The 51,695-nt window shown below is 44.1% G+C and carries 50 protein-coding genes, 1 tRNA gene and 1 pseudogene (1 of these 52 cut by a window edge); 14 read left to right on the forward strand and 38 right to left on the reverse strand.

What is annotated here, in order from left to right; all coding sequences use genetic code 11:
* Together minD and minC are read right to left on the reverse strand one after the other, a co-directional pair.
* Positions 1-755: the 5' portion of a septum site-determining protein MinD gene (gene minD / locus A3IK_RS0107345; RefSeq protein ID WP_020559329.1), read on the reverse strand. It extends 55 nt beyond the left edge of the window; only the first 755 of its 810 coding nucleotides appear in the window; its start codon is at positions 753-755; the stop codon falls past the left edge of the window.
* Positions 756-890: 135 nt separating this feature from the next.
* The gene (gene minC, locus A3IK_RS0107350; protein WP_020559330.1) at positions 891-1,601 is read right to left on the reverse strand and encodes a septum site-determining protein MinC; all 711 of its coding nucleotides are present in this window, start codon (positions 1,599-1,601) and stop codon (positions 891-893) included.
* Positions 1,602-1,780: 179 nt separating this feature from the next.
* Here minC and A3IK_RS18840 point away from each other — a divergent pair, with 179 nt between their 5' ends.
* The 3 genes from A3IK_RS18840 (at position 1,781) to mfd (ending at position 6,710) form a co-directional block, all read left to right on the forward strand.
* On the forward strand, positions 1,781-2,152 hold the full coding sequence (locus tag A3IK_RS18840; protein ID WP_083915690.1) for a tetratricopeptide repeat protein: 372 nt from the start codon (positions 1,781-1,783) through the stop codon (positions 2,150-2,152).
* A gap of 10 nt (positions 2,153-2,162) precedes the next feature.
* On the forward strand, positions 2,163-3,131 hold the full coding sequence (locus tag A3IK_RS18845; RefSeq protein ID WP_020559332.1) for a tetratricopeptide repeat protein: 969 nt from the start codon (positions 2,163-2,165) through the stop codon (positions 3,129-3,131).
* Between the two features lie 147 nt (positions 3,132-3,278).
* Positions 3,279-6,710 carry a transcription-repair coupling factor gene (gene mfd / locus A3IK_RS0107360; protein WP_020559333.1) on the forward strand — a complete coding sequence of 1,144 codons (3,432 nt, stop codon included), beginning with the start codon at positions 3,279-3,281 and terminating at the stop codon, positions 6,708-6,710.
* Positions 6,711-6,839: 129 nt separating this feature from the next.
* On the opposite strand, the gene hchA is transcribed toward mfd, so the two are convergent.
* Complete coding sequence (gene hchA / locus A3IK_RS0107365) at positions 6,840-7,724, reverse strand: glyoxalase III HchA (RefSeq protein WP_020559334.1); 885 nt, start codon at positions 7,722-7,724, stop codon at positions 6,840-6,842.
* Positions 7,725-7,981: 257 nt separating this feature from the next.
* On the opposite strand from hchA, the gene A3IK_RS0107370 reads away from it, so the two are divergent.
* Positions 7,982-8,467, forward strand: coding sequence for a heme-degrading domain-containing protein (locus A3IK_RS0107370; protein ID WP_020559335.1), 486 nt, complete (start codon positions 7,982-7,984; stop codon positions 8,465-8,467).
* A gap of 113 nt (positions 8,468-8,580) precedes the next feature.
* On the opposite strand, the gene A3IK_RS0107375 is transcribed toward A3IK_RS0107370, so the two are convergent.
* The gene (locus tag A3IK_RS0107375) at positions 8,581-10,254 is read right to left on the reverse strand and encodes a glutamine--tRNA ligase/YqeY domain fusion protein (protein ID WP_020559336.1); all 1,674 of its coding nucleotides are present in this window, start codon (positions 10,252-10,254) and stop codon (positions 8,581-8,583) included.
* Between the two features lie 202 nt (positions 10,255-10,456).
* On the opposite strand from A3IK_RS0107375, the gene A3IK_RS0107380 reads away from it, so the two are divergent.
* Entirely contained in the window at positions 10,457-11,242 is a 786-nt protein-coding gene (locus tag A3IK_RS0107380; protein ID WP_020559337.1) for a hypothetical protein, read from the forward strand.
* A gap of 49 nt (positions 11,243-11,291) precedes the next feature.
* On the opposite strand, the pseudogene A3IK_RS0107385 reads toward A3IK_RS0107380, so the two are convergent.
* Both A3IK_RS0107385 and A3IK_RS0107390 read right to left on the reverse strand, forming a co-directional pair.
* A pseudogene (locus tag A3IK_RS0107385) lies at positions 11,292-11,630 on the reverse strand (Rpn family recombination-promoting nuclease/putative transposase); the annotation flags it as partial.
* A gap of 104 nt (positions 11,631-11,734) precedes the next feature.
* Positions 11,735-12,457: a hypothetical protein gene (locus tag A3IK_RS0107390; protein WP_020559339.1), complete on the reverse strand. Its 723-nt coding sequence runs from the start codon at positions 12,455-12,457 to the stop codon at positions 11,735-11,737.
* Between the two features lie 221 nt (positions 12,458-12,678).
* Here A3IK_RS0107390 and A3IK_RS0107395 point away from each other — a divergent pair, with 221 nt between their 5' ends.
* Positions 12,679-13,098, forward strand: coding sequence for a hypothetical protein (locus A3IK_RS0107395; RefSeq protein ID WP_020559340.1), 420 nt, complete (start codon positions 12,679-12,681; stop codon positions 13,096-13,098).
* A gap of 76 nt (positions 13,099-13,174) precedes the next feature.
* Here the strand turns inward: A3IK_RS0107395 and A3IK_RS0107400 are convergent, their stop codons facing one another.
* Positions 13,175-14,140, reverse strand: coding sequence for an Rpn family recombination-promoting nuclease/putative transposase (locus tag A3IK_RS0107400; RefSeq protein ID WP_020559341.1), 966 nt, complete (start codon positions 14,138-14,140; stop codon positions 13,175-13,177).
* A 161-nt stretch (positions 14,141-14,301) separates the two neighbouring features.
* Here A3IK_RS0107400 and A3IK_RS0107405 point away from each other — a divergent pair, with 161 nt between their 5' ends.
* The gene (locus A3IK_RS0107405) at positions 14,302-15,114 is read left to right on the forward strand and encodes a hypothetical protein (protein ID WP_020559342.1); all 813 of its coding nucleotides are present in this window, start codon (positions 14,302-14,304) and stop codon (positions 15,112-15,114) included.
* Between the two features lie 50 nt (positions 15,115-15,164).
* On the opposite strand, the gene A3IK_RS0107410 is transcribed toward A3IK_RS0107405, so the two are convergent.
* The 6 genes from A3IK_RS0107410 to A3IK_RS0107435 all read right to left on the reverse strand — a co-directional run bounded on the left by A3IK_RS0107410 (position 15,165) and on the right by A3IK_RS0107435 (position 19,534).
* Positions 15,165-16,142, reverse strand: a complete 978-nt coding sequence (locus A3IK_RS0107410; RefSeq protein ID WP_020559343.1) for an Rpn family recombination-promoting nuclease/putative transposase — start codon at positions 16,140-16,142, stop codon at positions 15,165-15,167.
* A 61-nt stretch (positions 16,143-16,203) separates the two neighbouring features.
* Complete coding sequence (locus A3IK_RS0107415; protein ID WP_020559344.1) at positions 16,204-16,689, reverse strand: CYTH domain-containing protein; 486 nt, start codon at positions 16,687-16,689, stop codon at positions 16,204-16,206.
* A gap of 12 nt (positions 16,690-16,701) precedes the next feature.
* Entirely contained in the window at positions 16,702-17,670 is a 969-nt protein-coding gene (locus tag A3IK_RS0107420; RefSeq protein WP_020559345.1) for a beta-ketoacyl-ACP synthase III, read from the reverse strand.
* Positions 17,667-18,695 carry a phosphate acyltransferase PlsX gene (gene plsX / locus A3IK_RS0107425; RefSeq protein ID WP_020559346.1) on the reverse strand — a complete coding sequence of 343 codons (1,029 nt, stop codon included), beginning with the start codon at positions 18,693-18,695 and terminating at the stop codon, positions 17,667-17,669. Before plsX ends, A3IK_RS0107420 begins: the two co-directional genes overlap by 4 nt.
* Before the next feature lie 101 nt (positions 18,696-18,796).
* Positions 18,797-18,994: a 50S ribosomal protein L32 gene (gene rpmF, locus A3IK_RS0107430; RefSeq protein WP_020559347.1), complete on the reverse strand. Its 198-nt coding sequence runs from the start codon at positions 18,992-18,994 to the stop codon at positions 18,797-18,799.
* A gap of 6 nt (positions 18,995-19,000) precedes the next feature.
* Positions 19,001-19,534 carry a YceD family protein gene (locus A3IK_RS0107435; protein WP_020559348.1) on the reverse strand — a complete coding sequence of 178 codons (534 nt, stop codon included), beginning with the start codon at positions 19,532-19,534 and terminating at the stop codon, positions 19,001-19,003.
* 99 nt (positions 19,535-19,633) lie between these two features.
* On the opposite strand from A3IK_RS0107435, the gene A3IK_RS0107440 reads away from it, so the two are divergent.
* The gene (locus tag A3IK_RS0107440) at positions 19,634-20,236 is read left to right on the forward strand and encodes a Maf family protein (protein ID WP_020559349.1); all 603 of its coding nucleotides are present in this window, start codon (positions 19,634-19,636) and stop codon (positions 20,234-20,236) included.
* 1 nt (position 20,237) lies between these two features.
* Here A3IK_RS0107440 and A3IK_RS0107445 read toward each other — a convergent pair whose 3' ends face one another.
* Positions 20,238-20,588 carry a hypothetical protein gene (locus tag A3IK_RS0107445; protein WP_020559350.1) on the reverse strand — a complete coding sequence of 117 codons (351 nt, stop codon included), beginning with the start codon at positions 20,586-20,588 and terminating at the stop codon, positions 20,238-20,240.
* A 200-nt stretch (positions 20,589-20,788) separates the two neighbouring features.
* Here A3IK_RS0107445 and A3IK_RS0107450 point away from each other — a divergent pair, with 200 nt between their 5' ends.
* On the forward strand, positions 20,789-21,640 hold the full coding sequence (locus tag A3IK_RS0107450; RefSeq protein ID WP_020559351.1) for a 23S rRNA (adenine(2030)-N(6))-methyltransferase RlmJ: 852 nt from the start codon (positions 20,789-20,791) through the stop codon (positions 21,638-21,640).
* An 8-nt stretch (positions 21,641-21,648) separates the two neighbouring features.
* Here the strand turns inward: A3IK_RS0107450 and aroE are convergent, their stop codons facing one another.
* From aroE to ndhC, 22 genes are all read right to left on the reverse strand, one after another.
* Positions 21,649-22,482 carry a shikimate dehydrogenase gene (gene aroE / locus A3IK_RS0107455; protein WP_020559352.1) on the reverse strand — a complete coding sequence of 278 codons (834 nt, stop codon included), beginning with the start codon at positions 22,480-22,482 and terminating at the stop codon, positions 21,649-21,651.
* A gap of 20 nt (positions 22,483-22,502) precedes the next feature.
* Positions 22,503-23,420 (reverse strand): tRNA pseudouridine(55) synthase TruB, encoded by a 918-nt coding sequence (gene truB, locus A3IK_RS0107460; protein WP_020559353.1) that lies wholly within the window; start codon positions 23,418-23,420, stop codon positions 22,503-22,505.
* 7 nt (positions 23,421-23,427) lie between these two features.
* Positions 23,428-23,838 carry a 30S ribosome-binding factor RbfA gene (rbfA, locus tag A3IK_RS0107465; RefSeq protein WP_020559354.1) on the reverse strand — a complete coding sequence of 137 codons (411 nt, stop codon included), beginning with the start codon at positions 23,836-23,838 and terminating at the stop codon, positions 23,428-23,430.
* Positions 23,838-26,726 carry a translation initiation factor IF-2 gene (infB, locus tag A3IK_RS0107470; protein ID WP_020559355.1) on the reverse strand — a complete coding sequence of 963 codons (2,889 nt, stop codon included), beginning with the start codon at positions 26,724-26,726 and terminating at the stop codon, positions 23,838-23,840. Before infB ends, rbfA begins: the two co-directional genes overlap by 1 nt.
* Before the next feature lie 20 nt (positions 26,727-26,746).
* A complete protein-coding gene (gene nusA, locus A3IK_RS0107475; protein WP_020559356.1) occupies positions 26,747-28,234 on the reverse strand; it encodes a transcription termination factor NusA in 1,488 nt (495 codons plus the stop codon).
* Entirely contained in the window at positions 28,227-28,712 is a 486-nt protein-coding gene (gene rimP, locus A3IK_RS0107480) for a ribosome maturation factor RimP (protein ID WP_020559357.1), read from the reverse strand. The genes nusA and rimP overlap by 8 nt, the downstream gene beginning before the upstream one ends.
* Positions 28,713-28,778: 66 nt before the next feature.
* Positions 28,779-28,855, reverse strand: a tRNA-Met gene (locus tag A3IK_RS0107485).
* A 107-nt stretch (positions 28,856-28,962) separates the two neighbouring features.
* Positions 28,963-29,253 carry a DUF2818 family protein gene (locus A3IK_RS0107490; RefSeq protein ID WP_020559358.1) on the reverse strand — a complete coding sequence of 97 codons (291 nt, stop codon included), beginning with the start codon at positions 29,251-29,253 and terminating at the stop codon, positions 28,963-28,965.
* The gene (nuoN, locus tag A3IK_RS0107495; RefSeq protein WP_020559359.1) at positions 29,250-30,695 is read right to left on the reverse strand and encodes an NADH-quinone oxidoreductase subunit NuoN; all 1,446 of its coding nucleotides are present in this window, start codon (positions 30,693-30,695) and stop codon (positions 29,250-29,252) included. The genes A3IK_RS0107490 and nuoN overlap by 4 nt, the downstream gene beginning before the upstream one ends.
* Positions 30,695-32,218 carry a complex I subunit 4 family protein gene (locus tag A3IK_RS0107500; RefSeq protein ID WP_020559360.1) on the reverse strand — a complete coding sequence of 508 codons (1,524 nt, stop codon included), beginning with the start codon at positions 32,216-32,218 and terminating at the stop codon, positions 30,695-30,697. The genes nuoN and A3IK_RS0107500 overlap by 1 nt, the downstream gene beginning before the upstream one ends.
* 30 nt (positions 32,219-32,248) lie before the next feature.
* Positions 32,249-34,252, reverse strand: a complete 2,004-nt coding sequence (nuoL, locus tag A3IK_RS0107505) for an NADH-quinone oxidoreductase subunit L (protein WP_020559361.1) — start codon at positions 34,250-34,252, stop codon at positions 32,249-32,251.
* A gap of 5 nt (positions 34,253-34,257) precedes the next feature.
* A complete protein-coding gene (gene nuoK / locus A3IK_RS0107510; protein WP_020559362.1) occupies positions 34,258-34,563 on the reverse strand; it encodes an NADH-quinone oxidoreductase subunit NuoK in 306 nt (101 codons plus the stop codon).
* Complete coding sequence (locus tag A3IK_RS0107515) at positions 34,560-35,162, reverse strand: NADH-quinone oxidoreductase subunit J (protein WP_020559363.1); 603 nt, start codon at positions 35,160-35,162, stop codon at positions 34,560-34,562. The genes nuoK and A3IK_RS0107515 overlap by 4 nt, the downstream gene beginning before the upstream one ends.
* 8 nt (positions 35,163-35,170) lie before the next feature.
* On the reverse strand, positions 35,171-35,662 hold the full coding sequence (gene nuoI, locus A3IK_RS0107520) for an NADH-quinone oxidoreductase subunit NuoI (protein ID WP_020559364.1): 492 nt from the start codon (positions 35,660-35,662) through the stop codon (positions 35,171-35,173).
* Positions 35,663-35,671: 9 nt separating this feature from the next.
* On the reverse strand, positions 35,672-36,733 hold the full coding sequence (gene nuoH, locus A3IK_RS0107525; protein ID WP_020559365.1) for an NADH-quinone oxidoreductase subunit NuoH: 1,062 nt from the start codon (positions 36,731-36,733) through the stop codon (positions 35,672-35,674).
* Positions 36,733-39,078: an NADH-quinone oxidoreductase subunit NuoG gene (gene nuoG / locus A3IK_RS0107530; protein WP_020559366.1), complete on the reverse strand. Its 2,346-nt coding sequence runs from the start codon at positions 39,076-39,078 to the stop codon at positions 36,733-36,735. Before nuoG ends, nuoH begins: the two co-directional genes overlap by 1 nt.
* Positions 39,075-40,358, reverse strand: a complete 1,284-nt coding sequence (gene nuoF / locus A3IK_RS0107535; protein WP_020559367.1) for an NADH-quinone oxidoreductase subunit NuoF — start codon at positions 40,356-40,358, stop codon at positions 39,075-39,077. The genes nuoG and nuoF overlap by 4 nt, the downstream gene beginning before the upstream one ends.
* A gap of 3 nt (positions 40,359-40,361) precedes the next feature.
* On the reverse strand, positions 40,362-40,874 hold the full coding sequence (locus tag A3IK_RS0107540) for an NADH-quinone oxidoreductase subunit NuoE family protein (protein ID WP_020559368.1): 513 nt from the start codon (positions 40,872-40,874) through the stop codon (positions 40,362-40,364).
* Complete coding sequence (locus A3IK_RS0107545) at positions 40,874-42,127, reverse strand: NADH-quinone oxidoreductase subunit D (protein ID WP_020559369.1); 1,254 nt, start codon at positions 42,125-42,127, stop codon at positions 40,874-40,876. The genes A3IK_RS0107540 and A3IK_RS0107545 overlap by 1 nt, the downstream gene beginning before the upstream one ends.
* A complete protein-coding gene (locus A3IK_RS0107550) occupies positions 42,127-42,831 on the reverse strand; it encodes an NADH-quinone oxidoreductase subunit C (protein WP_020559370.1) in 705 nt (234 codons plus the stop codon). Before A3IK_RS0107550 ends, A3IK_RS0107545 begins: the two co-directional genes overlap by 1 nt.
* A 7-nt stretch (positions 42,832-42,838) precedes the next feature.
* The gene (locus tag A3IK_RS0107555) at positions 42,839-43,315 is read right to left on the reverse strand and encodes a NuoB/complex I 20 kDa subunit family protein (RefSeq protein WP_020559371.1); all 477 of its coding nucleotides are present in this window, start codon (positions 43,313-43,315) and stop codon (positions 42,839-42,841) included.
* Positions 43,306-43,662, reverse strand: coding sequence for an NADH-quinone oxidoreductase subunit A (gene ndhC / locus A3IK_RS0107560; protein WP_020559372.1), 357 nt, complete (start codon positions 43,660-43,662; stop codon positions 43,306-43,308). Before ndhC ends, A3IK_RS0107555 begins: the two co-directional genes overlap by 10 nt.
* A 264-nt stretch (positions 43,663-43,926) precedes the next feature.
* On the opposite strand from ndhC, the gene A3IK_RS0107565 reads away from it, so the two are divergent.
* From A3IK_RS0107565 to A3IK_RS0107580, 4 genes are read left to right on the forward strand one after another with little or no spacing between them, the layout of a single operon-like run.
* Positions 43,927-44,913 carry a Bug family tripartite tricarboxylate transporter substrate binding protein gene (locus tag A3IK_RS0107565; RefSeq protein WP_020559373.1) on the forward strand — a complete coding sequence of 329 codons (987 nt, stop codon included), beginning with the start codon at positions 43,927-43,929 and terminating at the stop codon, positions 44,911-44,913.
* A gap of 20 nt (positions 44,914-44,933) precedes the next feature.
* On the forward strand, positions 44,934-45,374 hold the full coding sequence (locus A3IK_RS0107570; protein WP_020559374.1) for a tripartite tricarboxylate transporter TctB family protein: 441 nt from the start codon (positions 44,934-44,936) through the stop codon (positions 45,372-45,374).
* Positions 45,375-45,386: 12 nt separating this feature from the next.
* Positions 45,387-46,898, forward strand: a complete 1,512-nt coding sequence (locus A3IK_RS0107575) for a tripartite tricarboxylate transporter permease (protein WP_020559375.1) — start codon at positions 45,387-45,389, stop codon at positions 46,896-46,898.
* A 19-nt stretch (positions 46,899-46,917) separates the two neighbouring features.
* Positions 46,918-47,946, forward strand: a complete 1,029-nt coding sequence (locus A3IK_RS0107580) for an AbrB family transcriptional regulator (RefSeq protein ID WP_020559376.1) — start codon at positions 46,918-46,920, stop codon at positions 47,944-47,946.
* Here the strand turns inward: A3IK_RS0107580 and A3IK_RS21095 are convergent, their stop codons facing one another.
* The gene (locus A3IK_RS21095) at positions 47,947-49,344 is read right to left on the reverse strand and encodes a cupredoxin domain-containing protein (protein WP_020559377.1); all 1,398 of its coding nucleotides are present in this window, start codon (positions 49,342-49,344) and stop codon (positions 47,947-47,949) included.
* Between the two features lie 186 nt (positions 49,345-49,530).
* Between A3IK_RS21095 and A3IK_RS0107590 the strand changes: the two genes are divergently transcribed.
* A complete protein-coding gene (locus A3IK_RS0107590) occupies positions 49,531-50,658 on the forward strand; it encodes an NAD(P)/FAD-dependent oxidoreductase (RefSeq protein ID WP_020559378.1) in 1,128 nt (375 codons plus the stop codon).
* 57 nt (positions 50,659-50,715) lie between these two features.
* Here A3IK_RS0107590 and A3IK_RS0107595 read toward each other — a convergent pair.
* The coding region (locus A3IK_RS0107595) for a PD-(D/E)XK nuclease domain-containing protein (protein WP_020559379.1) at positions 50,716-51,695 on the reverse strand (980 nt) is incomplete at its 5' end.

Here is a 51,695-nt window from a genome sequence, read left to right on the forward strand (position 1 = left end):
TGGGGAACCGTTTCGCCCAAATAACGCCGCACAAAGTCATCATAAGCCTGTCCTGCATGGCTGTGATTATCTAAAATAATCGGCGCACCATTATTGGAGGCTTGTAAGACACTTTTAGATTCAGGAATAACACCAATCAAAGGAACGGCAAGGATTTCTAAAATATCCTCCATTGCCAACATTTCCCCCTCTTGAACACGTTCGGGTGCATAACGTGTAATCAGTAAAAACTCGCGTACCGTCTCGCCCTGTTCCGCTTTATTGGTTTTACTAGCTAAGAGTCCTAAAATTCGATCCGAATCACGCACCGAAGAGACTTCTGGATTGGTCACAACAATAGCATCATCAGCAAAATACATTGCCATTGCTGCCCCTTTTTCAATCCCTGCGGGCGAGTCACAGATGATATAGTCAAACCCATCCTCATGAAGCTCGTTTATGACCCGCGCGACCCCCTCTTGGCTAAGTGATTCCTTATCACGGGTTTGGGAGGCCGGCAAAATATAAAGACTCTCACAGCGCTTATCTTTGATTAAGGCTTGCTTTAGAGTAGCCTCACCATTAATAACATTAATAAAATCATAGACTACCCGACGCTCGCAACCCATGATCAAATCTAGATTACGTAGCCCCACGTCAAAATCGATGACGGCTGTTTTATGGCCTCGTAAAGCTAACCCAGTTGCAAGGGCTGCACTGGTGGTTGTTTTACCAACTCCCCCTTTACCAGAGGTCACCACAATAATCCTAGCCAATCTCATACTCCTTTCTTTTATTTGAAGACCTTCATGGGGATATTTTGAATGTTAAACCGTCTCAGTTTAGCAAATAACCCTTAAAATACTAATGTTTGATTAGGGTATCTTAAGCAGCTTAATCTGCTATTTTAATTAAAACATTGGATCAATAACGAGTTTTTCACCATTTAAATAGATCATAGCGGGACGACTTTTGAGAGGAGTATCTACCTCATCTAACAATCGATAACGTCCTGCAATCGCTACTAATTCTGCTTCTAATTTTTGACAAAAAATACGGGCTTGCGTATCTCCTAAAATACCGGCTAATACTCTTCCGCGCAATGAGCCATAAACGTGCACAGACCCCGCCGCTAACAGCTCGGAGCCAGCACTAGTATGTTGCAGCACCACAATATCGCCCTCTAATGCACAGATTTGTTGCCCTGAACGCACCGGCTTATCGACCAAAACCATATGCGGTTGCGCCGGATTTGTCGCCGGTTTTGGCGGGGTCATATCGACCGGAATAGACGTCTGTGAGCTGCGTGCAACCGCTCCCGGACGTAAAGTAGCCCACCCTGACTGCATGGCTTGCTCAATTAAGTGCTCTGGGAAGTTACGCAAGCCTACTGGAATGAAATCGGCTTCGCGTATAACATCTGCCAAAACTTTTAGATCAATATTTTGGCAATCTGCACTAATCCCCTGACAATCCACGATGATAGGCCCTCTGGATAATACAGGTGATATTTCACGTTTTTGCTTGAGGGCTACACCAATAGCCTCTACATCACTAGATTGTAGTGCCAATACATTGACTAGCGTCATTTCTCCTTTAAAAATAAAGGGTTGTTGCGTCATAAGTTGTCCTCCTTGTCACTAACTATGAGCCTTCGTATGGATCAGCTAGCTTTAAATTCAACCTTATCGAAAAATTTTTATCTTTTCATAAGGATTTGTTATATTTGTGACCAAGTTGAAATTAATGAATATCAACCTAAACCACTCCTGAATAACTAAGCTTGCTGGAATTTATAATCATGAGCAGGAGCAATCATCGCCCCTTTTTTCCCTATATTGCCTTAGTAGGGGTTCTTAATTGTTGTTCAATGGGCTATCTCGCGGCAGCAGAAACAGCCTCTTCAACTAAGTTACCCGAATTAGGCAGTGTCGCTAGCCCCTCAGAGCAATTTCGTATAGCCGAACGCTATATTAAGGGAGTAGGCGTAGAAAGCAACCCAGAACTAGGTATGCAATGGCTACGTTTAGCAGCGGCACAACAATACCCTAAAGCACTCTATGAACTTGCTTTTCACTATGAGCATGGCATTGATACAAAGCAAGACACTAATAAAGCTATTAATTTATACAAACAAGCAGCCTCCTTAGGCTATATGGATAGCTCAATTTAACTTAGGCTTTTTGTACATTAAAACCGGGGATGTTAAACAAGCCCGTGATTGGTTAGAAAAAGCCGCCCTGCAAAATGATCGGGATGCACAATATAACCTTTCTCTGATCTATGCAGATAATAGGCTAGATGGCGACACAGATAATCAAAAACTTATCGAATGGTTGACCAAAGCCGCAGAAAATAAGCATCGCGATGCCCAATTCAATCTAGGCACCCGTTATCTACAGGGAAATGGCATTGAAAAAAACCTAGAAAAAGCGGCCTATTGGTTTACTGCTGCAGCCAATCAAGGCGATGCGGCGGCTCAATTTAATTTAGGGCTGATGTATGAAGGCGGCGAAGGTGTGACCAAAGATATAGGCAAAGCGATCGAATGGTATCGCAAAGCAGCCGAACAAAACGAAGCGGGGGCACAATATAATCTTGGTATCAAATATGTCTTAGGGGAAGGCATTGAGCAAGATACTGATAAGGGTATTGAATGGGTCTCTAAAGCAGCAGAAAACAAGAACCCTGCCGCACAATACATGATGGCCTACCTCTTTAATCAAGGGAGTGACCTCCCGCATGATCCCACCCTCGCCTTATATTGGTATAAGGCTTCTGCCGAACAGGGCTATCCTGAAGCACAATATAATCTGGCGATGATGTTTGCTAAAGGTGAAGGCGTGGAGCAAGACTATAAAGAGTCGCTCTTTTGGGTACGCAAAGCCGCACAAGCCAATCATATTAATGCTCAATATAGTCTAGGTACTTTCTTAGCCAAAGGTCTAGGTACGACTAAAAATCTGCCTGAGGCAGCTTTCTGGCTATCACTAGCTGCCGCAAAAGGTGAGCAACACGCGATTGAAAACCGTGATGTGGTGATGGAAATGCTCAGTACAGCCGAACAAGATGATGTAAAAAAACGCATTGATGTTGAACTAGCTAAAAATCCGTCTAACAATACCTCCACCTCCTCCACTAACTCGCAATAAGCGACTGGGGTAGACCTTGCGTCTACCCTTAGGATGAAGTACGTCATCCTCTACACTCCCTCAAATTCCTCTTTTCACAGAATCAAAAGTTCACCCCATGCGTAGATCAGAGTAAAATATTGCGTTTTATTGTGTTGGGATACCTCGATGAGCGCTTGGCTAAAACCGATTTTCCCCCCTCCTCCGGCTGGCTCGACCTATTGGGGGCAATTACAAGGCAGTGCCCAAAGCCTACTCATAGCAAATGCCGCCGAACAACATAAAGGTGTCGTCTTACTCTTAACAGCAGATATTCATGCAGCACTGCGACTCGAAGCGGCTCTACGGTTTTTTACCCCTAGCACACCTCTGCATATTTTTCCCGACTGGGAAACCCTGCCCTATGATATTTTTTCACCGCTTGAGGATATTGTCTCTGAGCGTTTAAAACTGCTCTCCAGACTCTCTAGTATGACGCAGGGCATTTTAATCGTGCCGATGACGACCTTAATGCATCGCCTCCCGCCCACGCACTATATACATGCGCATACCCTGAATGTCACCGCTGGGGACTCCTTTAAAGTCGATACCTTTCGTCAACAGTTAGAGCAAGCGGGGTATCGGGCAGTTAATCAAGTTATTGAGCATGGTGAATATGCGACCCGTGGCTCGATCTTTGACCTATTCCCTATGGGGAGCGATGTTCCTTATCGTATTGATCTATTTGATGATGAAATTGAAAGTATTCGCAGTTTCGACCCTGAAACGCAGCGTACTCAAGACAAAGTTAAGCAGATTGAGCTATTACCCGCACGCGAATTCCCACTAGATAAATCCGGCATTGAACGATTCAAACAAAACTACCGCAATCAATTAGGTGGAGATCTCAGCCGTAGTCAAGTCTATGATGCGGTGAGCAAAGGTAATCCTCCGGCGGGTGTGGAGTATTACTTACCCTTATTTTTTGAACATACCGCTACCCTATTTGATTACCTGCCTGAGCGTACCTTAATTATTTTTGAAGAGCATGCTCAACCAGCAATTGCGAGCTTCTGGCAGACTATTGAACATCGCTATGAAGAGCGCCGCCATGATATTGAGCGCCCCCTATTGGAGCCTAAAAAGGTCTTTATTGATCCGGCTGCACTTCAGTATGAATTAGGGCGTTATCGGCGTATTCAAGTCGCACAAGGGACGGAACAAGTCGGCACCCACTACCCTACTTACTCACTCCCCCCCTTATTAGTCCAAAATAAACACGAACAGCCTTTAATTTTTCTCACTGAGTTTCTCAAGCACCTCAAAGGGCGCGTTTTATTTACCGCTGAATCAGCCGGACGGCGTGAGGCTTTGCTGCAATTACTGCGCGATAATCACTTAAGTGTCAAAGTGTTTGATAGCTGGCAAGCGTTTTTAGACTCTACAGAAGCTATGGCGATTACCGTCGCACCATTAGAGTCTGGTTTTTGGCTGAAAGAGCCAGCGCTGGCGGTTATTCCTGAGACACTATTACACGGTGCCCCTGTACAGCAACAACGCCGCCGTAAAAAAGCGACCCGTGATGCTGACTCGATTATTCGCAATCTCACCGATTTGAATCAGGGCGCTCCCATTGTGCATGAGGAGCATGGGGTCGGACGCTATTTAGGGATGCAGACCATTACCACCGGCGGCATGACCTCTGAATATTTAACCCTCGAATATGCAGGAGGTGATCGGCTATATGTGCCCGTCACTGCTTTGCATCTCATTAGTCGCTATACCGGTGTATCCCCTGATGCAGCACCCCTACATAAATTAGGCAATGAGCAATGGAGCAAAAGTCGTCAAAAGGCGGCGGAAAAAGCTCGTGATGTCGCTGCTGAACTCTTAGATATCCATGCCCGCCGCGCGGCACAACAAGGCCAAGCTTTTGAGTTTAATGAGCTGGAGTATCAACAATTCTCCGCCGGTTTCCCGTTTGAGGAAACACCGGATCAAGCCTTAGCCATTGAATCAGTGATTAGAGATATGCGCTCCTCACAACCGATGGATCGGGTGGTGTGTGGGGATGTAGGCTTTGGTAAAACCGAGGTTGCCATGCGAGCAACCTTTATTGCAGCGAATGCGGGTAAGCAAGTCGCTATTATTGCCCCCACTACCCTACTCGTGCAGCAACATCTTAATAATTTCCGTGATCGTTTTGCCGATTGGCCGTTTGCGATTGAATCTTTATCCCGCTTTAAAAGTGCAGCCCAAATCAAACAAGCACTCGATAAGGTAAAGGCTGGTCATATTGATATCGTGATTGGTACACATAAACTGCTGCAAGAGGATGTGATTTTTAAAAATCTGGGCTTAGTGATTATTGACGAGGAACACCGCTTTGGGGTGCGCCATAAAGAGCAACTTAAAAAGCTCCGCGCCAATGTGGATATGCTCACCATGACGGCCACTCCTATCCCCCGCACGCTGAATATGTCGCTCTCTGGCTTGCGTGACCTATCCATTATTGCCACTCCGCCGGTACAACGCCATGCCATTAAAACCTTTGTTACCGAGTGGAGTAATACCCTCATTCAAGAAGCCTGTGCACGGGAAATCGCTCGTGGTGGGCAGGTTTATGTGCTCCATAATGAAGTCGATACCATTGGCAAAATGGTCGACGACATCCAAACCCTACTCCCACAAGCCAAAATCCAATACGCTCACGGACAAATGCGTGAGCGCGAATTAGAAAGTATTATGCAGGACTTTTACCATCAACGTTTCCAGATTTTGGTAGCCACTACTATTATTGAAAACGGGATTGACGTCCCTTCTGCTAATACCATTATTATCCATCGCGCTGATAAATTAGGCTTAGCACAGCTACACCAACTGCGCGGACGGGTCGGGCGTTCACATCATCGGGCTTATGCGTATTTAATTACCCCACCAAAAAAACACCTCACCCCTGATGCACAAAAACGTTTAGAGGCGATTGAATCCTTAGAAGATTTAGGGGTTGGCTTTACTTTAGCGACTCATGATCTGGAAATTCGCGGGGCGGGTGAGTTATTAGGTGAGGATCAAAGCGGACAAATCCAAGAAATCGGCTTCCATTTGTATAATGATTTATTGCAGCGGGCGGTACGTGCATTAAAAACGGGGCAAATGATTGATTTAGCACAGCCTACTCAACCGCCTACTACCATTGATTTAGGCAGCCCTACCCTAATTCCCGAAAGCTATTTACCCGATGTGCATAGCCGCTTGATTTTATATAAGCGCATTGCTAGTGCAGAAGATCAAATGGCCTTAGATGAGTTACAAGTAGAAATGATAGATCGCTTTGGTTTATTACCCGAACCGACGAAAGCTTTATTTGCCGCGACTGAAATTAAATTACTCGCTCAACCCCTAGGTATTCGTAAACTAGATATGCATGCTACCGGAGGGCGCATTTTATTTGATGCCAAACCGAATATTGATCCGCTGAAAATTATTCAACTGATACAAAAACGCCCCTGGGAGTTTAAATTAGAAGGCTCAGATAAACTAAAGCTTTTAAAAGAAATAGCGAATGCTGAAGAAAGAATAGGATGGCTTAAAAAATTACTCAATGATTTTAGGAGCTAAATCAACCCCACCCCAGCCCTCCCCTTGGCAGGTGAGGGAACAACTCTTCCCTCTCCCCCAGCCAAGGGGGAGATTGAGAGGGGGTTCTACTCACCCAACCAAAGGGGAGACTGAAAGGGGGGTGTTGGACTAACTAACGCCTACTTCTTTTAATAAAGCGTCCGCTGCCAGAATACCTAATTGATTAGCGGCTAAGGGACTATCACCCGTAATCAGCTTACGATCTTGATAGCACTGTCCACTAATGCCCTCATTGAGAATTTCCACACCAAGTGATTTGAGTTTTTCACCTAATAACCACGGCATAGGCCCTGGAATATAGCCAATATCGACATTAGCCCCTAGGTCTAAACTATCAGGGAACACACAGATTTTATAGCCTTTAAACAAAAAGTCTGACTCTGCTTCATTATGCGCGGCTGCTACTAATCCAGCCGGACCATGACACAGCGAGATCACATATTTATCATTAGCCACTGCCCACTTTAATACTTGCTTGACCTCATCACTAAAGGGGATTGCATGCATCGCAGCATGTCCACCGGGAATAAACATACCGATATAGGGTGAGTCTTTACCTAATTGTTTTTCTAGTACATCTGATAATTTCAGCGGCTGCTTAAATTTAGGTAGGTATTTCTCATAAACCGCCTGTACGGTTTCATCCTCACTCGGAAAAGCCCACATTTCCAATTTAACCGGATTACCCGATAAAGTTGCCACCTCAATTTCAAAGCCTGCTTGGTCTAAATGGTGCATGGGTAATAAAGTTTCTACTGGATGATTACCCGTTGAGAAAAACTTACCATTGCCCATTAATAAATAGCGTTCATCGGAGGCAATCATGAGCACTTTCCATTTACCGCCCTGATAGGGTTTATTAAATTTTAACCCATCAAAATCTGTTTTTTTAGGAATATATAAACTTAAAGAGTAGGGAGAAGGGAAAAAAGCATTATGTTCAGCCACATCGGGGTTAGGTTGCTTATTTTTTACCTCATTATTAACAGTCATTTTATCCATCCTATAGAAAAAAACATTTATATTCGGCTTATAGAGTAGTATATTTAGGGGCAGCGAGTACAAAAACCCCCACTTTTTGAGCACATTTTAACCGTACCTCGCCTTTACTTTCTATCATTACTATTGATCATAAACATCATTTGCAGTGTCTAGTTATCCGTGATGTGACTCAAAAATAGATAACAATATTATTGGCTAGCCCCTGCTTAGAGTGAGCCTTTTAACCACATAACCACAGGCTGATGAATATGCACAGAATTGATTTAGAACGTGTCACCCTACAAGAACAACTCTTACGCTTTACCCATTTTGATGCTAATACCGCATGGGAATTAGGTTGCCGTTTACGCCACAAAGCTTTTGAACGTCAGCAGAGTTTAGTCATTGATATTACTGTGAATGGTTTTCAGTTATTTTGCTGTGCTATGGAGGGTACTACCCCGGAGAATACCGATTGGGCACGGCGCAAGCGTAATGTAGTGCAGCGTTTTCAGCGTAGTTCCTATGCTATGGGGCTGCATTTTTCTCTCAAACAAGTTGATTTAATGGAAAAATACGGTCTACCCAGCAGTGATTATGCCGCACACGGTGGCTGCTTTCCGATTCGCGTGAGTGATGTGATGGTCGGTACGGTCGTAGTCTCTGGATTACCACAACGGGATGATCATAATCTGGTGATTGAGGTATTGTGTGAAATGCTACATCAACCCATAGAGCAGCTACGTTTGCCCTAAATACTGGTAAAAGCAAAACTGATAAAAGCAAGCGGGTGTTTCTGGAGCAGTCTTGGCGGCAAGGATGTCGCCGTGCGGAAGAAACACCCGCTTGCTTTTAGGTCGATATATAACTAAGCCTCAGCACTTTTTTCCCATGTATCCTTCAGGCTAATCACACGATTAAACACTAAATGATCCGGTGTTGAATCTTGAGCATCTTGAATAAAATAACCTTGGCGCTCAAATTGATAACGGGTGTCTTTATCTGAGTGGGCAAGATTCACTTCCGCCTTACAGCCACGCAAAATAACCAAGCTATTGGGATTCATATAATCGAGGAAGTTTTTTCCGCCCGCGTCCGGTGCTACATCAGTAAACAAGCGATCATACAGACGCACTTCACAATCTACACTACTGCGAGCATCAACCCAATGAATTACCCCTTTAGCTTTGACACCATCGGCTGGGTCTTTGCCTAAGGTATCCTCAATTACATTTGCATGTACCTCGACTATATTGCCTTGCTCATCCTTAATGGCCTTCACTGCTTCAATAATATAGGCACTACGTAGGCGCACCCGTTTACCTAATACTAAACGTTTAAATTGCTTATTAGCCTCTTCACGGAAATCGTCTTGTTCAATCCAAATTTCACGGCTAAAGGGTAAAGTGCGCGTACCAAAGGCTTCATTTTGAGGGTGATTATGTCCCAGCACCGTCTCGGTTTTAGTATCAGGATAATTTAACAAAACCACTTTCAAAGGTTGCAAGACACACATCGCGCGGGGTGCATTGGTATTAAGGTCTTCTCGAATCGCATGTTCGAGCATACTAATATCCACGACCCCTTCGACTTTAGTCACCCCTGCCATTTCGCAGAAATCACGCAAGGCTTTAGGGGTAAAGCCACGCCGACGCATACCCGCAATGGTAGGCATACGCGGATCGTCCCAGCCATCAACATGTTTCTCATCGACTAATTGTTTTAGTTTGCGCTTACTGGTGACGGTGTAATTCACATTCAAACGCGAAAACTCGTATTGATGCGGTGTAGCAGGTACCGGAAGATTGGCAATAAACCACTCATATAATGGGCGATGATCTTCAAACTCTAAGGTACAAATCGAGTGTGTAATCCCCTCAATCGCATCGCTTTGACCATGTGCATAGTCATAGGAAGGATAGATACACCATTTATCACCCGTTTGATGATGGGAGGCTTTTTTAATGCGGTAAATCACGGGGTCACGCAGATTGATATTAGGGGAGGCCATATCAATTTTAACTCGTAAGGCACAAGCCCCTTCTTCAAACTCACCTGAGCGCATTTTTTCAAATAGCGCTAAATTTTCCTCGACGGTGCGATTACGGTAAGGGCTATCTTTGCCCACCTCGGTAAGTGTGCCGCGATATTGGCGCATTTCCTCAGCACTCAAATCACACACATAGGCTTTACCGTGATTAATTAAATACAGTGCCCAGGCATAGAGTTGATCAAAATAGTCCGAGGCATAGCGTACTTTGCCTTCCCATTGATAGCCTAACCATTGCACATCACGTTGAATAGACTCAACATATTCCTCATCCTCTTTGGCTGGATTGGTGTCGTCCATGCGTAAATTACAGACCCCACCATAACGTTGTGCCAAACCAAAATTCAGCCAGATCGATTTAGCATGCCCTAAATGCAAATAGCCATTTGGCTCCGGTGGAAAACGCGTATGCACTTGGGTCACTTTGCCATTGCTTAGGTCGTCTTCGACAATTCTTTCGATAAAATTGAGTGGTTTAGTGGTCTCGCTCATGATGGATAGTTAACCCTTTAAAATAATGGTAGTGATTAGACTATGGTTAGGGATAGCTGTCTAGCCTAGGCTGAATGAGAGCCAATGACTCGCTTAGTTTATTATCAAAATGGGGACTTTTTACTGAGTTACAAGCGCTGCGTTGAAAAGAGAGGTAGGTAACTGTTAGGTTAGTCCCTTATAGTATTTAAAGGAGTATTTTGTGATTAAGCAATGGATAATAGGTGGTGGGTTAATAGTTCTACTAGGATGCACTTACCCCATACAAGCCAATGATAGTAACGAGATTTCTATATTTAAGGCAGGTGCTATCATTTTTTCTACTTTTTATAATCCAGATGGGAAAGGTATTGAGGTTCGAGCAACACTGGCAGATCAAGAAGATCATACGGTAGGTGAGATAAGAGTAACAACATTACTTCCCAGTATAATAAAGCAAAACCTATTTTCTCCAACTACATTAAACCCTTTTAAATCTGCTTATGCAGTTTTTTATACTCCAACAGCCTTTAAACAGTTACAACGATGTCCTTTTATGGGGATAGAGTTTGATTTAGATAATAATCGTAAAACACAAGAGTGGTATATAGCCACCTCAACTGTGGGATGTGTAAAAAATCAATCTTATATTGATGGAGCAACAGGGCATAATTGGATATTACAAAAAACAGAAACGGGATTATTTCGAGTATTGATGGAGAGCGAGAGTCCACTCTATTCTAATAAAGCTAATTCTAAAAAAGGCTCTTATAAGCCCCTTGATACCTTTCATCATGTAATGAGATTTAACCCTGGTTCTAAATTAGGGTGTGGTGCAGTGCGTATTGACTGGACTTATAACCCCACTAAACAACAATATCAAATGGGTAAAACTTATTTACAACAATCTAATTGTCCCAGTCCTGGTACTAATATTCAACGCCTGATGACCCGTATTAAAGGCGAGATTGATCCGTGGATGAATAAAAACTTAAAAGCCTTTCGCTAATCACTACCCATTATCCCCAACCAAAGCACTTTTTAAGCAGAGTGCTTTGCTAAACCGATTTAAGCCTTTGTACCTCTGTTAACGTTAGCCCCGCAATACGCGCAATCTCAGTTTCGGGTAAAATACCTAGCTGCAATAAATTCAGTGCTATTGCTTGGGCTGTTTTTAATGCCCCGATTTGTTCGCCTTTCTCTAAGCCAATTTTCTCTCCCTTCTCTAAGCCAATTTTTTCACCCTTTTCCAAACCAATTTTCTCGCCTTCCACTAAGCCTATTTTTTTTCCATCTAAGCGTGAGGTTTCGTGGGTACTCATAAAATCTCGATAGTCTTTTAAACTGCTTTCATAGCCTAAACGTTCATTAGCGGGTAATTGAGCAATTTTCATCAGGGGATTGAGGTAGACATCGCTCATACACATGCTCTAGAGGTGGGTTGTTATCCCTTTATTATAGTGAATATCCCTATAGAGCGCGAGTAAGCCTCTGGATACTTTTATCGGGAGCAACGAAAGTTCTGATCAATCGCCACATAGGGGTCTTGTCCCTCGACTATCACCCACGTTTTACCTCGACTCGATGCGTCTGAACGATAAACCTCAATATAATCGGGACGATACTGATACCCTCCTCCCATAAAGCTCCAGTTACTATGACATCTCACGTCGATAGGTTTTTGAGTATAACGACTGGGCGCATTGCCTTTAGTAATGGTTTCAATCCGACGTTTAGCCGCTGCTTCTTTTTTCCATATCCTGACCTGATACGCATGATCGGCTATGAGTACTTGAGGAGCTTTATTACCCATTTGCTGGACTATCCAAAAAGGTTTGCTTTGAGAGGAGGTAGGCTTACTACAGGCATTCGTAGGGGTGAATAAGTACTCCTGTGTAGAGTTTTGATCATCTAGTTCAATATTAACACCTATCCATTGGCAGTTTTCTATATTAGGAATTTTTTTATTAATAGTATCTGGGGTTTTTTTAATGTTAGCCCGTATCGCTGCTTTTTGCTGAGGAGTGGGCTGAATAATAGGTAAACCGAGTGCTTTATACTCAGTTGATTCTAATCTTGGATTCGCTAAATCGAGTGTAGGCACATTTTTTAATTTATTAAAAAGACTAGGGCTTAAGCTATTTTGCTCAGCATAACTATTGTGGGCTAGGCATGACATTAATAAGAGAAAGGTACTGGTTTTTAGAGTGATCATACGTTTCATGATTATTTTATGACCTTAGTTCAGTTAACTATACTATGATAACTCGATAGTGTAATAGATTATCGTATAAACACCTAGAAAATTGATTGATTAATACTCTAGACTAATTTTATGCAATCTCAACAAATACTGCACAAAAAACAAGAAGGAAATTCAATTTTTATATAGATAATCCCAATACTCTAACGTAGCAATAGCAAATAATATAAGGTAATCAGGTCATGTTAATACTCAAAAAAACTCTAAAATGGCTCATGCGCTTAGTGCTGGTATTGACTCTAGGATTAGTCCTATTCCTCATTGCTTGTAAAATTGCAGTGGACTATAGCCCTATTATAAGCCATAAGATATTTAATCCTGCTAAAACCTGTTATCTCAATATCTATAAAATAACTACAGCGGATAAGCCGTTGCGTAGTTTTGATGGGTTTGCAAGTGGCCTTATTCAATTGACTAGGGGTAGTATAGTTTATCGAATTTATACTCAAGATCATAAATTAATAGCCACTACAGAGTGGAGATTGTTCGATCAATTAACAATGCTTGAGGCACCGCACTGGATTGGAAATGCTACCTTACTTTATGATGGCAGGCATGGTTATGAGCAATTTTTACTTCCCGACTGTGGAATTAAAAAATAAACGCCTCACTAGATGCGCTGCTTAATAATAACGATAGAGAGGCATACCATGGCCTCTTGTTTATACGAGTGCTTTGCTAAGCCGATTTAAGCTGTTGCACCTCTTCTAAAGTCAGCCCTGCAATACGCGCAATCTCGGTTTCGGGTAAAATACCTAGCTGCAATAAACTCAGTGCTATCGCTTGAGCTTTTTGCAAGGCTCCTGCCTCAATTCCTAACTGTTTTCCTTTCTCCAAACCGATTTTCTCTCCCTGCTCTAATCCCTTCTCTAAGCCGATTTTCTCACCCTTTTCCAAGCCAATTTTCTCCCCCTCCACTAACCCTATTTTTTTTCCATCCAAGCGCGAGGTTTCGTGGGTACTCATAAAATCTCGATAGTCTTTTAAACTACTTTCATAGCCTAGGCGCTCGCTCGCCGGTAATTGCGCGATTTTAGCAATACCAAATAAACGCTGAAACACCTCATCGGTGAGTTGGCTGGGGATTTGCTCTAATTCGTGTAAATGCTTAAACACATAAAACCATTTGTCTTGTAGCGTTCTTAGCTCATGGGCTTGTAATTGAAAGCGGGGGAGGACTAAATAGATAAAATTGAGTTTCTCGTAGAATAAAATATTATCCTGATCTTTAAGCTGAGCATGGTAATAGACCTTGGTTTGATCATCATCAATCAAAAAGTCCAAGATACCAATAGTGTAGACGGCCGCGAGTTTGTAATTCCAATCCCCACGGATCGCTTGTTCTTGAATCGGGAAAGTCGCGTAATAGATACTCCGATCTTTGAAAAAGATTTGTTTGATGCGTTGTAATTCGACAATAAAGCGCTCACCGGAGGGGCTAATACAGTTCAGATCAAATATCGCTTTGCGGTCAATGGCACTGCGGCCTTGATATTCATTTTTGGTGTAACTCAGGTCTTGTACTTGATGATGTGCGGGTAAGAACGTATTCAAAAAACTGATCAACAAATCCTTATGGGGTTCCTCCCCAAACAGCTTTTTAAAGCCAAAGTCCGTCAGGGGATTGAGGTAGACATCGTTCATGGGCTTGCTCTAGAGGTGGGTTGTTATTCTTTATATTATAATAAAGCTCCTAGAGAAGTGCGAGTATCCTCCTCTCCATTGCATCATGATTGGGGTGATGAGGATTTAACGAAACCTCATCTCTTCTTTTTTATTTTCAGTAGTAATAAAGGTAAAGGACTATGACTCAATCAATCCACCGTTTAGCAAAAAGCTTAATTATAAATTTATTGGTTATTTTTCCTGCTATAGGAAGTACCGCATCAGAAGATCCTATTGATGCTCCCGCTTTTAGTTTTTTTACACAATATAGCGGGGATAAAATCATAGATGCTAGCATTAGCATCTATGATAAAAAAAACAAACCAAAAGAATCTATTGGGATAAACTTAACTGTCCCCTTGCCTGCAAATATTAAGCAAGCCTTATTTTCTCCAAATACTCAAAATCCGTTCAAAAAAGCATATGCTGTATTTTATAACTCAAATAACTTTAAACAACTAAAAACCTGTCCTTTCATAGGTATTAATTTTAATATTGATAATAACTTGAAAACTGAGGAGTGGTATATTACGACACCAGCAACAGGATGTATCAAAGACCAACCTGATTTAAGTTACAGCAACTCTGTTACTCACAACTGGATTCTTCAACAGGATGAAAAAGGTAGTTTTAAAATACTAATGGAAAGTGATGATGCTTTAATGATTGATCTTGCTACTCCTCAAAGTACCTATAAGCCATTAGATACTATTCATAATGTGATGAGATTTATGCCTAAATCCACACTAGGATGTGGTGATGTCTATATCAAATGGCGTTATAATAATACAAAAAAACAATATCAATATATATTTTATAATCCACGTATTGCGGGTTGTGATCAAAAATTCTCATATGAAATAGTGACTGATCTAGGTGCTAAAAAGGCTATAACAGCAGTCAATAAAGTTATTTTACCTTGGGTTAAAAATAATCTCCCCGCCTTTCGCTAATCTCCACCCATTATCCCCCAACCAAAGCACTTTTTAAGCAGAGTGCTTTACTAAACCGATTTAAGCTGTTGCACTTCTTTTAAAGTTAGCCCTGCAATACGAGCAATCTCGGTTTCGGGTAAAATACCTAGCTGCAATAAATTCAGTGCTATTGCTTGGGCTTTTTGCAAGGCTCCTTCTTCAATCCCCAGTTGTTTACCCTCTTCAATCCCTAGCTGTTTACCTTTCTCTAAGCCGATTTTCTCTCCCTTTTCTAGCCCAATTTTTTCCCCTTTTTCCAAACCAATTTTCTCTCCCTCTACTAAGCCTATTTTTTTTCCATCTAAGCGTGAGGTTTCGTGGGTGCTCATAAAATCTCGATAGTCTTTTAAACTGCTTTCATAGCCTAGGCGTTCGCTCGCCGGTAATTGTGCGATTTTAGCAATACCGAATAAACGCTGAAACACTTCATCGGTGAGCTGGCTAGGGATTTGTTCTAATTCGTGTAAATGCTTAAATACATAAAACCATTTGTCTTGTAGCGTTTTTAGCTCATGGGCTTGTAATTTAAAGCGGGGGAGAACTAAATAGATAAAATTGAGTTTCTCGTAGAATAAAATATTATCCTGATCTTTAAGCTGAGCATGGTAATAGACTTTTGTTTGATCATCATCAATCAAAAAATCCAAGATACCAATGGTATAAACGGCGGCGAGTTTATAATTCCAATCCCCACGGATCGCTTGTTCTTGTATCGGGAAAGTCGCGTAATAGATACTCCGATCTTTGAAAAAGATTTGCTTGATGCGTTGTAGTTCGACAATAAAGCGCTCACCAGAGGGGCTAATACAGTTCAGATCAAATATCGCTTTGCGGTCAATGGCACTGCGGCCTTGATATTCGTTTTTGGTGTAACTCAGGTCTTGTACTTGATGATGTGCAGGTAAGAACGTGTTCAAAAAGCTGATCAATAAGTCTTTATGGGGTTCCTCCCCAAACAGCTTTTTAAAGCCAAAGTCCGTCATGGGATTGAGGTAGACATCGCTCATACACATGCTCTAGAGGTGGGTTGCTATCCCTTTATTATAAGATAAGGGATGCGAGTTTACACTAAGCCCTCTCAGCCTCTGACCACTGTCGATAGGGGTGTTGCGTGAGTAGCACATTATAATAACGCGGCTCATGGGATACATCCTTGCCTGCCCACTCTGGCACTGCAAAGACTTCATCAGCGCTGCTTAATTCAATTTCAGCCACGACTAAGCCTTGATTGTCGCCATGAAACTCATCGACCTCCCAAGTCTTACCTGCATATTCAATATAGTGACGTGTCTTTTCAATGAGGGGAGGTTGGCAAAGCTGATTGAGTAACTCATGCGCATCTGCCAAAGGAATAGCATATTCAAACTCTGGACGGGATACGCCAATCGTCATGCCCTTAATATTTAAGCTAGCCTGCTCATCTGCAATACGCACCCGTACTGACGCGGTAGGATTATTACTCAAATAGCCTTGGCGAAACTGTTCTGAGCGCTGCACTTGAGTACGCCAAGCCTCGGAAATTACTAAAAACTTACGCTCAATTTCAGTAGCCATGGTACTTATCCTTTAAAAACGTACTAGTGCCGAACCCCAAGTGAATCCACCGCCAAACGCTTCGAGTAATATGGTTTGCCCACGCTGAATCCGTCCATCCCGCACGGCTGTATCTAAGGCAATAGGAATAGACGCTGCTGAGGTATTACCCTGCTCGCCGACAGTGACAACGACACGCTCCATCGGCATATCTAATTTTTTAGCGGTGGCTTGGATAATGCGGATATTGGCTTGATGCGGCACTAACCAATCCACATCGGCTTTCGTCATATTATTCGCTTCTAAGGTTTCCTCGACAATGCGTCCGAGGGTTGTGACAGCCATACGAAAGACTTCATTGCCTTTCATGCGTAGAAAAGCTTTGCCTTCCAATAACACCTCGCGATTACGCGAGACGCCAGCAGCGACATTGAGTAATTCTTCATAGCTACCCTCGGAGTGAATATGAGTAGAATAAATACCTGGCTCGTCACTAGGCTCTAATACCATCGCTCCGGCACCATCACCGAATAATACGCAAGTACCCCGATCACTCCAATCCATCAGCTTAGACATCGTTTCAGCGCCAACCACTAAAGCACATTGACTTGCTCCACTACGCACAAACTTATCCGCCACACTTAAGGCATAAGTAAAACCGGAACAAGCCGCATTCACATCAAACGCAGCACCGCCATTGGTAATTCCTAAGCGCCCTTGCAGGAGACAAGCCGTACTAGGGAAAATGAGATCTGGCGTAGAAGTCCCCATCACAATCAAATCGACTTCATTAGGCTCACGCCCGGCCATTTCCAGCGCCCGTCGTGCGGCAAATTCGGCTAAATCACAAGCCGACTCATGCTCGACAATATGACGCTGGCGAATGCCGGTACGCTCTACAATCCACTCATCGGTCGTATCTACAAATTGAGCTAAATCGTGATTTGTCATAATGCGTGGCGGCAAGTAACTACCTGTGCCGGTAATGCGTGAATATTTCATGCCTCAACCCTCGTGGCTAATAGCGCTGCAACTTGTTTATCGATACGTTGTGGCACCTGCTTAATAGCTTCCGTACGAGCAATCCCAATAGCATTCGCATAGGCAAAACTATCCGCTCCACCATGGCTTTTGACCACAATCCCTCGCAATCCTAATAGACTAGCACCATTATAGCGCCGTGGATCGACCTGATGACGAAAACGGGTTAGTACGGGTAACGCAATCAATCCAGCAAGCTTGGTAAGGATATTACGCTTAAATCCGTCTTTAAGCAGGGTGGAAATCATTTTTGCCACACCCTCGGTATTTTTTAGTGCCACATTGCCCACAAAGCCATCACACACCACGACATCTACATCGCCTAAATAAATATCATCCCCTTCCACATAGCCAATATAATTGAGAGGTGATTTACTTAATAAGGCATGGGCGGCTTTAACTTGCTCGTTGCCTTTTATTTCTTCTTGTCCAATGTTCAGTAAACCCACCTTAGGCGATTCAATATCATCAATGGCTTTAGCTAGCTCAGACCCCATTAGGGCAAATTGATATAAATGCTCAGCGGCAGAATCGACATTCGCTCCTAAATCGAGCATATGGGTATGCCCCTGCAGGGCTGGAATCACCGTGCAAATCGCGGGGCGATCAATGCCGGGTAGTGTTTTTAATACAAAGCGCGCGGTTGCCATTAACGCTCCGGTATTACCCGCACTCACCGCTGCATCGGCCTCCCCGTCTTTGACCAGATTAATAGCCACGCGCATAGAGGAATCTTTTTTATTTTTCAGCGCACTGGTGGGGGACTCATCCATTGCCACTACTTGAGTAGCCGGTTTGACATGTAAACGGTCGGAGGCATTCGTTTGATGTTTGGCTAAGGTATTATTGATTTGAGCTTCATCCCCTACCAGTATTAATTCGATATCTGCATAAGTGCCCAATGCTTTTAAAGCTGCCGGGACTGTGACCTCTAGCCCATGGTCACCCCCCATTGCATCTAACGCAATACGGTATTTGTTAGCCATAATTTATCCAACATCCAATCCAAAAAAAATCGCGGGACCAGCCCGCGATTTTAAATACTATCAGAGGCAAAAGTAAGCTTAATACCTCTAAAGACTTGCGCTTACTCTTGGACTTCTTCCACGTCTACCGCCGTCTTAATAATTTGACGACCACGGTAAAATCCATCTGGAGTCATGTGATGACGCAAGTGAGTCTCACCTGAAACAGGATCCACTGATAAAGCACGATTTTTAAGTGCATCGTGGGCACGACGCATATCACGCTTAGAACGTGACATACGGGTTTGAGCGACTGCCATTGTAGCTTACTCCGATTTTTTCCAATTCTTTAATACTGCAAACGGATTTTTCTTTTCTTCCGTTGGATCAGACTCATTATTTACCGCATCATCCTCATAACCCTCAATCAAAGGTTTTAGAGGTTGACAGGAATCATGGCGTGGTATCAGTGGCATAGCGAGCAGTAGCTCATCTTCCACAAAGTCACGCAAATATAGGCTATCGTCTTCCACTACCCAACTTTCATAACCCGCCTCTTCAGGGCGACGGTCTGTTTCAGAGCGCGTAAACACCACCTCAATCGGATGGTTAATCGTTAAGGTCATGGGCTGCAAACAACGCTGGCATTCCACTTGTATTTGCCCTTGGACACTACCTTTTACCATAGGTAAATGGGTTTCAGATAAACTAAATACTAACTCTACCTGAAAATCACCACTACTATCCAAAGCCATTTCAACTAGGCGCGACATCTCACGTAGCGGCATAATGCCACTCAGCTCACGGCGCTGCTCAACGTAGCGAAAGGGATTAATTTCAACGGGTAACCTATTCAACATAAGGGCGCGATTATATGAAGATGGGGATGCAAGTGTAAAGAAAAATCACTATGATGGGGAGCTTTTTATTACTTTCTAGCGCTAATTTGTAACAAACTCATGATAAATTCTCAGCCACCTCGTTTAGTTTTAGCCTCCACTTCTAAATTTCGCCAAGCCTTACTCCGTCAGCTCCAAATACCCTTTGAGTGTGCTGCACCTAATATCGATGAAAGCCACCGACTCAATGAATCGGCCTCTGAATTAGTCGCCCGTCTAGCCCTAGAAAAAGCACAAGCCGTACAAGCACACTACCCGCAGGCCTTAATTATTGGTTCTGACCAAGTAGCGGTACTGAATGGGCAAATCTTAGGTAAACCTCACACTCACGCCAATGCAACCGCACAATTGCAAGCCTCTTCGAATCAATATGTTGAATTTCTGACTGGGCTGTGTTTATTCAATAGCAACACCCAGACCTATCAACTCGATGTGGTGCATTTTGGTGTTAAATTTCGCCCCTTATCGGAGTCGATGATTGAATACTACTTACAACGTGAACAACCCTATGAATGTGCGGGTAGTTTTAAATCAGAAGGCCTAGGGGTAGTCCTATTTGAGAAAATGCTAGGTGATGATCCTAGTGCATTGATTGGTCTGCCACTCATACGCCTTACTGACTTTCTGCAACAACAAGGTATCGTATTACCCTTAGCGATATGAGCTAAAAAACCCGTACCTCACTACGAATAGAAATGGTCACATCGACATCATGATGGGGTTTTAAAGTAAAGGGTTGCTCATACTGAATACCATTAAAACTAATCTCTGCCACATAATTTCCTGGTGGCAGCTCTAATACACCAGCATGGCGATCAAAGCCCTTAGTCAGCCATCTGCGATTATTTTTCACCTCATAAATTTTCCACGCGACGGGACGCATTAAAGGTGCTCCACTAGGGGTGATCGCTCTTAAACTGACTGTGCCCCCATTTCCAGCTTCGATGGCCTGTATACTCCCACCTAGTAACCATAGTACTATAATCCAAGTACACGATTGGCATAGCCCTTTCATAATTCTCTCCCTTGACATTTCACCGACACTCACTAAAACTCCGCCCACCTGTGTCTACTCACCTCCTACTATTCATATTTAATATCAATATGTTTAATATTTATACATACCATTAGAATTAGAATAGTATTCTCAAGGTCGCTACATAACCCTTTTTTCGCTAGGATAGACTGCTTGGATTCTTGGATAAATCAGTACTTATGCTTAGTTATCGACATGCTTTTCATGCGGGCAATCACGCAGATATTTTAAAACATGCCACCCTCACTTTAATGTTAAGTAGCCTTAACCAAAAGCCCAAACCCTACTATTATATCGACACCCATGCAGGGGCAGGCTTATATCGCTTAGACTCAGGATGGTCTAACAAAACGGGGGAAGCGGCCTTAGGTATCCAAAAACTTTGGCCTCATCGAGCACGCTTACCTCAACTAAAAACCTATTTTGATTGCATCCAAGCTTTAAACCGGGGTGAAACCATTATTCATTATCCCGGCTCACCTTGGATTGCTCAAACATTAGTCAGGTCAACTGAGCATTTGGTTTTAATTGAACTCCATCCAGACGATAAAAATTTAATCAAATCAAATTTGAACCAAACTAAACAAACTACATTTGTAGTTAATGATGGCTTTCAAGAGTTAATAGCCCGTGTTCCCCCATCACTGAAACGAGGGTTAGTATTGATTGATCCCCCCTATGAATTAAAACAAGACTATCAAAGGGTTACAGAGTCATTAGCGGAGGCCTATAAACGCTGGGCAACGGGGGTTTATGCGGTTTGGTATCCGATCCTAGCGAACAAGCGCGATCATAGCGATACCATGCTACGTAAGATTAAGCAGGGTGCTTATAGCAATTTATTAAAAGTAGAATTGAAGGTGATGGGGGCACAAAGTGAATTTGGTATGCATGGCTCAGGCATGCTGATTGTGAATGCCCCATGGCAATTGGATCGTGAGCTAAAAACGATATTACCCACACTCACAGACATTTTAGCCCTAGATAATCAAGCGAGCTGGTCGGTTGAATGGCTAAAAGAACCTAGCTGAGCACTCAACTAGGTCATTAATTCGGTACGTAATTGCTGCAACACGACCGGTGTTTCAGGTCGCACAGAGCGCCAGAGATAAAACGCTTCTGCGGCTTGCTCGACTAACATACCCAAACCATCGACCACTTGTGTAGCTCCTTGCTCTAAAGCCCACTGCATAAACACGGTGGGCTTAGCACCATACATCATGTCATAGCAAAAGGTATCTGCTGTTATACAAGTCTTTGGTAGTGGGGGTAATTCGCCCTGTAAGCTTGCTGAAGTACCATTAATAATCATATCAAAGGCACCCTCTAGCGCTTCAAAACTACAGCCTGATACCTGACCTAAATCGGTAAAATCCTGCGCTAACTCCAGTGCTGTACTCACAGTACGATTAGCAATCACGATTTCAGCGGGGTGATGTTCTAATAAAGGCTGTAATACACCGCGTACAGCCCCACCTGCTCCGAGTATCAAAATACGCTTACCTAGGAGTGATTGATGTTGACTGAGTGTAATATCCCGTACTATGCCTACTCCATCGGTATTGTCCCCGAAAATAGAGCCATCAGCTTGAAACATCAGTGTATTGACCGCCCCTGCACGTTGAGCATAAGCAGAACGTTTGGTGGCTAAACTCCAAGCTTCTTGCTTGAAAGGAACTGTGACATTACAACCTTTGCCTCCTGCTGCACGAAAGGCCAATACCTCTGCGGTAAAGGCATCAAGAGGGGCTAATAACTTGTCATAATACAGCGCTTGCGCGGTTTGTTGGGCGAATAAGCTATGAATACGCGGTGATTTACTATGTTGAATCGGATTACCAAAAACGACATATTGATCTAAGGTATCTATCATAGTCTACACACCTGATTGATTTAAAATACAAATATACGCTTAGGTTGCAATGTAATCGTAGCGTTAATTTCACCTAAGCCAATAAACTGTCCCGCCTCATTATAAAGCTTGATCAAGGGTTCAGCCGCTTGTTCGCAACGCACTTTTTGCCCTAATTGCACTTTAGCGACTTGTGCCTCGGTCAAGGTAATACTCGGTAAATGTGGTAAAGCGACATCCATCGGCAATAAACAAGCATCTAAGGCTTCAAGCCCACCCTGTTCACTTAACTTACGCAACTCATCTAAGCTATAGGTGCGCTGTCCATTAAAGGGATAGACCTCAACACGATGCAAGGCTGACACATAAGCACCACACCCTAACGCTTGCCCTATATCCTCTACTAAAGTGCGAATATAAGTCCCCTTACTACAGGCCACATCTAGGGTTAATTGTTGAGCTTCAAAGCTAATCAGCGTCAAATCAGAAATAGTCACACTACGACTAGGCCGCTCCACCTCAATCCCTTGACGTGCCAACTCATAGAGCTTTTTACCGTCTTTTTTGAGCGCTGAGTACATCGGTGGGACTTGTTGAATCTCACCTCTAAACTGATTGAGCAGAGGCTCTAGGGTATCTTTGCTCAATAGAGGGACAGTTTGAGGATCGGATAACACACCTTCTTTATCACCCGTAGTACTCACTTGCCCAAGGGTCGCGGTGGTTAAATAGCGCTTATCTGCATCTAATAGGTAGGCTGATAATTTAGTAGCTTCCCCAAAGCATAAAGGCAACATACCCGATGCTAAAGGATCAAGACTACCAGTGTGTCCGGCCTTTTCGGCTTTAAAGAGGAAGCGTGCTTGTTGTAGTGCTTGGCTACTCGATAAACCTAAAGGCTTATCGAGCAATAAAATACCTTGCACCGGACGCAATGGGGGACGACGGGGATGGCTCAAAACTTAACTACTTACTGTCAGTACCTGAATTATCTTTATCTGGCGAACCTTCATCGGCATGGCGATCACTCGCGACAGCCTGTTCAATCAGACGGGATAACTCATTACCTTTGGCTTGGGTATCATCGTAGAAAAAGCGCAAGGTGGGCACAGCACGTAATTGCATAGCCCGCCCGACTTCACGACGTAAAAATCCAGCTGCATGGTTTAAAGCTTCTTCGATGCCCTTGCCTTGTTCAGCTTCTAGGACATCGAACCATACCTTAGCATGCTCTAGGTCTTTACTTAACGATACATCTAAAATCGATACCATACCCATACTCACACGCGGATCTTTCACCTCATTGCGAATCAGCAAGGCTAATTCGCGTTTGAGTTGGGCAGCCACGCGCTCAGAGCGTGAAAAACTTGTTTGCATTAGGCAATTTTCCGAGCTACTTCAATGTTTTCAAAGACCTCAATTTGGTCGCCGACTTGAACATCGTTATAGTCCTTCACCGCGATACCGCACTCAGTACCCACTTGAACCTCTTTCACATCATCGCGATGACGACGTAATGACTCAAGCTCGCCGGTAAAGATCACCACATTATTACGTAATACCCGAATCGGACTACCACGACGTACCATACCTTCGGTAACCAAGCATCCCGCAACCTGACCAAAGCCAGACGCACGGAACACATTACGTACCTCTGCCAAGCCGATAAAGACTTCGCGTGTTTCAGGTGACAACATGCCGCTCATGGCATCTTTTACGTCATTAATCACATCATAAATAATGCTGTAATAACGAATCTCGATATCGGAGTCTTGTGCTGACTTACGTGTAGCCGAATTAGCCCGCACGTTGAAGGCAATCACAATCGCTTTTGACGTCAGTGCCATCTCAATATCGTTTTCAGTCAATCCACCTACACCAGAGGCGATGACACGAACTTCAACTTCAGAAGTCGAGAGATTAACCAACTCACTGCGTAATGCCTCCACGCTGCCTTGAACATCCGCTTTCACGATTAAGTTCAATTGAGCACGCTCAGCAGTACCGGCTTGGATTTGATTGAACATATCCAATTTAGCGCTATTTTGTGCCGCAAAACGACTATCACGTTGTTTTTCTTTACGTAATTCAGCGATTTCACGCGCTTTACGCTCATCGGTAACAACCACAGCCTCATCACCCGCTTTAGGTGCTCCGGTCAAGCCTAATACTGCTACCGGAATAGAAGGCCCTGCTTCTTTCACCGAGCGACCGCGTTCGTCAAACATGGCACGTACCCGACCATATTCAGAGCCGCACAGTAAAATATCACCCCGGTGTAGCGTACCTTCGCGTACAAGTACAGTTGCAACCGCACCACGACCACGCTCCATACTCGCTTCAATCACATGACCTTTAGCAGGAGCATCCACTGCTGCTTTAAGCTCTTGAATCTCAGCAACTAATAGTAAGGTTTCAAGTAAATCATCAACCCCTTGACCAGATTTAGCAGAAACGCGCACAACTGGCACATCTCCGCCCCACTCTTCGGTCAAGACATTATTTTGCGCTAATTCACTGAGTACTTTCTCTGGATCGGCTTGTGGCTTATCGATCTTACTAATCGCTACGACAATAGGGACATTCGCATCGTGAGCATGCTTAATCGCCTCTTTGGTTTGAGGCATAACACCATCATCAGCGGCTACGATCAGCACTACGATATCGGTAACCTGTGCTCCCCGCGCCCGCATTTGGCTAAAGGCCGCATGGCCTGGGGTATCGAGGAAAGTAACCGTACCGCGCTCAGTTTCCACATGATAGGCACCAATGTGCTGAGTAATGCCGCCTGCTTCACCTGCCGCCACCCGTGTTTTACGGATGTAGTCAAGTAAAGAGGTTTTACCATGGTCAACGTGACCCATAATGGTCACTACTGGCGGACGTGTAATCTTTTCTGAACTAGCACTCGCGGTCACTTCTGCTAATAGAGAGGCATCATCCACCTCTTTCATCGCAGTGGCTTTATGTCCTAATTCCTCAGTCACTAAAATCGCCGTGTCTTGGTCAATGGTCTGATTAATCGTGACCATTGTGCCCATTTTCATCATGGCTTTAATAATATCAGTCGCGCGAATCGCTAATTTTTGAGCTAAATCAGAAATAACAATCGTAGATGGAATTTCAATCTCACGCACAACCGGAGCTGTGGGGCGTTCAAAGCCATGCTTAGATTCTGCGCGTGCTGGAATATCAGCGCCTCTACGACCTTGTTTCTTGGCACCTTTGCCCTTAGGCATAGGCATACCGCCTTCCATATCATCACGATCACGTGGATTTTTAGAGCGAATCGGTTTCTTTTCACCCTTCTTCTTATCCACTCTGCCTTCAGTAGATTTCTCTGCTTCTTCAGCAACTTTAGGCGGAACAACTTTAGCTAAGACTGGCTCAGCCTCATCCTCGGTAGCTGCCTCAATGGTGCTACGTGGTGCTAAGGTGGGCTTTGCCTTAGGTTTTGGACGTGAGGGGCGACGTTTTAATGCGGTTGCAGCTTCCTGACGGGCTGCTGCGACTACAGCTTCACGTTGAGCACTTAAACTGGTAGGTTCACTATCACTCTCGGTACGAGTAGTCTCTGATACTGGAACCTCTGCTTTAGGAGCCGGTTGAGCGTCTACTTCAGGAGCAGCCACTTCAACGCCTGCTTCAGGCTCTGACTTCGCTACTGGTTGAGCAACTGCCACTTCTATAGGGGTCACTACACTCGGCGCAATATCTTCAACAATCTCTGCTTTAACCTCAGGTACCACCGCTTGTACGGGTAACTCAGGCTCTTTAGCAACGTCATTCTTAATAGGTGCTGGTTTAGGAGCCATACGCTTACTTTGTAGCTCACGGCGCTCTTGTTCAGCACGGCGAATAATTTCTTCGCGCTCTAAACGTACCTTACGTGCAGCCTCTAACTCTTGCGCTTTAGCTGCCGCTACGCTAGAGGTTCCTGTGTCCTCTTGGTTACGGTTGAGTACTTTTTTACGTCGTACTTCAACATTAACGGTTTTATTTGTATTTTGATTCCGTCCATGTGACGGTTGTGCATGGTTAGACTCTTGACTAGCGCGACGCTGTATAGTCATTTTACCAGTGCCTTTTTTAACGGCGTTATCGGGGTTTTGATTCATTTTTTCCAACAGCATTAATTTTTGCTGATCGGTAATACTATCATCGGGGCCTGTTACACGGATGCCAGCATCTTGTAGGTGGCGTAAGATAACCTCTACAGGAGCTTTAATCATTTCGGCTAATTTTCTAACAGCTATATCTGACATCTATCTATCCTCTCACAGCACTATTGCTGTGCATCCGCGAACCAAGGTGCTCTGGCTGCCATAATTAAATCAGCGGCAGCATTCTCATCCAATCCGCTTATTTCCATCAGTTCATCGACTGACTGCTCAGCCAAATCTTCCATGGTACGCACACCGTGCTTAGCCAATTCATAAGCCAGCTCTTCGGTCATTTGGTTCATATCCAATAAATTACCCGCTGGAAGCGTAGAATCTTGTGCAATGGCTTGGGTTAGTAAGGCATTACGCGCACGATCACGTAACTCTTCAACGATTTCTTGATCGAAAGCTTCAATGGCTAAGAACTCATCCAAAGCAACATAGGCCACCTCTTCCAAGGTCGAGAAGCCCTCATCTACTAGAATCGTAGCGACCTCTTCATCAACATCTAACTTGGATATAAATAACTCTAAAATTGCCCGTTGCTCAGCCGCATTTTTTGCCTCGGCTTCTTCAACACTCATTACATTCAACGTCCAACCAGTTAGTTCACTAGCAAGACGCACATTTTGCCCACCCTTACCAATCGCTTGAGATAAACGATCTGCGTCTACCCCAATATCCATGGCTTTATTTTCCTCATCCACCACAATGGACAGGACTTCAGCAGGTGCCATAGCATTCATGACATAAGTGGCAATATCTTCATCCCACAGGACAATGTCAACTCGCTCTTCATTGAGTTCACGCGTCACTGTCTGAATCCGTGAACCACGCATCCCCACGCAAGCCCCTACTGGGTCGACATTGGGTAAATTGGTTCGCACCGCGATTTTAGCACGTTGCCCCGGATCACGGGCAGCTCCCATAATCTCAATCATTTCCTGATTAATTTCAGGAACTTCAAGGCGCATTAATTCTACCAAAAAATTCACATCAGTGCGGCTAACAATAATTTGTGGGCCACGTTGATCTTCACGAATTTCTTTGAGATAACCACGAATCCGCGCACTCACTTGCGCACGTTCACGCGGGATCATTTCTTCTTTCGGGATAAACGCCTCAGCATTATCCCCTAAATCCATGACCACGCCTTTATGATCAGCACGTTTGACCGTACCCATGAGGAGTTGCCCCACACGATTACGATAGCCCGATACTAATTTTTCGCGCTCGGCTTCACGTACTTTAGCAACAATCACTTGCTTAGCGGTTTGGGCGGCAATACGTCCAAACTCTACGGACTCAATCGGTTCTTCGACATACTCGCCCACCTGAGCCTGTAAGCCACGGTTTTGTGCGTAGCTGATTAGAATTTGGCGCTCAGGGCTTTCAAATTCAGGATCTTCATCATCGACTACTTGCCAACGGCGAAACGTTTTATAGTCTCCCGTGTTACGGTCTACGGTTACACGGACATCCATGTGCATACCAAAGCGTTTACGGGTAGCCATCGCCAAAGCAGTCTCAACTGCTTCAAAAATCAGATCTTTGCCAACATTTTTTTCGTTTGAAACTGCATCAACAACGTATAGAATTTCTTTACTCATGTGTACGTTTACCCTTACCCTTTGGCTGAGCTTTCATTTCATATACCAGCCGCCCACGATCAATCACATCGTAGGGAATGACATAGCGATTACCTTCGACTTCGACAGTAACAGCCGTCATATCACATTGCTCTAAAATCCCCACAAAATTACGTCGCCCCTCGATGGGAGTGCGGGTACGAATTTTTAACTTTTCACCAATGTAGGAAGCATAATGCTCCGGTATGAATAACACTCGATCAACACCCGGAGAAGAGACTTCAAGAATATAAGCAACCGGAATAATATCCTCAACATCTAAAGCAGCGCCTAGTTGTAGGCTCACTTTAGAGCAATCATCCACCGTAATACCCTGCTCGGCATCAATAAAAACCCGTAGCAATGCACTTTCTTGGTGAGCACGATATTCATACCCCCACAGAATATAACCAAGGCCGGTAATAGTGGCCTCAATCAGAGCATCTAAACGTTTTTGCATAGTTGGCGGTGTTCTCTTGACTGGAGGTAATAAAAAAGCCCCATAAAGGGGCTTTCTTCTTAGATTTGGTAGCGGGGGCAGGATTTGAACCTGCGACCTTCGGGTTATGAGCCCGACGAGCTGCCAGACTGCTCCACCCCGCATCTGAGGTTGTGAATACTATAGCAGTTTTTTAGGGAGTGCAAGTGCTTTAATAAAAAAAGCTAAAAAAGTTTAGTTCTCAACTAATCCGCTCACTCCTACCCTATCCTTAGCGTATGTAACGATAAATAAATCCCGGTACTGCAAACACCGCAAAGAGGAAAATAGTCACAGCATAAAACTCCCAATCCTGAGCTTGTACATTGCCCATCACCCGCTGCTCTAGCGCATACCCTAGGCCTCCAGCGACTAGATAAAGCATTAACCACTCCGCCAGACGTACCCAAGCGGATTTTTTTGTACACTCTAGAATAAAGAAGCAGCGTTGATTTAACCAAGGTAGATTAGCTAATACACCCACTACCACTAAAAATACGATTTGATAAGATAAAGTTGTCATAATAAATGTTTAGCATCCAAGGCTCTGACACACACTGTCATAAGAAAACTCGGCATTAGACCTATAACGAGTACCCAAACCCCGTTTAAACTTAAAGTTAGTCCAAACTCCAGATCCCACTTCAAGGGGGTGGAATCATCCGGCTCATCAAAATACATCATTTTAATGGCTCTTAGGTAGTAAAAGGCACCAATCACCGACATGATCACCATGCCCACTGCTAAGACTAGATGACCAGCTTGTAGCACGGCATTAATCACTAAGAGCTTAGCGTGAAAGCCTGCCAAAGGCGGAATACCTGCCATAGAAAACAGTAGTAAGAGCATCATAAAGGCAAACCAAGGGCTACGCTTATTTAAGCCCTTGAGGTCGTACAGCGTTTCAGCATCAATCCCCGCTTGACCTAATAGGATTAAAACCCCAAACCCACCCACACTCATGACGACATAGACCAATGCATAAAACAAAGCCGCACTATTGCCATCCATGGTTTGAGTAGAGATCCCTAATAAGATAAAGCCCATATGGGCAATTGCAGAATACGCCAGCATGCGTTTGAGATTCATTTGGGCAATCGCTACTAGATTACCTAACATAATCGATAACATGCCCAATACCATTAAAATCTGCGCCCAGTCGGAGGTGATATTACCCAAGCCGCTCACTAATAAGCGTACTAATAAAGCCAGCGTAGCCAGTTTCGGAATACTCGCAATCAGTGCGGTTACGGCTGTTGGTGCGCCTTGATACACATCCGGCACCCACATATGAAAAGGTACTACACCTAATTTAAAGCCCAAGCCAGCAATTAAAAACACCAACGCCAATAGCAAAGGAACCGTCTCGGCACTGCCCTCATGACTTAATATCTCAGCAATCGCTAATAGCTCTAATGAGCCAGTTAAGCCATATAAAATAGAAATACCATACAGCAACATACCTGAGGCCAACGCCCCTAAGATAAAGTATTTCATGGCTGCTTCAGTCGCCCGACTATCATCACGCAAGAGCGACACTAGGGCATATAAGGATAAAGACATTAACTCTAGCCCTAAATACAACACGATTAAATGGGTACTAGACACCATTAGCATCATGCCTAGTACAGTAAATAGGACTAAGACATAAAACTCACCCGGAGCCTCTTGATGATCCGACCAATACTTACGCCCATACACTACAATCACACAGGTGAGTAATAAGGCCATGACCTTCAGTAAGCTCGACAGATAGTCGTGCATATACATATCGCCGACTACTTGCCGCGCAGGCCCATCAGCAAAATTACCATAAACCAATAAAGCGGCGGCTAATAAGGCGGCTTGAGTCAACATATAGGTCAAGATCCGACTATGTTGCCTGAGGAATAAATCCACTAATAACACCACCAAAGCGGCAACCAACATAAAAATTTCAGGCAGCGCAAAACCAATACCATTCATTACTGTACTCCCTGCCCTTTTAACTCGACCGCCGCACGAATATGTTGAATCAAGTGATCTAGTGAAGCATTCATTATATCCATTAAGGGGGCAGGCCATAGCCCTAAGACTAAGACCGCTACCGCTAAGCCCCCCAACATTAACATTTCCCGCCGACTCAAATCGTCCAGCTTATCCACTTCAGCATGTGTGACCTCTCCCCAAATCACCCGCTTTACTAGCCATAAATTATAAGCGGCTCCAATCACTAAAGTGAGCGAAGCTGTTAAGGCCACTAATATTGAGGTTGTCCAAGCCACCGATGCTGTAATCACTAAAAACTCACCTACAAACCCCGAAGTCCCCGGTAACGCCGCATTCGCCATGGCAAAAAACACAAAGAAAGTCGCCAGCCACGGCATACGATTTACCACACCACCATAGGCTTTTATCTCGCGCGTGTGCATACGGTCATACAAGACCCCAATACACAAAAACATCGCGGCAGAAATAAAACCATGCGACACCATTTGCACCATCGCCCCTTGTAAGGCCACGATGGGAATATCAGCGTCCCCTCCACTCCCCACCAACCAATGCACCATAAAAAAGCCTAAGGTTACAAAGCCCATATGGGCAATAGAGGAGTAGGCAATAAGCTTTTTCATATCTGTTTGTACTAAAGCCACAAAACCGATATACACAATAGCAATAAGCGACAGCACCATAGGCACCCAGTAATACATACTCACGGCATCGCTTAATAGCGGTAATACAAAACGAATAATGGCATAGCCCCCTACCTTTAAAGTAATCGCCGCTAAAATCACCGAACCTGCCGTAGGAGCTTCCACATGTGCATCCGGTAGCCACGTATGCACAGGCCACATGGGAATTTTGACCCCAAAGGCTAAGAGTAAAGCAAAGAAAATGAGTGCCTGAGCATCCTGACCTACCGGGTGCCGATATAAATCTTGTAAGGCGAAACTGCCATTAGCATGCTGGTATAAATAAATCAGGCTGATAAAGAAAAATACCGAGCCAAAAAAAGTATAGAGGAAAAACTTAATGGTGGCATAAACCCGCTTTGGCCCACCCCATACCCCTATAATAATGAATAACGGAATGAGCATAGCTTCAAAGAAAATATAAAAGAGCATGGCGTCTTGTGCTAAAAATACCCCATTTACAACACCCTCCATTATCACAAAAGCAGCAAAGAATTGTGCGGGCTGCCTTTTATTTTCCCAACCACTACCTATGGCAAACAAGGTAATAAAGGTATTGAGTAATACTAAAGGTAATGCAATACCATCTACCCCTAGGTAATAATCAATTTTAATACCCGCAATATCAATCCAGTTAACACGCTCTACCCACTGCAAACTAGCACTTGAGCCATCGAAAAATAATAATAAAAACAAACTTAGTACAAAGGTCACAGCCGCTATGCCCAAAGCAGCCCAATGTAACCAAGGACGGTTATTGAGGATTAATAGTCCCGCACCTGCAATAATAGGTAGCCATACTAACCAACTTAACATATCCATTTCCTCATGGTTGGAGTACCTCGACTACCATAATAAAGTGATAAACCATGTCACCATGGCTATAATACCCACAATCATTGCTAAGGCTGAATGATATAAATAACCCGTTTGTAATAAGCGCACTTTTCCAGTTGCCCAAGTCACCGCACGAGCCACCCCATTTACCAATAGGCCATCAATAATCATACGCTCTATTAAAGTCATAAAGCTATTGCCAAGGTATAAAGCACCTTTAGCAAAGAATCCTTGATTAAATTTATCAAAATAATATTGGTTTTCTAAAATTTTACGAGGGGCTTTCAATTTATTATTTAGCCATAGCAGAGCATTATCATTTTTAAGATATAGGTACCAAGCACTACCAATACCTGCCAACATGAGTATAAACGGCAAGCTCATCATGCCATGCAAGATAAAATTACCAATACCGTGATAATCTTCTTGTAATAAGCTATCGGTTCTATGCAGGACATGGGTTTCTGTTCTGACTATATTCTCGATATGAACTAATTTAGACTGCTCCCCCATAATAAGGGCATCACCAAAGAAACTGCCCAACCCCACCGACTCTACATATAGACCCATGAAAATAGCCGGTATCGCTAATAATATTAAAGGTATTAAAACGACTCGTGGTGACTCATGTAAATGCTCTAGGGTATGGTCATCCATGCGCTCATCGCCATGAAACACCATAAAAAACACACGGAAAGTATAAAAGGCTGTAACAAATACCCCTAACACTAATAAGACATAAGCATAAAGAGCAGCCGGTTGATCGGATAGTTTTACTGCCTCAATCACTAAATCTTTGGAGAAAAATCCAGAAAACCCCGGAAAGCCTACTAATGCTAATGAGCCAATTAAAAAGGTAATATAGGTCACAGGCATATAACGTCTTAGTCCACCCATTTTACGAATATCTTGCTCATGGTGCATACCCATAATGACGGAACCGGCGGCTAAAAAGAGTAGTGCTTTAAAAAAAGCATGAGTCATTAAGTGGAATAGTCCCGCTGAATAAACAGAAGCGCCTAAAGCTGTCATCATATAACCTAATTGAGATAAGGTGGAGTAAGCAATGACACGCTTAATATCATTTTGCACCATCCCCACTAAGCCCATAAAAAAGGCGGTGCTAGAACCAATGACTAAAATAGCATTCAAAGTCCATTCTGCATTCTCAAAAATAGGTGACATACGTGCAATGAGAAAAATCCCGGCTGTTACCATGGTCGCAGCATGGATCAATGCTGAAATAGGGGTGGGGCCTTCCATAGAGTCTGGCAACCATACATGCAAAGGTATTTGCGCCGATTTACCCATTGCACCAATTAACAATAAAATACTCGCTATTTCAGGTACAGGTAAATCGAGCACATAAGAATGAGAGCGTACAAACAAACGCTCAAACACATCCTCATAACGTAAATTGACTAAGCCACTGACATTAACAATAATGACTGCAATGCCTAAGAGCAGGCCAATATCACCGACTCGATTAACTAGAAAGGCTTTCATATTAGCATAAATAGCCGTGTCTTTTTTATACCAAAAGCCAATTAGTAAATAAGAAACTAAGCCAACGGCTTCCCAACCGAAAAAGAGCTGAACGAAATTATTACTCATTACCAACATAAGCATGGCAAAAGTAAATAGCGATATATAACTAAAGAAACGCTGATAACCGGGATCATCGTGCATATAGCCAATGGTATAGATATGCACCATCAATGACACAAAGGTTACAATCACCATCATAAAAACAGTGAGCCTATCAATAAAAAACCCGACCTCTAACTCAATTCGACCTATAGTTGCCCAACGATAGACTTGGACATTGACATCATGGTTAGGATCAAATTGCAGAAAATAATACAATACATAAAGGGATAGTAAAAAGGAGAGTCCTACTAAACCACTAGTTAATCTATGACTTGGAATACGCCCTAGTTGCTTACCAAAAAAACCAGCCGCGATAGCACCTATTAAGGGTAAGAGTACAATAATAATATAAATAGTATTCATTCCCCCTACCCCTTCATCTCGTCTAAATCTTGTACTTGAATCGAGCGCTTATTACGGAAAAATACCACTAATATAGCCAAACCAATCGCTGCCTCTGCTGCTGCAACCGTCAGAATAAAGAATACAAATATTTGACCATGTAGATTATTTAGATAATGGGAAAAGGCTACAAAATTTAAATTAACACTAAGCAGCATTAACTCAATACACATTAAAATCAGTAAAATATTTTTACGATTCAGTACAATACCGGCAATACTGACTGCAAATAAAATAGCGGCTAAGGTTAGATAATGTGTTAAGGAGATCATGAACCCTGTCTCCCTGAAGGTAGTTTAATAAGACGGATACGCTCTGAGCTTTGTACTTGTATTTGTTGCTCAATATCTTGCGTTTTAACATCTCCACGTCGTCTCAAAGTCAACATAATCGCTGCTATAATGGCTACTAACAAAATTACCGCTGCAACTTCAAAGGGGAACAAATACTCTTTATATAATAAGAGTCCAATAGCGGCAGTATTATCTATATTTTTAGTTGTATCACTAGTAGTAATTACCTTATCAAATAGCGAGCTTTGTAACATTATTATTAACTCTACAATTAATAAAAATAAAACCACCAAGCTAAAAGGAAAGTACTTCCCCCCCTCTCGCTTAACTTGTTCTACTTTTAAATTCAGCATCATAATAATGAATAAAAATAAAACCATTACCGCGCCCACATAAACTAAAACCAAGACAATGCTTAAAAACTCAGCTTGTAATAATAGCCATAGGGCAGCACTATTGAAGAATGCTAAAATTAATAATAAGGCGGCATAGACTGTATTACGCACTACCACAACCCCAATAGCGGAGCTAATGAGTAAAAGCGCAAATAAATAAAATAACCAGGCTTCAAAACTCATAGTTTCTCCTAACGATAGGGGGCATCTTCGGCTTTAACACGGGCAATCATGGCTTCATGCTCATCACCTATAGCCAGTAATTTAGCCTTAGTCATAATATTTTCGCCACGCTGTTCAAAGTGATATTCAAAAATAGGCGTTTCAACAATCGCATCCACGGGGCAAGCTTCTTCGCAAAAACCACAATAGATACATTTAAATAAATCAATATCATAGCGCGTCGTGCGGCGTGTACCGTCGGGGCGCTCATCTAGCTCAATCTTAATAGCAAGCGCCGGACAAACCGCCTCACACAATTTGCAGGCAATACAACGCTCCTCGCCATTTGGATAACGCCGCAGTGCATGTAAACCACGAAAGCGCGGGGAAAGGGGTGTTTTTTGCTCCGGGTATTGCACGGTAATTTTGCGTTCAAACAAATACTTACCTGTCACCTTTAGCCCTTGCAATAGCTCTGCGAGAGTAAAGGACTTCAGATAATGCCTAATATTAATCCCCATCATTTACTCCTAAGAGAGCCAAGGTTTCCAACCCATTGCAATTGCGACTCCTTCCGCTAATAACCAAACAATAGTAACGGGAATCAATACTTTCCAGCCTAAACGCATGATTTGATCATAACGATAGCGGGGAAAGGTCGCTCTAAACCATAAATATAGAAAAATAAAAAAGCCGGTTTTAATTAAAAACCAGTGTATGCCATTATCAAAAAACCAGCCTACTACCGGGATTTTTATTAGGCTATCTAAGCCTTGAAAAGGTGAAAGCCAACCGCCTAAAAACATAAGAGAGGTCATGGCGGATATTAAAAGCATATTGGCATATTCAGCTAAAAAGAATAAAGCAAATGCAACCCCAGAATACTCTACATGGAAGCCTGCCACAATTTCGGACTCACCCTCTGCCACATCAAAAGGCGCACGATTCGTTTCTGCCACACCAGAAATAAAATACACGAGGAATAAGCCAAACAAAGGCCAGACAAACCAGTCAAAAATACTACCCGATTGTGCTTGCACAATAGCGCTCAGATTTAAACTACTAGAGGCCATGAGTACCCCTACTAAGGCAAATCCCATGGCAATTTCATAAGACACCATTTGCGCCCCCACCCGTAAGGCACTGAGCATGGCGTATTTAGAGTTAGAGGCCCAACCGGCTAAAATGATCCCGTAAACCCCTAAGGAGGATAGAGCCAAGACAAATAATAATCCGGCATTAATATTGGCTAATACCCAGCCGTCAGTAAAAGGTATCACCGCCCACACGGCAAAGGCAGGTGCTAATGCCAATACGGGGGCAATCAAAAACAAATAGCGATTAGAATTAGTGGGAATCACCACTTCTTTTAGCAAAAGTTTCAGTACATCGGCAAAAGGTTGTAATAACCCTTTAAAGCCCACTCGATTCGGCCCTAGGCGTACTTGCATATAGCCAATAACTTTACGCTCGGCATAGGTGGTATACGCCACGGCTAAAATCAGCGGAATTAAAATCGCTACAATTTTTAATAGCAGCACAATTACTAATTGCAGAGTATCAGGCAGCATGTCCCATAAACTGGCTAACATTAGGTTTTCCCCCCTGCTCTTAATTCAATACGCCCCCAAGCCTCACCCAACTGAGCACTCGCCTCAGTGCCACCAGCAATCCATACGGTATTTTCTGGTAAGGACTCGTCCCACCACACGGGTAAGGATAAGGATGCCTCACCTTGGCGCACCGTGACTAAGGTATCCGGCATTAAGGCTAAATGTGTTGCAGTATTAGGATGGATATGTGCTTTAGTTTCAGGGACTAAAGCTTGTAAGGCGCTAGCACGACGCACCACATTATCTACTCGATAAGCCTGCACTTCACCGATGCGCTCTAAACCAGATTCATTACTTATGCGTAAGGTAGTAACAGGCTGAATAGTAGGCGGGGTTAAGGGGTGCTTATCAACTAAGCGTCTTAATTCAAAGCTAATCTGCTCAATATTGACATACTCACATTCTGGCACACTGAGCTGATGACCTATAACCCGTAAAATTTTCCACGCCGGACGCGCCTCACCCTTAGGCTCAGTAACCGCGCGGGCAAATTGCCAAGTACCCTCTGCATTGACATAAGTCCCCGACGTTTCCGCCCAAGGTGTGCAGGGTAAAATCACTGTGGCATAGTCACGCAAGGCTGGACTCATAAACGAAGTAATAGCAATCACTTGCTTAGCCTGTCGTAAGCGACTTAGGGTCAGGTAAGGATTCGCGGTGTCATACTCTGGCTCAACATTTAATAATACGACCGTATCCAATTCTGAGTTCAGCTCAACCGCTTTACCTACCTCATCTTGTGGCGCTAAGGTAGTTACCCAATCTGCCCCTACACTATTGGCTTGAGGCGGAATAAAACCTAAATGTCCTGATAGTTGCTGAGCCAACAATTGAGCTAGAGTAGCTAGATCAGCATAGTAAGGATGCTCTTGGGCGCTATTACCTAATAAGACTAATACCTTACCCTGAGCTTGTGCTAAAGCTGCTAGTAATCCCTGTACCCAGTTTTGGGTATCATGGCGCTGGATGAGTTCTAAAGTTGAACCATCATTAGGTAGTGCTAAACCTTGCTCACTCAAGCCACTAATTACACTTTGCAAGAGACTACTGAGCTGAGCAGGAGCGACTGCTAATTGCTCAACCGGATAATTAAAAGCCACTTGGCGCATATTGAGTGCGAATACTTGCGCTCCTAAGCGTTGCGCCAGATGAATTCTATGATTCAACATGGGCTGTTCATGGCGCACATCACTACCGATTAAAATAATCAGCTTTTGCTCACTGATCTGCTCAATGGGTAAACCTAGCCATGTTACTGCGGGCAACACTTGCGTTGCTTGAGCATCTACTTGGCGTAGACGATGCTCTATCTGGCTCACTCCCAACCCCTGTAGCACTTTTTGGAATAAATAGAGTTCCTCTAAAGTCGCATTCGCTGAGGCTAGTCCTGTACTCTGCTCTGGTTTAAGTTGAGTTAGTAACTCATGAGTATGAGCTAAAGCCTCTTGCCACGAAACGGTTTGCCACTCTCCATCCCGTTTTATCAGCGGTTTTAACACGCGCTCTGAGGAATTTAATCCCTCATAGCTAAAGCGATCACGGTCAGAAATCCAGCATTGATTAATCGTGTCATTTTCACGCGGTACAACACGCACGATTTTATTATCAAAGGTATGTACTTCGATATTAGAACCCACCGAATCATGGGCTGCGACCGTTGCATGAGCTATCATTTCCCACGCACGAGCGGTATAACGTGATGGTTTTGCGGTTAAAGCTCCAACCGGACAGACATCAATAATATTACCGGAGAGTTCGGACTGTAGCGCTTGCTCAACATAGGTCGTAATCGCCATGCGATCACCGCGCCCAATACCACCTAGCTCACGAATCCCTGCAATCTCAGTACCAAAACGCACACAACGGGTACATTGAATACAGCGCGTCATTTCAGTTTCAATCAAAGGGCCAATATCGGGATCTAGCACTACGCGCTTTACTTCCTGATAACGTGATTGCACTTTGCCATAGGTCATGGCTTGGTCTTGTAGCTCGCACTCACCACCTTGATCGCAAATGGGGCAATCGAGCGGGTGATTAATGAGTAAAAACTCCATCATGGCCTGCTGAGCATCGACCGCTTTTTCCGATTGCGTCCAAACCTTCATCCCTGCCGCAACAGGCGTGGCACAAGCAGGTAGCGGTTTACCCATTTTTTCTACCTCCACCAAGCACATGCGGCAATTGGCGGCAATGGATAGATGCTTGTGATAGCAAAAGCGCGGGACTTCAATACCTAGATTATCGGTCGCCTCAATGAGCATTTGTCCGGGGCGTACATCATAGGCTTTGCCATTGACTTCAATGGTAATGAGTTCGCTCATGCCGCCCCCTTGACCATACTGTGTCCGTGTTGAATATAGTATTCAAACTCAGGACGAAAATGGGTTAAGAAACTCCAGACAGGTGCGGCAGCGGCATCACCTAACGCACAAATGGAACGCCCCTCAATATTACGTGATACATCATCGAGCTTATCTAAATCAGAGATATGACCTTTGCCCTGTATAATACGAGTGAGCATACGATAAAGCCATCCGGTTCCTTCGCGACAGGGAGTACATTGACCGCAGGACTCCGAGAAATAAAAGCGCGAAATCCGGTGTAATACTTTCACCATGTCTGTGGTTTCGTCCATCACCATCACGGCACCTGAACCTAACTGTGATCCGGCTTTACTGATCCCATCGAAATCCATCGTAGCTTTTAGCATAACTTCTCCGGGAACGACCGGAACCGAGGTACCCCCCGGAATTACCGCCTTTAGAGCACGTCCATTACGCACACCACCGGCTAGTTCTAATAGCTCACGAAAGGGCATACCCATCGGTACTTCATAATTCCCCGGCTTATTTAAATGCCCAGACATGGAGAAAATCTTTTCCCCACCAGAGTTACGCACCCCTAAATCAGCAAACCATTTACCCCCATTTCGTAAAATAGCGGGGATGGATGAGAGACTTTCCGCATTATTAATCGTAGTTGGACGACCATAGAGGCCAAAATTAGCAGGAAAAGGCGGTTTAAAGCGTGGCTGGCCTTTTTTACCTTCTAAGGATTCTAGTAAGGCAGTTTCTTCACCACAAATATAAGCCCCAGCACCTAATGAGCCATATAGATCAAACTGAATCCCACTACCTTGAATATTACTACCTAGTAATCCGGCTTCATAAGCCTCGCGCACGGCTTGTTCAAAGCGTAAAAACGGCTCATCCAAAAATTCGCCACGCATATAGTTATAGCCTACCGTCGCACCGATGGTGAATCCGGCGATAGCCATACCCTCCACTAAAGCATGAGGATTCAGGCGCAAAATATCACGGTCTTTACAGGTCCCCGGCTCCGATTCGTCAGAGTTACAGACAATATACTTTTGTCCGGGCATTTGACGGGGCATAAAGCTCCACTTCATGCCGGTCGGAAAGCCAGCGCCCCCGCGTCCACGTAAATTAGAGGTCTTAATTTCTTCGATAATGGCTTCTTGTGTTAACTCACCCGAAAGCACACGTCGCCAAGCACTATAGCCACCGATCTTTAAATACGATTCTAAGGTATGCGACTGATCGCCAAATTGTAATGTGGTAAAACAAACTTGATTCGCCATGTCTTACTCCAATCCGTCTAGAATCTCATCCACTTTTTCAGGGGTGAGATTGGTGTAATACACATGGTTTACTTGCATCATAGGCGCACTAGCACAAGCGGCTAAACACTCTTCTTCATTCTTTAAAAAGAACTTACGATCTGGAGTGCGTTCTCCGATTTTTACACCTAATTTTGCTTCAATATGTTCCACAATTTGATCGGAGCCACACAACATGCAAGACACATTAGTACAAATAGAAATGCTATATTTTGCCGCCGCTTGTGGGTCTAGCTCATACATGGAATAAAAGTTAGCGACTTCATATACCGCAATCGGCGGCAGGCTTAAATAATCCGCCACGGCATCCATTTTTGCGGTTGAGAGATAACCATCGGTGTGCATGACAGCCCGTAAAGCAGCCAATACAGCAGAACGTTTTTGCTCAGGTGGATAACGTTTGAGCCAATGTTCAATCTCATGGCGCTCATGCTCGGTGAGTAAATCGCTTTTACGCTTTAAAACAGGGCTAGTCATTAGCGATCCACCTCTCCAAAAACAATATCTTGAGTCCCAATCAAAGCCACCACATCCGCCAACATATGTCCCCGCGCCATTTCATCTAGACTGGATAAATGCGCAAAACCAGGAGCACGAATTTTGAGTCGATAGGGTTTATTCGCCCCATCAGACACGATATAACACCCAAATTCACCCTTAGGATGTTCAACCGCTGCATAAGCCTCACCCTCAGGCAAGCAATAGCCCTCGGTAAAGAGCTTAAAGTGCTGAATCAACGCTTCCATATCTTGTTTCATATCGACTCGTTTCGGGGGAGCCACTTTCGAGTCCTCTAACATCACCGGCCCCGGATTAGCTCGTAACCACGCAATACATTGCTTCACAATATGGTTCGACTGGCGCATTTCCTCCATACGCACTAAATAGCGGTCATAACTATCGCCATGCGTCCCGACCGGAATCTCAAACTCTAATTGATCATAGACGGCATAAGGTTGGGTTTTGCGCAAATCCCACTCAATCCCTGAGCCACGCAACATCGGTCCAGAAAAACCCAGTTGCAAAGCACGTTCAGGGGTAACGACGCCAATCCCAACTAAACGTTGTTTCCAAATCCGATTATCGGTCAATAAGGTTTCATATTCATTGATATAAGTCGGGAAACGCTCGGTAAAATCTTGCAGAAAATCTAGTAGGCTACCTTGGCGGTTCGCATTAATCCGCTTTAATTCGGATTCACTACGCCAGCGTGAGGCTTGATATTGCGGCATGGTGTCGGGTAGATCTCGATATACGCCACCGGGACGATAATAAGTCGCGTGTAGCCGTGCCCCTGATACGGCTTCATACGCATCCATGAGATCTTCACGCTCACGAAAAGCGTATAAAAACATGGTCATGGCTCCCACATCGAGAGCATGTGCGCCTATCCATAGCAAATGATTGAGAATACGGGTAATCTCATCAAACATGGTGCGAATATAGAGCGCTCGAATCGGAGGGGTAATGCCTAAGAGCTTTTCTAAGGCCATCACATAGCCATGCTCATTACACATCATCGAAACATAATCGAGGCGATCCATATAGCCAATGCTTTGATTATACGGTTTACTCTCCGCTAGTTTCTCTGTACCACGGTGTAATAAACCAATATGCGGGTCAGCCCGCTCAATGACCTCTCCATCCATTTCTAAAACTAAGCGCAGTACACCATGAGCCGCCGGATGAGCAGGACCAAAGTTGAGGGTATAATTACGAATTTCTGGCATTAGTGTTGTCCCTCATGCTCACGAATAACACGCGGTACTAAGATGCGCGGCTCAATAGATACTGGCTCATAGACTACACGCTGTGTTTCAGGGTCATAGCGCATTTCAACCTGCCCAATCAAAGGGAAATCCTTACGGAAGGGATGACCAATAAAACCATAATCGGTCAGAAGACGGCGTAAATCTGGATGACCCTCAAACATAATACCAAATAAATCAAATGCTTCACGCTCATACCAATTCGCGGATGACCATACTTTAATCAAAGACGGCAGACGCGGAAAGCGATCATTATCACACCACGTCCGCACTCGAATACGCTGATTTTTAGTTACAGATAATAAATGCACCACCACCGCAAAACGAGCCGGAAATTGTTCCGGTACGACTAATTCATCAGCTTCTGCTTGCTCGAAATCAAACGGATCAGGTTCAGCAGGGGATTGCACCGCACGGCTAAAACCACTACCGGTTGCATGCGTGACATCCCACTCGCTATTACCATAGGCCAGATAATCCACACCACAGAGATCAATGAGTTGCTCAAATTTGGTCGCATTGTCATAACGCAGAAAACCACACACCTCTAACCATTGCTCCGGTGGAACATCTAAGGTTAGCTCATTGAGGACTAACTTAGAGCGTAAGATGCGTGATTTTAGGCCATCCTTTAAATACTCATGCAGTTTTTCGAGATAATTCATAGTGCGGCTACCGTGCTATCGTATTGGTGCGACGAATTTTGTTTTGTAACTGAATAATGCCATAGAGCAAAGCTTCAGCAGTGGGAGGGCAGCCCGGTACATAAATATCCACCGGCACAATACGATCACAACCGCGCACGACTGCATAAGAATAATGATAATAACCGCCCCCATTGGCACACGAACCCATGGAAATCACCCAACGTGGCTCTGCCATTTGGTCATAGACTTTGCGTAAGGCCGGTGCCATTTTATTGGTCAGGGTTCCGGCTACAATCATTACATCAGACTGGCGCGGGCTGGGGCGAAATACAATACCAAAGCGATCCAAATCATAACGCGCAGCTCCGGCGTGCATCATTTCCACCGCACAACAGGCCAAGCCAAAGGTCATAGGCCACATCGAGCCGGTACGTGCCCAATTAATCAGTTTATCGGCGGAAGTGGTGACAAAACCTTTTTCTAGAATGCCCTCTATTCCCATTCTAGTGCTCCTTTTTTCCACTCATAAATAAAGCCCACGATCAGGATGCCTAGGAAGATAGCCATTGCAACAAGACCACTCATCCCGATCTCTTCTAGCACAATAGCCCAGGGAAATAGAAAGGCAATTTCAAGGTCAAAAATAATAAACAGAATAGCCACTAAATAATAACGCACATCAAACTTCATACGGGCATCATCAAAAGCTTCAAAGCCACACTCAAACGCAGAATCTTTGGCAGCATCAGGCCGGCGTGGCCCCATGAGTAACCCTAGGCCTAATAAAACTACCGCTAAAACTAATCCCACCCCTAAAAACAATAGGATAGGTAAATACTCTGCTAACATGATCACTCCTAATGAGGCTGCAATCTTAGTGTATAGACAATGCTGCTGCCGACGATAATGATAACCCACAGGGTCACTTATTGATCCGTCTTAACATAGCAATAATTGTTACTAAATATAAGTTAGCTGGTTGAAAAAAACTGCCCTACCCAAATGAATTAACCTCTTTTAGCACTATTAGCGTAATGACTTACACGGTTGAGCGAGGTATTATCTGACCTGACTGATATATTGTGACTATACCCCGTCTAAGAGGAGAATCTAATGAAACGTTCCGCACCACTGGCGCTGGCATTGGCGTTTGCCTGCTTAAATCCTTTCTCAGCCTTCGCCGCTAATCCCGAAAAACCTGAATGTGTTGCACCCGCTAAACCCGGAGGCGGTTTTGACCTGACTTGCCGCATTATTCAAACAGGATTTTTGGAAGCTAAAACGCTAGATGCCCCCATGCAAGTCACCTTTATGCCTGGTGGCATTGGTGCTGTGGCCTATAACCTATTTAATACGACCCGTACTGATGATCCGAATGCCGTTGTTGCTTTTTCGAGTGGCTCCTTACTGAATGTAGCGACCGGAAAATACGGAGAGTGGACTGAAAAAGATGCCCGTTGGGTCGCGATGGCGGGTACAGACTATGGTGCTGTGATTGTTAAAGCCGATAGTCCCTATACTGATCTGAAAGGCGTGATGGAAGCCCTAAAAGCTGATCCTACGAGTGTAGTTATTGGTGCAGGTGGCTCGGTCGGCTCACAAGACTGGATGAAAGCCGCGCTCTTAATGAAGGCTGCAGGTGCTGATCCTAAGAAAATGCGTTATGTCGCTTTTGACGGGGGTGGTGAATCTATTGCTGCTCTATTAGGCGGCAATATTGGCTTATACACCGGAGATATTGCTGAAATGTCAGCCCACCTTGATGCGGGTACTATGCGCGTTCTAGCAGTGATGCACAGTGAACGTTTAGGCGAGCCTTTTGATAAAGTCCCTACCGCGAAAGAACAAGGCTATGACGTACAATGGCCTATTATCCGTGGTTACTACATGGGCAAAAAAGTCTCTGATGAGGCCTATAATGCTTGGGTTGAATTATTCAAGAAAAGCTATGAAAACGATGCCTTTAATCAAATCGTCAAAGACAAAGGCTTATTCAAACTTAATATCGCTGGCAAAGAAATGGAAGAGTATATCCATAATGATGTAGCCAAGCTCCGTACTCTTGCGGTTGAAATGGGTTTAATCGAAGCGCCTAAATAAATACCTAGGGAGTACTCACTATGGCAGACAGAATTTTTGCCGCCATTACGCTCCTAATAGTAGTGGCATATGGGTGGGCTGCTTTTATGATCATAAAAGCCCCTTTTCAGTATGATCCTTTAGGGCCTGAGTCTTGGCCGCGCATTCTGTCCGTCCTTGCGGGTTTATGCTGCCTATGGATTATTTTTAAGCCCGATGTAGATAAAATTGACATTACACATAATGTACTAGTACGCCTTGTCATTATGGTCGTGCTACTGCTGGGGTATGCTTATCTGTTTGAGCATGCTGGCTTTATTCTCTCAACCACCGGGTTTTGTATTGGAGCGGCCTATTTATTAGGAGCTAAACCAGTACATGCCCTTATCTTTGGCGCAGCCACTGGAATAATTGGCTATGTCTTGGGCGCTAAATTACTGGCACTGAATTTACCCGCTGGCCTTTTTAAAAGCTTGTTCTAAGAGGATGGTATTATGGATGTGATTTTATCCGGCTTAGGGCAAGGCTTTGCCGTTGCTCTGCAACCTTTCAACCTATTTCTGGTATTGGCAGGTTGTTTTTTCGGCACACTGATTGGGGCATTGCCCGGCATTGGCCCCATTAATGGGGTCGCTATTTTGCTCCCTATTGCTTATAGCCTAGGATTCCCCCCCGAATCAGCCTTAATTTTACTCGCGGGTATTTACTACGGAGCAGAATATGGGGGACGTATTTCCTCTATTTTATTAAATGTTCCAGGCGATGCGGGGGCGGTCATGACTACCTTAGATGGTAGCCCCATGGCGAAACGTGGGGAGGCAGGTCGTGCGCTCTCGCTCTCAGGGGTTGCCTCGTTTGTGGGTGGCTCGGTGGCTATTGTGTTACTGACACTATTTGCTCCGGCTTTAGCGGCCTTCGCGGTGAAATTTAGTCCGGCTGATTATGTCGCATTAATGGTTTTCGCCTTTACCTCCCTCGCTTCACTGGTGGGTAAAAATGGCATTAAAACGCTCTTAGCAGCCGCTATTGGTTTGATGATTGCCTCCATTGGGGTGGATGCTAATACCGGGGTCATGCGTTTTACCTTAGGCAGTCCAGAGTTAATGGCGGGAATTGATTTCCTCGTTATTGTCATTGGCCTATTTGGTATGGCGGAGTTATTGCACTTAGTCGAATCCTATGCGCGTGGCACCTTAAAAACCTTACCCGTGGATAGTACCTTTGTTTCGTGGGCGGATATTTTTGCCGTCAAGTGGGTCATGCTACGTAGTTCCATTATTGGTTTTATTGTGGGTGTGCTTCCCGGCACGGGTGCATCGGTAGCCTCAGCCGTGTCTTATGGTACGGAAAAACGCTTAGCGGGCGAATCTGGTAAAAGCTTCGGTACTGGCGATATTCGCGGTCTTGCCGCTCCTGAATCTGCTAATAATGCCTCTGCTAGCGGTGCCATGGTGCCTATGCTCACATTAGGTATTCCGGGATCAGGAACTACAGCGATTCTATTAGGCGCATTGTTACTGTTTAATATCACACCGGGCCCGATGTTATTTCAGCAAAAGCCTGATATTGCTTGGGGTCTGATTGCTTCTATGTATATTGGTAATGTGGCTTTATTAGTTATCAATCTACCTTTAGTAGGCTTATTCGCACGGCTCTTAACCATACCCCAACAATACCTCACCCCCATGATTGCCGTCTTAGCCTTTATTGGCGTGTACTCGGTAGTAGGTGATCCGTTTGATCTTTACTTAGCAGTTGGTTTAGGGGTACTCGGTTGGGTATTGCGCAAATTAGAGTTTTCTCTCGCCCCCGTTATTTTAGGGGTGGTATTGGGGAATCTATTTGAGGATAACCTACGCCGTGCCCTTTCGATCTCTGGTGGCGATTGGTCGATATTATTGCAGTCTAGTAATAGCTTAATCTTATACGGTTTAGCAATTTTAGTAGTGGCATTGCCCATAGTGATTAGCCGTATGCTAAAAGCACGCCAAAACAAAGCCGTTTAACTCACTTAGCTATTCAACCATGACGACCTCAACCCGCACTGTATTCCAAACTCTGTTCTTTGGCTTGGTAGGTGCGGGGTTGGGGACATGGATTGGACTCCCCGTTGCCCCTTTATTGGGGAGTGCCATTTTAGTTTCTATCCTCACCTTATCAGGTGTCCGCACTGCTAGCTCTGCGGCTCTACGCAATGTTTGCTTTGTAATCTTAGGCTGTTCCTTAGGTGCGGGTATTACACCTGAAAATCTAGCCCTGATTGGGCGCTGGCCTTTAAGCTTAGTAGCCCTTGCGCTCACGGTTGTTTTAATGATGTATACCAACACTTGGCTATTAGCACGTTTTTATGGTCAAAGCGTAGAGACGGGCCTGCTTGCTTCTAGTCCGGGGGCTTTATCTTCTGTATTAGCACTCGCTAATAGCGGCTATGGCAATGAGCGAGCGGTTATTGTCTTGCAAGGCTTACGTCTCATTTTAGTGATGTCGGTATTACCCATTATTATTGAGGGCTTAGACTTACAGGGCAGCAATAATATGGCTTATTTACAAATTACCATGCCATATACCCTACTCCCTAGTTTATTAGGTATTGCTTTAATACTGGCACTGATATTAGATAAATTCCATTTTCCAGCCGCTTATGTCATGGCGGGATTGCTGATTAGTGCTCTAGGGCATGGTAGTGAATTACTCACGGGCAGAATGCCTCAGCCTTTAGTGACTATCGCTTTTATAGTCATTGGTTGTAGTGTTGGGGTACGTTTTAATGGTATCCAGCGCCACGAACTCAAAATCTATGCTGGGGCTGCTTTGGCTAGTGTGATGTTAAGTAGTGTGATTGCGGCAGGAATGGCTTACCTAGTTGCAATGGTGCTGCACCTTCCCTTTGGACAAGTTTGGATTGCTTATGCCCCCGGTGGCGTAGAGGCGATGGCGGCATTGGCAATGGCTCTACATTATGACCCTGCCTATATTGCCGTGCATCACCTCTCGCGTATTATAGGTTTAGCAATGCTGGTGCCTTGGATTATGACGTTATTAAAACGCTCCTAATCAAGAGTTCTTTTTTGCTGTTTTCACAGTAACTGCACCGCGCATACCTGCCTCGAAATGACCCGGCTGTAAGCAAGCAAAATCAACCGTTCCTGCTTTGGTAAATTGCCAAATAATCTCCCCTTTAGCTCCGGGTTCTAAAGATACCAAGTTAGGATCATTATGTTGCATATCAGGGGTTTTTAGCATTTGTGCCGCATGCTCTTTTAAAGAGGCCGCATCGCCTAGGGTAAGCTCATGTTTAACCGTACCCTTATTCTCTACCATAAAGCGGATGGTCTCACCCTCTTTAATAGTCACGGCACTGGGCTCATAACGCATCTTGTCATTCATGGTCACAGTAACAACCCGATCAACTTTCTTTAAATCACCGGGTTTACCGATAACTGTAGGCTGTTTACCGTGATCGTGAGTAGAGTGATCATGACCTGCGGATGCTTTTGTATCGGCTTTAGCAGGTGTAGTAGCAGCCGCTGGTTTTGTACCGTGATCGTGAGTGGAATGATCATGAGCAGCCGCTTCTTTAGTACTTGCCTTAGCGGGTGCAGTAGCGGCGACTGGCTCTGTACCGTGATCATGTGTTGAGTGGTCATGAGCAGCCTGTTCTGTAGTGGCTGCCTTCACTGGTGCAGTAGTAGCGGCGACTGGCTCTGCACTATGGTCATGGGTAGCATGATCGTGTGCAGGTTCAGCAGGACTAGCACTAGTTTCGGCTGAGCTAGGTGTATTTTGATCTTGTGTGGTATTCGTAACAGCAACCTTGGTGGCTGTGGCGGTGGGTATAACTGCGGCTGCGACTTCCTTCACAGGTGCCACCACTGTAGCGGCAACCATATCCGCACCATGATCATGAGCTGCATGATCATGTGCGTCTGGAGCCGGTGCCGCATTAGCTACTTCGCCATGACTATGACCACCATGACCATCGGTAAAAGGATTGGCTTTAAAGTACTGATGTGCACCTAAGGAGATAGCCCCTACCAATACAAACGAAGCAACCGCATAACGTTTAATAGCGCCGCTCATTTTTTCTTTATTCATCCACATCAATGCTACGAGCGTCATAGCAAAGCCTACGGGTACGACCCACAAACTCCGATCAGGAGAGTCCGGGAAATGTTGCAAACTGCCAGTGAAGAAGCCCATACCAATGGCTAATACTGCACCGATTAATAACGATTGCCATATGCCATTTCCGTCGCCTGTACGGCGATATTCAATCAACTGCCCAATCATAAACATGATTACGCCAACGCCCGCAGTCAGTAAAGAACGTGACCCCGAAAATACACCATGACTCACGGCACCTGCTACAAAGCTAATGCCAATGTATTTGAAGATCATGGATAAATGTTGACTAGCGAAACCCCCAGCCTGTTCTGGCGCTGTATTTGCCATAATAAACTCCGATAATAATAACGGCCTAAACTATAAGCCAAATGATTGCCCTTTAACCACAAGGTATTGTGTTTTAACTAATCCCTATCGATACTCTATTAAGCTACTCCTCAGTTACTATACTTGACTTTAACCAGACCACACTGCATAACCCTTTAGCATTTACACTATTTTTAAGGTAGCCATATGACTCATATTGCTGTGATTGGTGCCGGGTTTGCGGGCTTAACAGCCATCCGAACCCTGCGTAAACTGGATAAAGCGATTGATATCACATTAATCTCTCCGAAAGCTGAATTACACTATTTGCCTAGTACTATTTGGATTCCTAGTGGCTTACGTACCCGTGAAGATGTCATTATTCCACTGGCTAACTTTTTAACCCGTATGAATGTCAATTTTAAGGCCGCTAAAGTGACGGGCTTAAAAGACAATGGGCGTACCATCGAAACCGATCAAGGCACCGTGACTAGCGATGGGGTAATTATAGCCTCTGGTGGGCAATTTATTAAAAAACTCCCCGGCATTGAGCACGCACTGACACCTTGTGAAGGAGTGGAGGTCGCCGAGCAAATCCGCGACCGCCTAAAAGCACTACAAGGTGGCACTATTGCCATTGGCTTTGCGGGTAATCCGAATGAGCCTACCGCTATGCGCGGCGGCCCTATGTTTGAATTCTTATTTGGGATTGATACCTTACTCCGTCAGCAAGGCCGCCGTGATGCCTTCAAATTAGTCTTTTTCAGCCCCGCTGAAAAGCCGGGTAATCGTTTAGGCGAGAAAGCGGTCGAGAGTCTACTAGCTGAAATGGATAAGCGCGGAATAGAACGTCATTTAGGGCATAAAATGCAGGGCTTTGAGGCCAATAAGGTTAAAACCGAAGGCGGCGAATTTGCCGCTGATTTAATTTTATTTATGCCGGGTATCACAGGTAACTCATGGTTTAATAATAGTGAATTACCACGCTCAGCCGGTGGATTAATACAAGCGGATAAGCATTGTAAAGTGGCAGGCTTTGATAAGGTTTATGTAGCGGGGGATTCGGGTAGTTTTCCGGGGCCGGATTGGATGCCTAAACAAGCTCACATGGCAGATTTACAAGCCGAAGCTGCGGCTAAAAATTTACTGGCTGAATTCAAAGGCACACCTGCTAACCATACTTTTAAAGTTGAACTGATGTGTATTGTCGACTCAAATGAAAAAGGTATGCTAGTTAGACGCACTGAATCAGGGAGTACCGTATTGCCCTATTGTCGAGCGTTACATTGGGCTAAACGTGGCTTTGAAAAAATATACTTGCAAAAGTATCGCTAAATAGCCTGCAATATACTTTAGAGCAGTCATCACAAATGAGGCTGCTTTAATAGACACTTATCCCTGTTCAATCGCAAAACCTACAATATTACGGGTTACTTTACTAAACTCCACCCCAATTAAATATAAAGGCTGATTTAAGGCTCGATATTTATCTGCATAGCGTTTGTCATGGATTTGCCTTAGTGCTTCGCCCTCATGACTATGCTCAATCACTTTAAATTCAAATAAATAAATACGTCCATTAAATTTCACTGCCATATCTAAGCGTCCTAAACTAGAACTATCCTCTACAATAGTATCAATGCCTAATGCCGCAAAATGCGAGTAAAAGATGGAGGCATAATACCCTTCATACTGCGCTAATACCCCACGGCTACTGTCATACCATTGATGCGGAATACTGGAAAAAAAGGCATGAAATAACCCTTGTAATTCTTCTACTGCATTACGTTGTAAGATTTTAATGAGCTGAATGCGGTTACGCAGAGCCAGACTTTCATTCACACCATAGGCACTTAATAAACTCGTATTTAGGCTGCTTTTTACTTCATGATTAGGGTAGCCTAAGGTATAAAACCAATACCCTAACATAGGTTGCTCTACCTGATGGATAGTTAAATAGCCGGTCTGAAATAACAAAGCCTCATTGCTAATATGATCAATATCAAAGGCCGATAATAAAGCCTCATCAGATTGTAATTGCTCTAGATTAGGGGTGAAAAATTGATTATTGGCTAAGTGGCGAATCAGGAAAGTGGGGGTTCCAGTCTCAAACCAGTAGTTTTTAAACTCACGACGATCAAATAGATTAAGGACATCAAAAGGATTATAGACCCCCTCCCCTAACCAATTATAACCATTATACCAGTAACGAATACTGTCTCGATCTAAGTCCATCAATTCAGCAGCAAATACGGTATCTATATCATAGTCGGTGTAGCCACATAGCGTACTGTAGCGCTTATCAAGAGTAATATCTTTGAGATTATTTAAGCCTGAAAAAAGACTCACTTTAGAGAACTTACTAACACCAG

Origin of the sequence: Thiofilum flexile DSM 14609, assembly GCF_000380185.1 — a bacterium.
Classification (GTDB): Bacteria; Pseudomonadota; Gammaproteobacteria; order Thiotrichales; family Thiotrichaceae; genus Thiofilum; species Thiofilum flexile.

Coding starts and splice junctions, on each gene's coding strand:
- A3IK_RS0107580 (WP_020559376.1), top strand. CDS start 46,918: ATGACGACCTCAACCCGCACTGTATTCCAAACTCTGTTCTTTGGCTTG.
- A3IK_RS0107565 (WP_020559373.1), top strand. CDS start 43,927: ATGAAACGTTCCGCACCACTGGCGCTGGCATTGGCGTTTGCCTGCTTA.
- nuoI (WP_020559364.1), bottom strand. CDS start 35,662: ATGGGGATTAATATTAGGCATTATCTGAAGTCCTTTACTCTCGCAGAG.
- nuoK (WP_020559362.1), bottom strand. CDS start 34,563: ATGATCTCCTTAACACATTATCTAACCTTAGCCGCTATTTTATTTGCA.
- plsX (WP_020559346.1), bottom strand. CDS start 18,695: ATGGCTAACAAATACCGTATTGCGTTAGATGCAATGGGGGGTGACCAT.
- A3IK_RS0107590 (WP_020559378.1), top strand. CDS start 49,531: ATGACTCATATTGCTGTGATTGGTGCCGGGTTTGCGGGCTTAACAGCC.
- aroE (WP_020559352.1), bottom strand. CDS start 22,482: ATGATAGATACCTTAGATCAATATGTCGTTTTTGGTAATCCGATTCAA.
- nuoL (WP_020559361.1), bottom strand. CDS start 34,252: ATGAATACTATTTATATTATTATTGTACTCTTACCCTTAATAGGTGCT.
- rbfA (WP_020559354.1), bottom strand. CDS start 23,838: ATGCAAACAAGTTTTTCACGCTCTGAGCGCGTGGCTGCCCAACTCAAA.
- A3IK_RS0107515 (WP_020559363.1), bottom strand. CDS start 35,162: ATGAGTTTTGAAGCCTGGTTATTTTATTTATTTGCGCTTTTACTCATT.
- minC (WP_020559330.1), bottom strand. CDS start 1,601: ATGACGCAACAACCCTTTATTTTTAAAGGAGAAATGACGCTAGTCAAT.
- A3IK_RS0107400 (WP_020559341.1), bottom strand. CDS start 14,140: ATGAACGATGTCTACCTCAATCCCCTGACGGACTTTGGCTTTAAAAAG.
- A3IK_RS0107500 (WP_020559360.1), bottom strand. CDS start 32,218: ATGTTAAGTTGGTTAGTATGGCTACCTATTATTGCAGGTGCGGGACTA.
- A3IK_RS18840 (WP_083915690.1), top strand. CDS start 1,781: ATGAGCAGGAGCAATCATCGCCCCTTTTTTCCCTATATTGCCTTAGTA.
- A3IK_RS0107395 (WP_020559340.1), top strand. CDS start 12,679: ATGTTAATACTCAAAAAAACTCTAAAATGGCTCATGCGCTTAGTGCTG.
- infB (WP_020559355.1), bottom strand. CDS start 26,726: ATGTCAGATATAGCTGTTAGAAAATTAGCCGAAATGATTAAAGCTCCT.
- A3IK_RS0107555 (WP_020559371.1), bottom strand. CDS start 43,315: ATGGGAATAGAGGGCATTCTAGAAAAAGGTTTTGTCACCACTTCCGCC.
- A3IK_RS0107545 (WP_020559369.1), bottom strand. CDS start 42,127: ATGCCAGAAATTCGTAATTATACCCTCAACTTTGGTCCTGCTCATCCG.
- nusA (WP_020559356.1), bottom strand. CDS start 28,234: ATGAGTAAAGAAATTCTATACGTTGTTGATGCAGTTTCAAACGAAAAA.
- A3IK_RS0107450 (WP_020559351.1), top strand. CDS start 20,789: ATGCTTAGTTATCGACATGCTTTTCATGCGGGCAATCACGCAGATATT.
- A3IK_RS0107405 (WP_020559342.1), top strand. CDS start 14,302: ATGACTCAATCAATCCACCGTTTAGCAAAAAGCTTAATTATAAATTTA.
- mfd (WP_020559333.1), top strand. CDS start 3,279: ATGAGCGCTTGGCTAAAACCGATTTTCCCCCCTCCTCCGGCTGGCTCG.
- A3IK_RS0107440 (WP_020559349.1), top strand. CDS start 19,634: ATGATAAATTCTCAGCCACCTCGTTTAGTTTTAGCCTCCACTTCTAAA.
- nuoN (WP_020559359.1), bottom strand. CDS start 30,695: ATGAATGGTATTGGTTTTGCGCTGCCTGAAATTTTTATGTTGGTTGCC.
- A3IK_RS0107575 (WP_020559375.1), top strand. CDS start 45,387: ATGGATGTGATTTTATCCGGCTTAGGGCAAGGCTTTGCCGTTGCTCTG.
- nuoF (WP_020559367.1), bottom strand. CDS start 40,358: ATGGCGAATCAAGTTTGTTTTACCACATTACAATTTGGCGATCAGTCG.
- A3IK_RS0107445 (WP_020559350.1), bottom strand. CDS start 20,588: ATGAAAGGGCTATGCCAATCGTGTACTTGGATTATAGTACTATGGTTA.
- A3IK_RS0107490 (WP_020559358.1), bottom strand. CDS start 29,253: ATGACAACTTTATCTTATCAAATCGTATTTTTAGTGGTAGTGGGTGTA.
- A3IK_RS0107410 (WP_020559343.1), bottom strand. CDS start 16,142: ATGAGCGATGTCTACCTCAATCCCATGACGGACTTTGGCTTTAAAAAG.
- hchA (WP_020559334.1), bottom strand. CDS start 7,724: ATGACTGTTAATAATGAGGTAAAAAATAAGCAACCTAACCCCGATGTG.
- A3IK_RS0107415 (WP_020559344.1), bottom strand. CDS start 16,689: ATGGCTACTGAAATTGAGCGTAAGTTTTTAGTAATTTCCGAGGCTTGG.
- A3IK_RS0107370 (WP_020559335.1), top strand. CDS start 7,982: ATGCACAGAATTGATTTAGAACGTGTCACCCTACAAGAACAACTCTTA.
- A3IK_RS0107540 (WP_020559368.1), bottom strand. CDS start 40,874: ATGACTAGCCCTGTTTTAAAGCGTAAAAGCGATTTACTCACCGAGCAT.
- rpmF (WP_020559347.1), bottom strand. CDS start 18,994: ATGGCAGTCGCTCAAACCCGTATGTCACGTTCTAAGCGTGATATGCGT.
- rimP (WP_020559357.1), bottom strand. CDS start 28,712: ATGCAAAAACGTTTAGATGCTCTGATTGAGGCCACTATTACCGGCCTT.
- A3IK_RS0107390 (WP_020559339.1), bottom strand. CDS start 12,457: ATGAAACGTATGATCACTCTAAAAACCAGTACCTTTCTCTTATTAATG.
- nuoG (WP_020559366.1), bottom strand. CDS start 39,078: ATGAGCGAACTCATTACCATTGAAGTCAATGGCAAAGCCTATGATGTA.
- nuoH (WP_020559365.1), bottom strand. CDS start 36,733: ATGTTAGCCAGTTTATGGGACATGCTGCCTGATACTCTGCAATTAGTA.
- A3IK_RS0107570 (WP_020559374.1), top strand. CDS start 44,934: ATGGCAGACAGAATTTTTGCCGCCATTACGCTCCTAATAGTAGTGGCA.
- A3IK_RS0107420 (WP_020559345.1), bottom strand. CDS start 17,670: ATGAAATATTCACGCATTACCGGCACAGGTAGTTACTTGCCGCCACGC.
- A3IK_RS21095 (WP_020559377.1), bottom strand. CDS start 49,344: ATGGCAAATACAGCGCCAGAACAGGCTGGGGGTTTCGCTAGTCAACAT.
- A3IK_RS0107435 (WP_020559348.1), bottom strand. CDS start 19,534: ATGTTGAATAGGTTACCCGTTGAAATTAATCCCTTTCGCTACGTTGAG.
- A3IK_RS0107375 (WP_020559336.1), bottom strand. CDS start 10,254: ATGAGCGAGACCACTAAACCACTCAATTTTATCGAAAGAATTGTCGAA.
- A3IK_RS0107550 (WP_020559370.1), bottom strand. CDS start 42,831: ATGAATTATCTCGAAAAACTGCATGAGTATTTAAAGGATGGCCTAAAA.
- ndhC (WP_020559372.1), bottom strand. CDS start 43,662: ATGTTAGCAGAGTATTTACCTATCCTATTGTTTTTAGGGGTGGGATTA.